Here is a 57671-nt window from a genome sequence, read left to right on the forward strand (position 1 = left end):
AGAATTTGCCCTGGATGAAGTAATTCAAAAACATTGGGAGTTGGCTGTGAACGAGGCCAAACCATATCATTAATATGCAAAAAGGCTGTTCTAGATAATCCGATATCAACAAAAGCCGCTTGCATGCCCGGAAGCACGCGGACAACTTTACCTTTGTAGATATTGCCGACAAGTCCTCGCTTCACTGTACGTTCAACATACAGCTCATTAACAGTTCCATTTTCGATTAATGCCACCCGACACTCCATAGGTGTGACATTAATAAGTAGTTCTTCTGACATACATAAACTCAAAGCATTATAAAATTTTTATTAAAGAGTCAGAGGGACTGTTAATGTCGCTTTGTCCACTATTCATCGACAATGCAATTCAATCAAGAATTATCAACAACCCCTTATGTCTTCACTCTTTTGAATAACTGTGAAAATTCGTACAAAGGAAGCCCTACCACATTACTATAACTTCCTTGAATTTTGGGAATATATTGCGAAGCAATTCCTTGAATTGCATATGCACCGGCCTTCCCTACAGGTTCACCTGTGGCCCAATAATCTTCCATATCTTGCGCAGTCATTGATGCAAACTCAACTTGAGTTTGCACTACTTGACTCAAGATTTGCTGGTGTGTCGCAATACAAATTCCGGAAAACACATCATGCCAACGGCCAGATAATTGTTTCCAGATTTCAAAGGCATGCTGTTTTGAGTCAGGTTTACCAATAATCTGACCATCAAGCCCAAGACTTGTATCGGCAGCAATAACCACGGCATCTGGAAAAATATTTAATACAGCTTGCGCTTTTTCTCTTGCTAAACGTTCAACATATTGATGAACCAGCTCACCATCATGAATAGATTCATCAATATCAGGGCTATAAATTTCAAAATTTAAGCCCAACTGTTGCAACAATTCTCTACGACGCGGAGAACTGGAAGCTAAAACTAAATGCGCCATTTTGCTAAACAATAATAAACAACAGGCCAAGTTAAGATGCTTGTTATTAATGGTTGCCAATGACGAGCAATCGAAAAATGAATGCCCCCCATCGTTTGGGTTACCCACATAAATGCCAAGTGAGCAATAATCACTAAAATGGCAATCGTCCATAAATTAACGAAAGTTAAAATCCGACGTTCACGTATTAAAAAGCGGGTAACAAAGGTAACAATAACAAAACTTAAGGCATTTAAGCCCAAAGGTGCATCAAGCAAAAGGTCTGTAAAAATTCCCATGCCAAATGCAAACCACACCCCACACCATGTTGGTTGGCAAACGACCCAAAACAACATGATCATAAGCATGAAAAATGGACGCCAGCCAGAAATATCGTAGGAAAGTGGGTAAACCATGAGCACAGAACCCACGATAACGGAGAGAATAATTCCCCATAGTGGATCTTTACGCTTCTCACGTTTCAGTTTAGCGATCGGCATAAGGTTGCTCCTTCGCTAATGAGTCAGAGAAAAGCACAACCACGTGATGTCCTGTTGCAAGCTGAGCAGCTGGAGTAATATCAATTTCAGCAAACTCACCTGAATTATGACGACGGATTTTAGCAACCGTACCCACTGCATAACCTGCCGGGAAATGCTCACCTAAGCCAGAACTCAATACTTTATCGCCAACCTGAATATTTGCACTAGTTGGAACATATTCCATTTTCAAGCGACCTAAATCACCAGTTCCCGAAACAATCGCACGCATACCTGTACGCTCTAAACGAACAGAGAGTGAATGCTCTTTGTCTGAAAGTAACATTACACGTGAACTATGAGGGTACACATTAATGATTTGCCCCATAATCCCTTTATCATCCAGAACCGTTTGACCAACCTTGAGGTGATCCATTGAACCACGGTTAATAATGATGATATGACGTAGCGGATCGGCATCTGTTCCAATCACTTCGGCAATTTCCATACGACCATCAATAATTAATGGCGTATCAAGTAAACCGCGTAATCGGGTATTTTCAGCAGATAATTCAGATAGTTTCTGCAAACGAACCTGAGCCTGTAACAACTCAGCCTGCATTGCAGTGTTTTCACGGCGCAGTTGTGTTTCAGATTTAGTTTGTTGATTCAGCCATTCTCTCGACAGTACCGGATAGCTTGCAAGCGCATAAATTGGATTATATGCAGCGTACAAGACATCCCTTGCTGGCTGAATTACATAAGGCATGCGCCAATCAAAGAACAGCACAACCAAGCATGTAATGACCGCAATAATGAACGAGCGGAAAGATGGCGGCTGTCTTGAAAAAATATTCGGTTGCACCGCCTAATCCTTAAACTTAACCGACGAAAAGCATGTCATGGTTCGGGTTGTCGAAGAATTCCAATACCTTACCACCACCACGAGTCACGCAAGTAAGAGGATCTTCAGCAACAACAACTGGTAAACCAGTTTCTTGCGCTAACAATTTGTCGAGGTTACGAAGTAACGCACCACCACCTGTCAACACAATACCGCGCTCAGCAATATCAGAAGAAAGTTCAGGAGGAGTTTGTTCAAGAGCAGATTTCACCGCACTTACAATGCTTTGTAATGGGTCAGAAATCGCTTGAGTAATTTCATCAGAAGTTACAGTAATCGCACGAGGTACACCTTCTGCAAGGTTACGGCCACGTACTTCAATTTCTAATGTCGTACCATCAGAAACAGCCATACCTACTTCTTTCTTAATAATTTCAGCTGTGGTTTCACCAATTACGCAACCGTGAGCTTTACGAACATAATTAATGATTTGCTCATCAAATACATCGCCACCAATACGTAAAGAATCGGCATAGACACAACCTTGCAATGAAATAATTGCAATTTCAGTTGTACCACCACCAACATCCACAACCATAGAACCACATGCTTGTTCAACTGGCATGCCAGCACCAATTGCAGCAGCCATTGGCTCTTCAATTAAGCGTACATCACGTGCACCAGCATTAAATACGGCTTCACGAATTGCACGGCGCTCGACCAAAGTTGATTTACATGGTACACATACAACTACACGAGGTGCAGGTGGGAACAAACGTTTTTCGTGAACTTTACCAATGAACTGATTCAACATGGTTTCAGTCACTTCAAAATCTGCAATTACACCGTCTTTCATTGGACGAATTGCAGAAATATTCGCAGGTGTACGGCCTAACATTTGCTTAGCATCTAGCCCTACAGCAGCAACAATTTTTTGTGAACCACTGTGACGAATTGCCACAACTGTTGGTTCATTTAATATAATGCCGCGGCCTGGTGCATAAATAAGTGTATTTGCTGTACCTAAATCAATGGCTAGATCCGGCGAAAACAAGCCAATTAGTCGTTTTAGAATCACGGTTCGTTCTCAGTTAAACTTTCATGTGGATGCAAGGTGGCAACTTTAAACTAAATGTGATGATTTGAACAAGTCAATCGCTTATTATAACGCACGATATTTTGAAAATTTTTAATACTGATTAGGTGATGTTATGTCTACATCGGATGCACAGCATTCAGCAGATTTAAATGCACAAACAGTTTCAGCAATCGCCAATCTTGCTCGATTGTCGCTCAATGATACGCAATCTGCTGAATATGCTCAAAGTCTAAATAAAATTTTAGGCATGATGGAAACCTTAAAAGGCATTGATACGGAAGGCGTAGAACCTTTAAAGAGTCCTTTTGACAATCCTCAACCTTTACGTGCTGATGTGGTAACTGAAAGCAATCATCGAGATGAATACCAAGCAGTTGCGCCTGCAACTCAAGATGGTTTGTATCTTGTTCCTCGCGTGATTGAATAACTTTTACTCAATTAACCCATCTTCCCTATTTTGAATGTAAAGAAATTTTACTCATGACTGATTTACATCGCTTATCAATTCGCGAACTTGCTGAAGGCTTAAGCCAAGCGAAGTTTTCGTCTCGCGAACTGACTGAACACTATTTAAAACGTATTGCTAAAATTGACCCACTGGTAAAAAGCTATGTGACGGTTACACCTGAGCAAGCACTTGCTGAAGCCGACGCAGCCGATGCAGCTTTAAAAGCGGGTAATGCAACAGCTTTAACGGGTATTCCACTTGCTCACAAAGATATCTTTTGTACCAAAGGCATTAAAACCACTGCTGGTTCAAAAATATTAGATAATTTTATTTCTCCTTACGATGCAACTGTTGTTGAAAAAACTAAAGCAGCTGGTCTTGTCACTTTAGGTAAAGTGAACATGGATGAGTTTGCGATGGGTTCAACTTCTGAAAGCTCATATGTAGGCGCAACAAGCAACCCTTGGGCACTTGACCATGTACCTGGTGGTTCATCAGGTGGCTCGGCTGCGGCTGTAGCTGCTGATTTAGCACCATTTGCTACAGGTACCGATACAGGTGGCTCAATTCGTCAACCTGCGTCTTTCTGTGGCTTAACAGGCTTAAAACCAACCTATGGTCGTGTTTCTCGCTTCGGTATCATTGCTTATGCATCATCTTTAGACCAAGCGGGTCCAATGGCACGCTCTGCTGAAGACTGTGCTTACCTCATGAATGTAATTGCAGGTCATGATGCAAAAGACTCAACTTCGGTTAAAAAAGAAGTTGATGACTACGTTGCAAACTTAAATGGCACATCCGTAAAAGGTTTACGTATTGGTATTCCTAAACAGTACTTTAACGTTGCAGGTTTAGATGCCGACGTAAAAGCACGTGTTGAAGAGTCTTTGAAAAAGCTTAAAGAAATGGGTGCAACACTTGTTGAGATTGACCTCAACATGACTGAAGCTTATGTACCAACGTACTACCTCATCGCGCCAGCAGAAGCATCATCTAACTTGTCACGTTATGATGGCGTTCGTTACGGCTACCGCTGTGAAAATCCAGCAGACTTGATGGATCTTTATAAGCGTTCTCGTTCAGAAGGTTTCGGTCCAGAAGTTCAACGTCGTATCCTTATTGGTACATACGCGCTTTCTGCAGGTTATTACGATGCTTATTATGTGAAAGCACAGAAAGTACGTCGTTTAATTCAACAAGACTTTTTAAAAGCCTTTGAAAATGTAGATGTGATTGCAGCTCCTTCTGCGCCAACAACTGCATATAAAATCGGTGCGAACTTAAGTCCAACTGAAATGTATTTAGGCGATATCTATACACTTGCAGTGAACTTGGCAGGCTTACCAGCCATTAATGCTCCTGTTGGTTTTGACAAAGATAACTTACCAGTCGGTCTACAGTTAATCGGTAACTACTGGTCAGAATCACAATTGTTGTCAATTGTTCATCAATACCAACAAAACACCGATTTCCATATTCAACGTGCGGCAATTGCTGAGGAGAATGCATAATGGCTGAAGCTCAAAAGTTGAAATTGATTGACGGTTGGGAAGTCGTTATTGGTATTGAGATTCACACTCAGCTTGCAACCAATTCTAAAATTTTCTCTGGTTCATCGACTGAGTTTGGTCAAGACCCAAATACACAAGCAAGCCTTGTAGACTTGGCAATGCCGGGTGTACTTCCAGTTTTAAATGAAAAAGTGGTTGATCTTGCAATTCGTTTTGGTCTTGGTATCGATGCTTACATCGACCAAGCATCTGTGTTTGCACGTAAGAACTACTTCTACCCTGACTCACCAAAAGGCTATCAAATTAGCCAAATGGATAATCCGATTGTGGGCTTGGGTCACATCGACATTCAACTTGAAGATGGTACGACTAAACGTATTGGCGTAACTCGTGCTCACCTTGAAGAAGATGCGGGTAAATCTGTACACGACCAATTTGAAGGTATGTCTGGCATTGACTTAAACCGTGCCGGAACACCTTTGCTTGAAATCGTTTCTGAGCCAGACATGCGTTCAGTTGAAGAAGCGGTTGCTTATATCAAAGCCATTCACACATTAGTACGTTGGTTAGGTATTTCTGACGGTAACATGGCTGAAGGCTCATTCCGTGCGGACTGTAACGTGTCTTTACGTCGTCCGGGACAACCGTTTGGCACACGCTGTGAGCTTAAAAACCTCAACTCATTCCGTTTCATTGAGCAAGCGATCAATGTGGAAATTGAACGCCAAATGGAAATTTTGGAATGGGGCGGCGAAATTGATCAAGAAACTCGTTTGTTCGATCCAAATAAAATGGAAACGCGTTCTATGCGTTCTAAAGAAGAAGCGAATGATTACCGCTACTTCCCTGATCCAGACTTGTTACCAGTAATTATTCCAGATGAGCAAATTGAGGCCATCAAAGCAACTATGCCTGAGTTGCCAGCAGCACGCCGTGCACGCTTTATTGCAGACTTTGGTGTAACTGAATACGATGCACACGTACTTACGCTCTCACGCGAAATGGCGGACTTCTATGAGGCTGTTGTGGCTGCGGCTGGTGGTGCGAAGCAAGGTAAAATTGCTGCAAACTGGGTAATGGGTGAATTCTCTGGTGCTTTAAACAAAGCAGGCCTAGATTTGGCTGACTCACCTGTTTCTGCTGAACAGCTTGGCGGCATGATTGCACGTATTGTTGACAATACCATTAGCGGTAAGATTGCTAAACAAGTCTTTGGTTTTATGTGGGAATCGGAAGGTAAATCTGCCGATGACATTATTGCGGAAAAAGGCTTAAAGCAAGAAACCGATACTGGTGCAATTGAAGCAATCATTAAAGAAGTACTTGCAGCCAATGAAAAAATGGTTGAAGAGTACAAGTCTGGTAAAGAGAAAGCCTTTAATGGTCTTGTTGGTCAAGTCATGAAAGCATCTAAGGGTAAAGCCAACCCTGCGCAAGTCAATGAATTAATGAAAAAATTGATTGGTTAAATCAATCTAATTTAAAAAAACCCGCTTTAGAGCGGGTTTTTATTTATTTTGAAATGCAATGAATCCACAATAATTTTTAAGCTAAAACTATGCTGAACAAGTTACTCATGATAAATAAATTACTTATTACGACCTCTTTATTGTTAATAAACTCGACACTTTTTGCTCAAACGGTTCAAGTCCCAAAGAGTGAAGTAGCATCTATTTTTAAAGCTGCAAATTTCAAAAAAACAAAACATGGCTGGAAAGGTAACTGTGATACTGGTGAAATTATTATTTATAAAGATTTAAATGGTGATGGTCATAAAGATGCAGTTATTCAAGATAGTAGCAGTATGTGTTATGGCAATACAGGGGTTGGCTACTATATTGTTTCACAGCAAAAAGACGGTCAATGGAAAAAACTCTTTAGCAACTCTGGCCTTCCCACCTTTTTGAAAACTAAAGGCAAAGATGGCTGGCCTGATATTGAAAATGGGGGACCAGGCTTCTGTTCTGCTATTTATCGATGGAATGGTCAAGAATACGTTGTAAACCGTCATGAATATGAAGGTAAAGCTTGTGAGTTATAAAAAGTAGATCCCATAAATTTAAAAGCCTCGATTTATCGAGGCTTTTTTTATATCACTTACGAAACACTCTTCGACTAAAGAATGAGCTTTTTCCTAAAAATCACACTACCGTTATGCTAATTTAAATTAAAAATAGAAATCACTTATATTTTAAAAAGAGGGATAAATCATGTCTAAAAAGATTTTAATGTTAGTCGGTGACTATGCTGAAGACTATGAAACTATGGTTCCATTTCAGTTCTTAACAGGTTTAGGTTATACCGTGCATGCTGTTTGCCCGAATAAAAAGAACGGTGACCATATTGCGACAGCTATTCATGATTTTGAAGGCGAACAAACTTATAGCGAAAAACGTGGCCACAACTTCGCGATTAACTATGATTTTGATGCCGTTAATACCGAAGACTATGTAGGCCTAGTCATTCCGGGTGGTCGTGCACCAGAATATTTACGTATGAATGATCGCGTTATCGAAATTGTACGTGAGTTCGATCGAGTGAAAAAACCAATTGCAGCCGTATGCCATGGCGCTCAGTTACTCGCTGCAGCAGATGTATTAAAAGACCGCCTCTGCTCAGCTTATCCAGCATGTGCGGCCGAAGTAAAACTCGCAGGTGGGCAATATGCAGATATTGCTGTGACTGAAGCCGTTACAGATGGGCATTTGGTGACTGCACCTGCTTGGCCTGCCCATCCAGCTTGGTTAGCTCAATTTGTGAAAGTATTAGGCGCTACGATTACGATCTAAATAAATCACTTTATCCCGAATACAATAAAGCCTGCACTTAAATAGCAGGCTTTATTGTTAAAATAGAAAACTAGATTTTTATCTTGTAATTCCCAGCTTATTCCAAATCTCTGGTGTTAAAAACGTTGTCACCAATTTGTTTAGGTCAATATAGCGTAATGTGCCCTGCAACTGTTGTTTAACGGCTGGGTCTTTAACAATATCTTCACCCGCACTTTGACCTAACTGTTGGAAAGCTTCTCCAACTGCCTTCACACCTTCTGCTTTAATCACGGCCTTTGTTTGAGCAGAACATTGCTCTACAATTATCCGCTGTAAAACTTGAGCCAGTTTTTGGTCTAACTGATCTTTTTGCTCAGGCGTTACATTACTAAATGCTTTTAAATCTGGATGAGCCGCTAAAGCGGTAAATGTCCATTGAAGCACCGTGGTTTTATCTGAAGCTGTCGTTGCTTTAACCAAACAATCACTGAGCTGATCGACCGTTGGACCAGCCATCGTAATTTGTGTTGCACCCAGTACAGCCGCCGCCACACATATTGAACGGCTCAGGTGTGAAAACTTACGGCGAGCAATAGCGTAAAGATGACGTGACATAGGTCTAGCTCCAATAAATAATCTGTTCTTTTTATCACAGAGTCACTAACGTTACCTGTTATGACTCTGTAACCACAAAATACTTATTTCACCACAGACTCTATTCGATCAAGCTCCCACACTCCACCTGCTGCCAAGCCTTTACACATGCCTGTCCACATATCTTTCGTGTGTACAAAACTCTTACCATCCCATACCCACTCTTCACTTGCCCAGCAATCTCCAATGCCTCTTCCCTTTTGAGCACTACTAATCAAACCGCTATCAAAATCTGAAGCTGTCTCAGTCACAAAAGTCGCTTTACCGTTTAAAGACTCATCTAGTACCCAAGCACCATACCCTTCGTTATAAGCACCTCTCCAACACAAGGTAGTCGCCAAAACTTTCTTATTGGTTAATTTATATAGTTCAATTTCTTGTGGTTCAGCTCCATCACTATTCCCACCATAAACGCCTTCACAAAAGCCGTCTTCTTTCGGATTCGGCTTAGCTGCCATCAAACTACGGTATATTGCTTGGTACTGTTTACTTTTTGGCTGTAAAGTTAAGTAAGGTTTGGTTGAAGTACGAATACGCTTCACAACTAGTTTTGGCTCAGGCATAAGCACTTGATTTTCATTGGTACTGCCCTTTTTGACTAAAGCCCCAACCGTTCCGATACGCTTCTGAAAATCATCCATCTTTAATAATACGGCAGTCATTCCAGCATCGGAAATTTTCCATTTATGCTGCGCATTTTTAAATACTATTTCAGTCTTCTGTTTGGACTGCTGTAGTAGAGCATTGACTTGCGAACCGTTTAGCTTACCCATAATTGGCAACTCAGTGCCATCTACAGACACAAGCCCTAAATCTTTGCCATTGATATAAAAATGGATATTTTTAAGCTGCTTTGCAGGTATGCTTTGTTCATAGTCAGACAAAGCAAACTCAACTTGTACAGGTTGTTTTGGCCCTGCTTTACGCGTTACTAAAATTGAAGCTGGATTATCACCATTGTCTTCATTTTGATAGCCAGCAGCCTTACAAGTACCTGTATTACTACAATAGATTTCCCACTCTTGATGAGAAAATGAAATGCCTTTAATGTCTTGAGCAAAACTATAAGAACTTATTGCCGCTAAGCAGCAAATTGAAAGTATATTTTTCATTTTCCATATCTCTATAAGTCTGTTTTTATTATGAAGTTAAAAACAGTATTCAATTTTGAATTACCTTATAGTTTAAAAGAATATGTTAGATTTATATAAGATTTTAAATTGATTACTTTCTAAAAATGAAAAAATTAAATTCTTTTTTATGGGCATCATTAGTCAGCCTAAATTCAACTGTTTATGCAGAAGTAAAAAACTTTACTCCTCATTTTCCCCAATTTTATAGCTCTGCTGCAACCCGCAAAGCAGATAATCAATTCTATAAGCTTGGAGAAGCAAATTTTTTAAACGGCGTTGCAGTCCCTTTTTATGGTGTAACGGCACAGAACCCAATAGAAGATGGTTTACTTAAAAATTTTGAAAAATGCACGCTTAAAAGCTGTAGCTTTAATTTTAATCTTGATGCTCAACATGCCAAGCAACTCAAGCTTCTTGCATTACCTGAAACAGGTTTAGTACTTGTTCCAAGAAATTGGCAAGATGTACAAGCAAATGCAGGTGCAAATGGAACTGGTTTTGCTTTAGCAATGAGTCCAGATCAAAAACAAGCGATAGAACTTTATGACTCTTCTTTTTGCGTTGGGTGTGGATTACCAAATGCAACGCTGTATTTTCCTGAACTGTTAAAAGAAAGTGTTGAAAATGAGTTTGGCGGATTCAAAGACCCTAAAAAACTCATTAACATCGTTCATCCCTCTAAAAAAATGGCTTTTTTTAGCTACCAAATTCCACAAGTGAACAATAAAACGCATGGTGTTGCCAAGTATGATGATGAAGACACATTTAACTATAAAGAGATTCAAGTCACCTTAGATAAATCTCAGCAGTCTTTGGTTGGTCCTATCCTTAATTTTTATAATGCAACACACTAATTCAATCCTTATAAAAAAACCCGCTTTCGCGGGTTTACTTTTATTTATGCAATATAGACTCAAAAGCTTTTAAACGCTTATAAATCGAAAGTAACTCAATAATAGTTTTCCATGAACTAATTAAATATTGGAATGAATCTCTTACGCGACCAAACACATTTGCAATTTGTTGAATTAAACCTAATGTGAGTTTACCAGCGGCTATAGATGGGAAAAGAACAACCAAGTTATACAATATATCAAGTTGTCCATACCAAATCGCCGTCATATTGAAATAGGCATAATGAAAGTAAAGTCTAAAATAATTTTTACGTACATTACTAAATAACTCACGTAAGGTAGCAGGTTTTGCACGATCAGCATGATCTTCGCCATAAACCAATTCTTTACGGTAAGCTGCTTCTACTTTTTGATTGTTAAATTGTAGACCTGGCAATTTAATACCAACAACCATTAATAAAATGGTACCAAAAATTGACCATACTATTGCAGCCCATACCAAAGAGTGATCTAACTCACCAACAATTGGTAAAACAGTAACGTGTTTAGAAAGTTGAAATAAAATAGGTAAGAAAGCAATCAATGTAATAACAGCTTTTACCAACTCTACCCCTAAATCTTCCAAAATAGTTGCAAAACGCATGGTATCTTCTTGTACACGCTGTGAAGCACCTTCAATATGGCGGAGCTTTTCCCAATGTTCCGTATAGTATTCATTCATTGCCGTACGCCAACGGAATACATAATGACTGGTGAAAAAAGCATTAATCACAGCTAAAGTCACAGCGACCATTGCAATATAAAGAAAAACTAGGGTTTCACTATATAGTGCAGAGAGATCCCCCCCACCACTAGAAAGCATTTTTTGAATTAAGTCCCAAAATGGTACATACCATGCATTAATGGCAACACTGGACTGAACAGCAAACCAAATATTAAATAGAATAAATGCCGATCCCCAGATAGACCAACGCTGCCACGGATTATTAGAAACAATTTTCCAAAAACCGGCAAAAATTGCTGTTGAGATAAAGAACCAGAGATAAAACCATAAGAAAGCAGGTGACCAGAAGCGACTTACGCCAACAGGCAATTCAGCATCTGCATAACCATGGGGAAAGCCTACATACTGCCCCCAGTGTTCTCCCCCTGTATACCAGAGCACCATATTTAGCGCGAGCCAAATAACTACAGATATAAAAAAATACCGTGGAGACGGAAAAAATGATTTGAACATTGAGTGTTGTTATCCCTATATTTCTTCAAATTTGCAATGAGGAGAATACTAAAACCTAAACCTTAAAATTGTGAAGGCCAAAGTTTAGAGAATTGTCAGTTTTTCCCGTTTCATTGAAGGATTTGATCGTTTTTTTGTAAATTCATCCTTGTTGCAATTTAATCCGTTTAAATTGCTTTGCATATGACTCCCTTAAGAGCCATATACAGCTTTTATATCATAGCAATATGGGTGTTTAAATCTCTTCTTTACGAACAATATAGCCTTCAAGCTGCATAGCCTGAATTAAAGGTTCCAGATCTGGAGCACTTTTTAACTCAACATCGACACTTACTGCACTTTCTTTTGCACGGCTTGTGGCGGCAAAGCGTTCATGGCGCAGTTCATAAATATTACCTCCCTGCTCAGCAATAATTGCTGTTAAACGCGCTAAAGCCCCCGGATTATCTGGTAATTCAACACGAATACGAACCATACGCCCCGTACGCGTTAAGTGACGCTGTAATACAGAAACCATTACACGTGTATCAATATTGCCCCCAGATAACACCACGCCGACTTTATGACCTAAAAATAGATCTGGTCGAGACATAATCGCAGCGATACCTGTCGCCCCTGCTCCCTCGCACACTGTTTTTTCAATGTTAAGCAACAGCGCAATCGCTTCTTCAATCATGTCTTCAGTGACTACCACAATATCATCAACATATTCTTTAGCCACTTGGGTCGTAAGCTCACCCGGAGTTTTAACCGCAATACCTTCAGCTACGGTTGAACCTAATGAAACCGCAATTTGATAGTTACAAAGCAATTTCGCCATGCTTGGGTAAACAACCGACTGAACCCCGATTATCTTAATTTTAGGATTTATCGATTTTGCCGCAATCGCAATACCTGAAATGAGACCACCACCGCCAATAGGGACCACCAATATGTCCAAGTCAGGTACGGCACCTAGCATTTCAAGTGCAATGGTGCCTTGACCAGCAATAATTTCAGCATCGTCAAAAGGATGAATAATAGTTAATGATTCTTCTTGGGCAACACGGTGCATTTCAGCAGCAGCTTCTGAAAAGTCTTGTCCATGCAAAATAACCCGTGCACCGTATTCACGTACACGTTGTACCTTTACATTCGGTGTTGATTTAGGCATGACAATGGTTGCAGTTACACCCGTACGCTGAGCATGATAAGCAACGCCTTGTGCATGGTTACCGGCTGAAGCAGCGATTACACCATGTTGCTTTTCTTGCTCAGATAAACTTAAAAGCTTATTTAATGCGCCCCGTTCTTTAAAAGAAGCCGTAAATTGTAGATTTTCAAATTTCAGCCACATTTCTGCCCCTAAAGTTTTAGAAATGGTTTCTGAAAAAACAAAAGGCGTTTTAACCACTAAACCATCTAAACGCTCTGCAGCGGCATGTATATCTTCTAATGTTGGAAACTCATGTTTTAGCTGTTGCTGAATCATCTAATTAATCGGCCTCAATATGTTACAAATCAATTATTTTTTTGAAAATAGCATGAATTTCTCATATCTGTCATGAGTAGTTTTCAGCATAACTCCACTATACAAAAATTTTTGTCAGTACATACAAATCTTTTATTTTTCAATAAAAAAGCCCTTCTCGGGCTTTTATTTAATTTTCATATACTTGCTTTTAATTTATTTTGACTGAGCGCTTAATCCATCGGTAGAGAGATTCTGTTCAGCTATTTTTTCATCAATCGCAAACTGAATATCTGACAGTTTTGCATTTGCTGCCTCAACACCAGCTCGCATAGTAGCTTCACGGCCTTTTACATCAAAAATATGCGCTTTTTCTCTTAAATCCGGTTGAATCACGACATCTGCATATTGAAGTTCTTCAGCAGCTAAACGTCCTTGCATAATATTAATATTTTGGTTAAACAGCCCCCATACATTCGAGGTTTCCGTATAGATCGGTTGAGCCAGAATATCTACAGCAATAATGACATCTGCACCTAAGTCTCGTGCTACTTCAACAGGAACCGGACTGACTAAACCGCCATCTACATATTCAGATTTACCAATTTTAGTGGGTATAAACATACTTGGAATTGAAGCAGATGCTCTAACAGCTTGCCCAGTATTGCCGTAGTTAAATACTGTTTTGGTACCATGCTTAAGCTCTGTTGCGACCACATACATCGGAATTTTCATTTTTTCGAGTGGTAAATTATTTACTTGCTGATTTACATAGTCTTCAACTTTTTTGCCGTCAAAAAAACCTTTTAAACCAATACTGATATCACGAACGTCACCCGCTTTCATTTTTAATGCGGTATCACGCAGTTCATCAGGTGTTTTTCCACTGGCATAAATTGCCCCAACAATACTACCTGCACTAGTTCCTACAATAAAATCAGGACGAATACCATGTTGCTCTAAAACTTCAATAACACCAATATGTGCATAACCTCGAGCACCTCCACTACCTAACACCAATGCGACAACTGGTTTTTTATGCTGCTTCTTAAGCTGTGCAAAAGGTTGGTCGACAAAACGTGAATATGCCTCTGCCGTTTGTGGTTTTAAGGCAGATAAGTGTGAGGTGGTCTGGCACCCAGCCAACACCATAGAAAGTCCGAGAACCCACAATTTAAGCTGTTTCATGGCCCATCTTTGCACTATGACATTAATTTCCGAATTGCAATTTTAGTTGCTCGTTTTGTGAAAAGCTGTAGTGAATTTATTTAATTTGTCATGTTTAAATTTTATACTCAAGTGTTTTTATGCTCCATAAAAAAAGCCCCTTATTTCTAAGAGGCTTTTTTGAAAATTACCAAATATCTGAATCGACTTTTTTCTTCAACTCTGGATATTTATTAATTTTAAATTCTGGTTCTTTAATACCTTGTTTTAATTGCTCACGGTAGTCTTTCAATAAAGTACGAGCTACAGGTGTTAATAGTAAAATTGCGACTAAGTTAATAGTAGCCATGATACCCATAAACAAGTCAGCCATTGACCAAACTAATGGAACACTACCAATTGCACCGAAATACACCATCACCAATACAAAAATACGGAAGATGAACATAATTTTCGGGTTGTTATTAATGAACTGCACATTACTTTCTGCATAAGCATAGTTCCCTAATACAGCAGAATAACAGAACAAGAATAATAGAACTGCCAGGAAGTCAGAACCCCAGTGTCCAACTTGAGTCTCTAATGCGCGTTGAGTTAATTCAACACCAACAAAGCCTGCATCGTGATAAACACCAGAAACCAAAATGATAATTGCTGTACTTGTACATACAATGAAGGTATCTACGAATACACCAAGCATTTGCACTAAGCCTTGGTTTACAGGATGTTTTACATCAGAAGCAGCGGCAGCATTCGGAGCAGAACCCATACCAGCTTCGTTTGAGAACAAACCACGCTTAATACCCTGCATCATTGCCATTGATATGGCAGCACCGAAGAAACCACCTGCCGCAGCATTGAAATGGAACGCTTCAGTTACAATGAGTTTTAACACGTCAGGTAAAATTGCATAGTTGCTTAATGCAATATACAACGCAACAGATAGGTAAAGACCCGCTTTTAAAGGTACAAACATTTCTGCAAATTTAGCGATACGTTTAATACCACCAAAAATTGCCAATGCAACCATCACAACAAGAGCAAGACCAACCCATGAAATTTCTAAATCAACACCACCTAAATGAGCAATAAGATTGGCTTTGTCCCAACCCCATGCATGTGAAGATGCATTTGCAATCGCATTGATTTGAACTGAGTTAAATACGAAACCATAGGTAAAGATTAATGCCAGTGCGAAAACTACACCAAAGGTTTTACTACGTAAACCTTGAGTAATATAGTAAGCCGGTCCACCACGGAACTGTTTGCTCTTGTTGTCTCTCACCTTAAATAGCTGAGCAAGTGTAGACTCAATGAAAGCCGAGCTCATACCAAGAACAGCGGTTACCCACATCCAGAACACTGCACCAGGACCACCAATTGCGATAGCGATTGCTACACCAGCAATGTTACCTACCCCAACACGGCTCGCAAGGCCTGTTACGAACGCCTGAAAAGGAGTAAGACCATGCTCGTCTTCGCCTTCAGTACGACTGCTTTTCATAACACGAATACTTTGCAAGAACATGCGAATTTGCACTGCTCCTGTTAAGACCGTATAAAAAATACCGACAGCCAGCAAGAAAATAACCAGAAAATCCCATAAAGGGTCATTAAAAAATTTTACCCACGACATCAGTGTGGCATTGAGTTGTTCATTCATACTCGGTCCGCTTACGTTCTTGCTAAAGTGCTATTAGCACAAGCCAAAATCTGCAATAAACAAAAAAGCCCCTAGCAATAGGGACTTTTTCAGTACATTTAAGAAAAAACTTTTAATGTCAATTGAATAGCAATTATCGTCACAAGTTTAAGCAACATGATGCCCAGCACTAAGCCTTTGAAGGTCGCATGAGAGAAAGCATCCTTCAAATAAAATGAATTCATCGCATTACTGAACATATTCCCATTTGGGTGAACAGTATGCATCGACTCGGCTACAAACTTGGAAACTAACAAATGACCACCGCTAAATCAGCTCGCTTAATGATTCCCATCAATTAATCGAGTTATAAAAACTGGATTTAAGCCAATAAGCATATTTACATATACTTTTGGGCGAATGTCTAAACTGGATTTAAATTTCAAAGACTGTAACAAGCCATCGCTATGACGCGACTATCTGCCCCCTTTCTTTGTTATTCAAGAAGAGTGCGTTGAGATGTGTACCAAGCTGTTGTATTTTTTGTGGCTTAGTCGTTGCGTGAGTTAAGTTCATTTTCATGGTCGCAATGGTAATCGCCAATCCTTGTTTCATGAACTGCTTGTTGATGAGCGGTAAACTCATGTAAAGCTCCTTATACCTCGTGTATTTCTCCATTCCTGCACAAAATCCTTTTTGTAAAAGTATCTTGTTATGCAGCCACTACTTTTTCCTAACGTGAGTATGGAGAAATCATACCTGCGTAAAAAAGTCGGTATTATGCAGAAATTTAAAATTTTGTGTATGTTTTTCATTAAAAGATTATGCTCTTTAAGGTTATTTTTCATACAAAATCATCTGTTTTGTACTGTTTTTAAACATATTCTACCTTTTTTCTAATTGAATATTTTTTGCTCATAATTTATTTTCATTTTAATTTAATGACCAAACAAGTCACAATATTTTGACTATTTAAATCTAAAATGACACTTTCAAACTATCATTGATTAGACATTTGTCTAAACGAATCGAGTCATCATACATATAAGGAAATCACTTTTCTAATATTTTTTGTTTATAAATGCATCAATTTTGGCGCACAAAATTAGACTTTTATAAACATTAAACATTGAGAATAAGATCAGGAGTCCTCATGAATCTGGAACAAATCCGCCTTGTTGACGAGGCCATTACCTCTCGACACTCTGTCCGTGCTTTTTTAAACACACCCATTGAGCCCGAAATCATTAAGGATATCTTAAAAGTCGCGAGCCGAGCACCTTCAGGAACCAATACTCAACCGTGGAAAGTCTATGTCGTGACAGGACAAAAACGTGATGAAATGGTAGAGCGTGTTTGTACAGCACAGATTGAGATTTCTAAAAATCCAGAACTTGCAGAACAATATAAAGAAACTTTTGCCTATTATCCTGAAAAATGGATTTCACCTTTTATTGACCGTCGCCGAGAAAATGGCTGGGGACTTTATGGTCTCTTAGAAATTAAAAAGGGCGAAAAAGAAAAAATGGCTGCACAGCAGTTACGTAACTTCAAACTGTTTGATGCACCAGTCGGAATTTTCTTTACAGTCAATAAAGCAATGGGAATTGGTTCCAAAATGGATATCGCCATGATGATTCAAAATGTCATGGTCGCGGCCAAGGCTCGGGGATTAGACACCTGCCCTCAAGCCGCTTGGAACCATTTCCATCCGTTAGTGTTAGATATTTTAGGCGCAGCAGATGACGAAGAGTTAGTTTGTGCGATTGCGCTAGGTCATGCCGACCCTGCACACATTGTGAATACTTTTATTACGCCTAGAGAGCCTGTAGAGAATTTTGCAGTTTTTCTTGATTAAAGACTCAAGCAAACCACTCTCTTAAAATCAAGAGAGTGCTTGGCTTTTTGCTTGTCGCGTCGCTTTTAAAACAACAATAAAACCACTTAATGTAAATAACACCATCATCACTCCCATATTGAGTGATGCAGACCAAATAAGGAAGTTAAGAAGTACGCCACCCAATAAACCGCAAGCAAATTGCATACTGCCCATAATTGCACTAGCGGTTCCTGCACGAGCACCTTGCTTTGACATGGCTAGAGCCATGGCATTTGGTCCAGTTAAACCAATTCCTGAAATCGCTAAAAACAGTCCTAACATTACTAGCCATAAAGGTGCTGCTGAAATTAAACCAGCAATCAACACAATACTTGCACCTGTCACCTGTACCATTGAACCGGCTTTTAAACGCTTAGTAATTTCAACACGTGTAGTTAAGTGCTTATTTAAAGATGACATTAACATAATGCCAAAAGCATTCAGTCCAAATACATAAGCAAACTCTTGTTGATTTAGCCCATACTGATCCATAAAAACGGCGGGAGCTGAGCTGATATAACAAAATAGCGCTGCACCTGTTAAACATCCTGCAAACATAGGCAAACGGAAGCTCGCATCTTTGAAAATAGCACCATATAAGGTAGCCACTTGATATAGAGATAATTTGAGCCTCTTATCAGTTGCCAAAGTTTCTTTAAAAAAGAAATGTACACATAGCCAACAGATTGCGCCCACAATTGAAAGCGCAATAAAAATCGCTTGCCATGGAAACCAGACTAATATCCAGGCCCCAATCATAGGTGCCAAAATAGGCGCTAAACCCATTACGATCATCATGCTAGAAAAAGCTTGTGCCGAACCTTGCACATCTAACCGATCGCGTATAGCAGCACGAGCCATAACCACACCTACACAACCACCTAAAGCTTGTAAAATACGGGCAGCTATTAGACTCCATTCATTTGTAGCGAGCACGCAAAACAAGCTTGCGACTGCATAAAGCGCAAGCCCAAAATATAGAGGCTTTTTTCGACCGATACGGTCGCTTAAAGGACCATATACCAGTTGTCCAATGGCTAAACCAAAAAAATAAGCTGGCAATGTATTTGCTACCATTTGCGTACTCACCCCAAAATCATGGGCCATTTGAGGCAACGCAGGTAAGTACATATCAATGGATAATGGCCCTAAAGCCGTGAGTAAAGCGAGCAACATAATCCAGCCAATAGAATATTGACGCTGGGCTGTTTGTTCAGACATAACGATATTTCATTTTTCAATCATTTGCATACAGACAAGCTTACACTGTCTATCGTATGATTTGTGCAACATTGGTGTAGAAATACGCAAATCCTTTATCACTCAGGTTGATCAGCAAGGACTTCATTTGAAATCTTGGTTTAAACGCCTAAAAAGAGCGACTTATAACACATCATTTATGTATAACGTGCGGATGCTGATTGCCTTTTCAGGAACTGCGTTCGTGCCTTATTTTCTAGGCCATCAATTAGCAACAATTCCCCTCACTTTAGGTGTGGTCGCAGCTGGTTTAAGTGATATTGATGATCGCTTTTCAGTGCGAATCATGAATTTGATTTACACCTATATTGGTTTCTTCATTACTGCCGCTTCCGTGCAACTACTTTTCCCTTATCCAATGCTTTTTGCACTAGGGTTGATTGCCTCTTGTATTGGTTGGATTCTACTCGGGTCACTAGGCCGCCGTTACGCGACAATCTCTTATGGATGTCTGGTTGTTTCGGTTTATACCATGTTGGGGGTTCATTTATTTGACCAATGGTATATTCAGCCAGCGCTTTTAGTTGCGGGAGCAGCATGGTACGGACTTATTGCAACCATTAGCTTTTTATTATTTCCTGTTCGCCAACTTCAAGACAAACTAGCAGCCTCTTATGGTTCGTTAGGTGACTTCCTATTTGCCAAATCCAATTTATTTGATGTTGATATGACTCCTGCCAGTTATCAGCAAAGCATGATTGATCTTTCATTAGAAAATGGCAAATTGATTACTATTTTTAATGGTCTTAAAACCGCCCTTTTAACCCGCTTAAAAGGTGACCGAGGACAAAAAGACACTCGCCGTAGCCTACATTATTATTTTGTCGCACAAGATATTCATGAACGTGCAGACTCTGCTCATATCGACTATCAAAAGTTAGCAAAGATTTTTCAGCACAGTGATATTTTATTCAGATTTCAGCGTATTTTGGCGGTTCAGGGTAAAGCCTGCCAGGAGTTGAATGAATGTATTTTACAACGCAAACCATATATCCATAACAAACGTTTTAAACAGAGTTTTGAGAACTTACGCTTATCTTTAGAAAAATTAAGAAAAGATCAACAGTATGACTTGTTATGGGTAAATGCTCTTTTTGCCTTATACCGAAATTTAAAATCTATTGACTCACAATTACTCAACTTAGAAACGGAACAGCATATTCAGTCAGACAAAGTAAAGCAGGCTGAAAACCAACTCAAAGATGATGATTTAAAAGGTTGGAATGATATTGTTGTTCGAATAAAACAAAATTTAACACCTGAATCTGTACTGTTTCGTCATGCCATTCGAGTTTCGATTGTTCTTTTTATTGGATATGTATTTATTCAAACCACCCGAATCGAATATGGCTACTGGATTATGTTGACAGCGTTATTTGTTAGTCAACCTAACTTTAACGCGACCAAACGTCGTTTACGTTTACGTATAGTTGGGACATTAGTCGGAATTATTGTCGGACTAAGCGTGGTATTCCTCGTACCTTCCGTAGAAGGACAATTAGTCATGCTGGTCTTAAGCGGCGTACTATTTTTCGAGTTACGCAGTAAGCAATATGCTCAAGCAACCGCTTTCATCACAATTTTGGCATTAATTAACTTTAACTTAGATGGCTCGGCAGTCGCTGCGGCTATTCCTAGATTTGTAGATACCCTAATTGGATGTGCTTTAGCGTGGTTTGGTGTCACCTTTATTTGGCCTGACTGGAAATTCCGTCGTCTACCGCGCAGCATTCGACGCTCTTTACAAGCACAATGTAATTATTTAGCTGAAGTGGTAAAACAATATCACGAAGGACATAATCATGCCCTCAATTATCGTATTGTTCGCCGCGCTGCTCATAATACCGATGCTGAAGTCGCCTCGCTTATTTCAACTTTAGCGACAGAGCCTGACTTTGACCCTACTCGCAAGTCAGATATATTTGAATTTTTATGCCTTAATCATACATTTTTAAGTTATATCGCAGCACTCGGAGCGCATAGAGAAAAGATTCAGGATCAAGCGGTTCTTAACGTTTTAGATCAAGCATTAGACGATATACAAGGTGCGCTGTTAAGAGATGAAATGCCTGATTTGACAGCACAAAATATGCTTAAGACGATACGTCAGCGTTTAAGCCAAAATGATGAAGATGACCAGAAATCACTCATTATTTTACAGCAGTTATCACTGATGCTAAGTGTTTTGAATCGATTTAGTATGTTGAAACAACGCCTAAGTCATGATCTAGATAATGATGCCAGCGAACTTGCATCATTATAAATTTGAGTCGGAATTTAGTATGAAATTGGCATAATATCCTTTCCTGAGTTATGCCAATTAATGCTAAACTTAAAACAGTTTACAATTTGTTATTTGCACTATGACCGCGAAAACTTTATATGCTTATACGCTTCAGCCAGTTCCTTACGAGGTTACAGAAGCTGAACAACGTAATGCACAACTTCTTATCTGGCGCAGCACCAATAAAATCAGCACAAAAATCTGGGCAATTATGGGCATAATTTTAGCCCTTGCGATTTTAGGTCTTATTTTTATTAAGAACTATTCTACAGTGATTTGCTGGGTAGCTATTGTTGGTGTATTACTTTATTACCTTGGCCGCACATATGGTTTGGAATGGTACGTTAAGCGTAAGATGAATGAGTTTCCTGTACAGGAAATCAAAGGTATTCGCTTAGGTGTACAACCTCACGGTATCGTAATGCGCCAGCAAATGGGATTACAAGAAGGCGTTGGGACCATTGGATGGAAAAACATCTATGAATGGTACAACACCCCTGACTTTATTTTAGTTAACTTTAAAGTAAAAGATCCTAAGGGCCAAGAACAGCAAGGTGCGTATATCTTGCCTAAACGCATGGACTCTAAAAACTTTTCTTTCAATACAATTCGTAAGCATTTGAAAGAAACTGTAGGTGAACCGAAAACTTTATAATTTCACCCCATTAAAAAGCCTCCGTTATAGGAGGTTTTTTATTAAGCTAAAAATAAATGATAATGAAAATTAATATTATCTCCAAAATCCATATTATCTACGCAATCTTCGGCTATACTTCGTTACAAGATCTCCATCATATTTACATTTTTGACCATGTTTAAAAAGTTTTTATTTCAAATTCATTGGTTTCTGGGTATTAGTGCTGGCCTCATCTTATCTATTATGGGTGTTACAGGCGCAATTTATTCTTATGATCAACAAATTTTAAAATGGGTAAATACAGATAGTTATGTTGTTCAAGCAGAAAGCACTCCTAAGCTTACCCCTGCTCAACTTTACCAACATTTCGCAACAACCCAGCCAGAAATTAAAATTAATAGCATTACGATTGCCAAAGACCCTACCGCCTCTTCTGTTGTCAATATTGAAAAAGAAGGCGAACGACGTGGCTACAATATGATGGTCAACCCTTACACAGCACAGGTATTGCCTGATGTTAAAGGTCGCGAGTTACTTTTATTAATTCAACAAATTCACCGAAACTTAACTGCTGGAGAGTTCGGTAAACAAATTACTGGTGCTTGTGCGCTAATGCTCATCTATTTTGTTTTGAGCGGATTATATTTACGTTGGCCAAAGAAGCACTCTGCACGTCAATGGCTTGCTGTTAAACCCAAACTTAAAGGTCGAAATTTTATTTGGGATTTACACGCTGTCGTAGGTACTTGGGTTATTGTTTTTTATCTTCTTTTTGCATGTACAGGTCTATATTGGTCATATGACTGGTGGCGTAGCGGTATGTTCAAAGTATTAGGTGTAGAACAACCTAAAATGCAAGGACATGGCGGAGCTGGACGCAATAAAGACAAATCTTCTGAAACTAAATTAGATAGCACTCAGCTGATTACTGCCCTCAACCAAACCTGGAGCGGTTTTAATAATCAGGTTGGACGTGACTATTCAACTTTAACAGTAAACTTACCGAAAAAAGACGATGGAAAAGTTGAATTAAGTTTTGTAGATGCAACGCCACAACACGAGCGTGCACGTAACCAAGCTGTCTATAACTATAAAACTGCCAATATTGAAAAGATGGAGCTTTATGAAGATAAAAAGCTTAATCAAAAAATCATGAGCAGCATGTTACCTGTACATCGTGGCAGCTTTTTTGGACCAGTCTATCAATTTGTAGCAATGCTTGCGTCTTTAGCCATGCCATTATTTTTTGTTACCGGTTGGATGCTTTATCTAAAACGCCGTAAACAGAAAAAATTGACACAGGCAGCTCGTCAGTCTTTAGCTGGTCACTACATTGATGGAAATGCGAAACCTTGGTTAATTACTTATGCCACCCAAACAGGAGTTGCAGAGCAACTTGCGTGGAGTACCGCAACCAGCTTACAAGAAGCACATCAGCCTGTTCAGGTTAAATCTATACAGCAGTTAACTGAAGCGGATTTACAGGAACATGAACAAATTCTTTTTGTGATCAGTACTTATGGTACTGGAGAGGCACCAGACTTAGCTTCTAATTTTGCAAAAAAGCTATTAAAAACAAAATTAGAGCTTCAGCATCTCAGATATGCCGTATTAGCCTTAGGTTCAAAAGAATACCCAGATACATATTGTAGTTTTGGTCACACTGTAGATGGATGGCTTAAAAACAATGGTGCAAAAGCTTACTTCGATACTATCGAGGTAGATAATGCAAATCCAACACATATTCAAAACTGGAATCAAGCTCTTGTAAAAGCAACTAAACTAGAGCTGCATACTGTTAATATTGAAAAAGTGTTTGATAATTGGACATTACAACAACGTGACTTGCTCAACCCAAATAGTCTAGGGCAACCAGCTTACAATATTGAACTTACAGCAAATCATGAAGCTATATGGCAAGCTGGAGACATTGCTGAAATACAACCGGGCAATAGCCCTGAACGTATTAATGAGTTTTTACAGCACCATCATATTCTTAGAAATGCAGTGGTAGACTCGCTACAAATCTCCATTGAAAAAGCACTTTGGAATAAAAATTTAACGGGTGAGATTGAACCGTTTGCTAATCTGGACCACTTATTAGAACAACTCCCTACTCTACCAACACGAGAATATTCAATTGCTAGTATCCCTTCTCAGCAAGTGCTTCGTTTGGTTGTTCGCCAGCAAACCGATGAATCTGGCCATTTAGGATTAGGATCTGGCTGGCTGACTCAATACACAGAAATTAATCAGAGTATTGCATTACGTATTCGCACCAATGAGTCTTTTCACTTGATCGATGATAATCGTCCAATTATCTGTATTGGTAATGGAACTGGAATCGCGGGTTTAATGAGTTTACTTCATACGCGAACTCGTCATAACTATACTGAAAACTGGCTAATTTTCGGTGAACGCCAACGCGCTCATGATTTCTTCTATGCATCAACCATTGAAGCTTGGCAAACAATGGGAATGTTAAAACGACTTGATTTGGCATTCTCACGGGATCAAGAGCAACGTGTTTATGTTCAAGATATCATTCAACAAAATGCAGTTGAATTGGCCAACTGGATTGAACGCGGCGCAGTTCTTTATGTTTGTGGAAGCATTGAAGGAATGGCTAGCGGAGTAGATCAAGCACTGATTGATATTTTAGGTGAAGAACAAGTTGATGAGCTAAGACAACAAGGTCGTTATCGCCGTGATGTTTATTAAACATCAATAAATAATAAAGCCGAGTAATAGCCGAAAAGCTTTACTCGGCTTTTTATTGCGATCAGCATTGAATTTGGAATGATTTTGCATACACTGTCTGCAATTTAAATTGCAACTCTAAACACAATGCAAGTCAGTAAGTGGATTCGGATTTTCTTGGCCATCATTGGTTCAATTTTATTTTTAGACGGCTTATTTCTAGCTTTCCTAAATAAAATTCATGTAGGCACAATTGTTCCTTTAATCTTAGGGGCATTTTTCTGCCTCTATGCCTTATTTTATTATCATCTGGAACGTTTTTTCTTTTATCACTATCGCCTGCATTCAGTTTGGCGTTTCGGATGGTTATGTTTCTGGATCTGGTTGTTTAGCTTAGGCTATTTTTTTAGTTTTATTAAAGATAATAAAGATACAGGCCAAAATATTCCCGCGGTGAAAGCAATCATTGTTTTAGGTAGTGGTGTCGAAAATGGACAGCCTTCAGCCATTCTTGCAAAACGCCTCGATACAGCAGCTCCAGTTGCCCTTTCACAACCTCACGCAAAAGTTGTTTTAACAGGTGGTTTAGACTTTTCAGAGAAAGAATCCGAAGCATTAGTTATGTCTCGTTACCTTGAACAGCACTTTCACATTGCCAAAGAAAGAATGATTCTTGAGGACAAAAGTACAAGTACAGAACTTAACCTTAAAAACAGTAAACCATTACTTGAGCAAGCTCATATTAGTATTGATCAACCTATTGCAATTGTTACAAGTGACTTTCATACCCCAAGAGCTGCTGCTATTGCAAAGAAACAAGGCTATACCCATGTTTATACAGTTGCTGCCGAAACTCCTTTAGTCAGTCGCTATAACGCTTGGCTGCGTGAATACTTTGCGTACGCGAGTGGCTGGATTCTAAACGAGTATTAATCTTGGTTCAGAAAGCTGCTATTGCTTTACGGTATGGCAGCTTTCATTAAACGAGAGAGTAATCACAATTTAAAGTAATAAATCTGAACTTAAAAAATTAAGAAAGAGAAAGAGAAAGAGAAAGAGAAAGAGAAAGAGAAAGAGAAAGAGAAAGAGAAAGAGAAAGAGAAAGAGAAAGAGAAAGAGAAAGAGAAAGAGAAAGAGAAGTTTTGACCAACAATAGCAAAGATAAAATAGATAGGAAATATAAATAGCAGAAATGCAAAAAACACTAAATAAATTAGTGCATATAATTTTTTAAATTTGAAAAATCATGGTGGGCGCTGACGGGATCGAACCGCCGACATTCTGCTTGTAAGGCAGACGCTCTACCAACTGAGCTAAGCGCCCTGATTGAAAAAGACAACAACCGAAGTCTTTATACATTACATCCTCTAGATCAGGGAATCAAGAGAATGGCGCAGCGGACGGGGCTCGAACCCGCGACCCCCGGCGTGACAGGCCGGTATTCTAACCAACTGAACTACCGCTGCACTTGCAATACTTTAAAAATAAAGTATGGTCACAAATTATGGTGGGCGCTGACGGGATCGAACCGCCGACATTCTGCTTGTAAGGCAGACGCTCTACCAACTGAGCTAAGCGCCCTGCAAAAGCGTTTTATAAAAGTGGCGCAGCGGACGGGGCTCGAACCCGCGACCCCCGGCGTGACAGGCCGGTATTCTAACCAACTGAACTACCGCTGCACTTTCACAATATCGCAATTGTGGGGTAAACGATGTTAAGTCTTAAGTGGCGCAGCGGACGGGGCTCGAACCCGCGACCCCCGGCGTGACAGGCCGGTATTCTAACCAACTGAACTACCGCTGCACTTGAGAGCTTAACGTAAAGGCTTGGTGGGCGCTGACGGGATCGAACCGCCGACATTCTGCTTGTAAGGCAGACGCTCTACCAACTGAGCTAAGCGCCCTTAACGTCTTCATCGTTTGTGAGGTGCATTATAGAGAATCTTTAACAGGTGTCAAACGCTTTTCGACAACTTTTCAAAAAAATGCGAATGAATGATTAAAAATAAGTCATTATTAAGTAAAAAACAATTTTTTGTATTTTATTTAAGCACTTATTTTAATATTTTGATCATTCGGCTAATTAAACAATAATCTTTAAAATCCCATTTTAGGTTAAAGATTGTTCAGACAAATAGACAAGCGCATCTTCAGAGACTAAATCAAACAATTCAATAATTTCTTCATTACGCATTCGAATGCACCCATGTGACATTGGAACCCCCATCGGTTCTTTATCAGGTGTACCATGAATATAAATATAACGTTGCATAGTGTCGTGGCCTTCGCCTTTATTAAAGCCCTCTTCTAGACCATCTAGCCAAAGAATGCGTGACAATATCCAATCTCGCTCAGGAAATTGTGCGGCTAATTCACTGCTATAGACTTCACCTGTGGGTTGTCGTGCAATAAAAACTGCGTTTTTGGGAGATTGCATACCAAATTTTTTGGCAACCCGATGCCATCCGCGTGGGGTTTTCCCCGTATTTTCCTGTTCCCCAATTCCATTCTTACCCGTAGAAACCACATAAAACTTATTATGTTTAGGGAGACTTAAAGTTTGATTTGCTAAATCGATAAGAATATCTGCATCTTCAAGTTTAAATTGGGACATCGAATTTCTTCTCTTATATCAACTCAACTATTTTGAGCTTTAATAAAAATTAATGGAAAACTTGTCATACGTCACAAGTAAAAGATTATCAATCTTCTTTTATCCACGCGCGGCTTCACCGCTTGTCTTGCGCCAAAAATAAAAGATTATCAATCTTCTTTTATCTACGCGCAGTTTCACTGCTTGTCTTGCGCCAAAATTAAAAGATTATCAATCTTTTAATTTTGGCTCAGGACGTAGCCATAACCAAATTGCAACAACGAGCATGGTAGTATCAGTGAAAACTTTCACCCAAAATGGTGCAGAAGTAAACAGCATTAAAATACCGCTTGCGGTCATCATAATACTGGCAATCCACTTCGCTTTACGCGGTACTGTGCCATTTGCTCGCCAGTCACGTAGAGTTGGTCCATATTTTGGATGATTTAACAACCATGCATCCATTTGAGGCCATCCCTTTGAGGCAGCCCAAGCAGCCAGAATAAGAAACACTGTTGTCGGCATGCCTGGTAAAATTGCTCCAATAATACCAAGCGTGATAAAAATCACGACCAGAGTTCGCCAAAACAATGTTCGCATATATAAACCTTAAGCTATTGTTGATCGTAGTATAAAGTGTTTTTCTGGTATTGTTTTGTTGATCGACCATGAAATTGGGATGAATTATTTCGAGTACTAAACGTATGAATATTGCCTCAGTTAAGACATCCTATTTTGAACCATGGTTACAGTTCAACCACCCAATGGTAAGACAATTAGCATTTACCATTGCTAGTCCTAATTTACTTTGCCAACTTCCCCAAAGCCTTTCTATTCGGCATAGTTTTCAATTACATTCTGACCAGACTTGGAAACAACATTTTCAAAATTATTTACCACGTTTATACCAGCTTGATGAGACGCCTGAGCCTTTACTCCAATTTATGTCTCGCCTTAAAAGTACACGTTTAGGTTTACGTTTTGAGAATTTACTTTGGTTTTGGTTACAGGAAGATCAATACCATTCTTATCAGTTATTAGGCCATAGCATTCAAAAAATTGAGGGTGCAAGAACTTTAGGTGAACTCGATTTCTTAATTTTAAATAAAGAAACACAACAAGTTGAACACTGGGAAGTTGCTCTAAAATATTACTTGGGTGAAGGTCAATTAAATTTAGAACAATGGATTGGCTTAAATAGAGAAGATACTTTGAGCAAAAAGCTGTATCACTTTACCGATAAGCAGTTCCAATTTTCAGAAGCTTTAAATTTTAAGGTACAACAGCGTTTTGCTGTTTTAAAAGGCCAGCTCTACCTACCTTTGATTTTAGGCCAAAAACAACTCATACCCAATTGGGTAAATTCAACACGTCGACTCGGATACTGGGGCACAACTATTCCTGACTCTAAATTTTATCGCCTAGAAAGACATGAATGGCTTTATCCTAATAGACAAGCAAGTTCAAACGCTGCTTATTGGTGGACAGATGGCTTATATTGTAAGAACAACGAAGATACACAGTTTTATATGTTTAGACATCCTCCGCTATTAAGCCTAGCACTTGTTAACAACGAAAAAATGCCACTTTACAAGTAGGTATGGATTTCTAGAAACAATTTATAACGTTTTTACTATTAAATAGTCATGTTTCTTTTTACGTTTGTTTTTTAATCTAAATTTACTTCATTATTAAATTTAAACGGAGAAAATGATGAAAAAAGTTTTAGTCGCGTCTGTAATGATTGCATTTGTATTAACTGGCTGTAATACGTTCAAGGGTTTTGGTAAAGATGTCTCTAAAGCTGGTGATGCTGTAAGTAATACCGCACAAAAAACTGAGAATAAAATGTAAGTTATGCACAGCTTCGAAAAACCTTATCACTTCGATAAGGTTTTTTTATTTTTAAATACCCAACCTTCAGAGATTCGCCTATTATATCGGACTATATTTCCCCTACTCAGCATGCAATTTCCGGTATGAACCACTCAGACACTCTCTCGCTTAGCTTAGAACTTTTACAACAGCCTTCTGTTACTCCTGTTGACCATACTTGCCAAACTATTATGGCTGATCGTCTAGCCAAAGCTGGCTTTCATATTGAACCAATGCGTTTTGGGGACGTTGACAATTTATGGGCTCGACGCGGCACTGAAGGTCCTGTGTTTTGTTTTGCTGGACATACCGATGTTGTTCCAACAGGTCGTCTAGATGCATGGAATTCAGACCCATTTGCACCAGAAATTCGTGATGGCAAACTTTATGGTCGTGGTTCAGCTGATATGAAAACTGCGTTGGCTGCGATGGTGGTTGCATCTGAACGTTTCGTAACAAAGCATCCAAACCATAAAGGGTCAATTGCTTTTTTAATTACTTCAGATGAAGAAGGCCCTGCTGTTAACGGTACAGTTAAAGTTATTGAAACACTTGAAAAGCGTAATGAAAAAATTACATGGTGTTTGGTCGGTGAACCATCAAGTACAAGTAAATTAGGTGATATTGTTAAAAATGGCCGTCGTGGTTCTTTAAATGGCGTACTACATGTTCATGGTAAGCAAGGTCATGTGGCTTATCCTCACTTAGCTCGCAATCCCATTCATGAAGCTTCGGCGGCCTTAGCAGAGTTATGCCAAACTATTTGGGACAGTGGAAATGAATACTTTCCTGCAACTTCATTCCAAATTTCAAATATTCATTCAGGTACTGGTGCAACCAACGTCATTCCAGGTACTTTAGAGGTTACTTTTAACTTCCGTTATTCAACAGAAGTTACAGCAGAACAGCTTAAACAGCGTGTTCATGAAATTTTAGATAAGCATGGTTTGCAATATGAGATTGACTGGAACTTATCTGGTTTGCCATTTTTGACACCAGTAGGTGAATTAGTTAATGCTGCTCAGACTGCTATTCTAAATGTGACCGGCACTGAGACTGAGCTATCTACTAGTGGTGGTACATCCGACGGGCGTTTCATTGCGCCAACAGGAGCACAAGTTTTAGAACTCGGTGTTCTAAATGCAACTATCCATCAAATTAATGAACATGTAGATGTACATGATCTTGATCCTTTAACTGATATTTATGAGCAAATTTTAGAGAACCTACTTACTTAAAATATTAAAGATCAGTAATTAGATAAAAAGCATCCTCTTTGGGGTGCTTTTTATTATTTTTAATAATGAATATGTATTTGAAAATTCTGAAATATAATACGTGGTTATTAAATTAGATAATTTATTTTTGAGAATCTTTATATAGCATTCTTTTGAATGCTTATCTCTATACTGGAATATATGATTTTATATTTTAAAATTTATTTAATTTTTATAAAAAAGGAACTCATTTGAGTTCCTTTTTTTCTTTATAAACCTAGAGTTTTTTCAATATATTCTAGGTTAGGTATGTGGTAGCGTTGATCTTGCATACGCACATATTTAAATACTGTAGGGTGCTGTTCAGCTTCTTGGTATTCATCTATTTCATCAACAATTTCAGAAATACGTAAACGAACAGAGATCGGCATAGTTTTACACATTAAAGCAAAACGTTGGCTGATATCTTCCCCTTCAATTACCAGTGCTACAGCATATTGATCAGTTGCATTATGGACTGAGTATATAGGTAGCTTTACATCATGCCACTCAATATGTTTTACGCCATTTTTTACGTCCATGGCGGATAACACAATATTTTGCGGCAACAGCATAGGTACCTCATCATTACATTCAATGATATAGGCATCAATAAAACCAGTTGAAACCGTAATAAGATGCTGTAGCTCTTGTTGGTCCATATTACCGATCAAAGATGTATTTACACTACCTTTCATGATTTGACCTCGCTTTCAAACGCTACAAGTAAAGCATCAATATTTTCTAGTAGCTCTTCCTCTTGGAACGGTTTACCCATATATTGACTTACACCTAACGAGAATGCCCGTTCACGATGTTTTTCGCCTGTTCTGGATGTAATCATAATAATTGGCATGTATTGATGCATATCATGATGTCGTACAAGATTAAGTACTTCGAAACCATCCATACGTGGCATTTCAATATCAAGCAGCATCAAATCTGGCTTAATATTTTCTAGCTGTTCTATGGCATCAACGCCATCTTTAGCCGTAACAACATCGTAGCCTTGGCGTTCAAGTAATCGAGACGTTACCTTACGTACAGTTACGGAGTCATCGACAATCATAACGAGACGGCGCTCGTCTGATTCACGTTGTCTATATACTGCTTCACTGAGCTGTTTATGACGCGGTGTAGACTGAATTTGTCGCGCAATATTTTGCCCGTCTAAAATTAAACAAACCTGTCCATCACCTAAAATGGTCGCACCTGCAATTGCCCCAATACTAGAGAACTGTTGACCAATTGGTTTCACTACAATTTGAGCTCGAGAACCAATTAACTGATCGACAAGTAACGCCACAGTTTGACCATTGTTGGCTTTAATCATTAAGACAGGTAATGAATACATCATGCCATTTAGTCGTGGCATTGGTTGATTACCAACAAATTCAGAAAGATAACGTAATGGATATCGCTTATTTTCATATTCAAATAGTTCTTTAGAGCTTTCAAAATACTGCTCTAAAGAAGCTGGCGAAACTCGAACAATCCGATCGATTTGAGCAAGTGGAATTGCAAATTGCTGATCTGCCACTTTCACCATCAAGGCATCACTTACAGCTACAGTAGTCGGTACACGTAACGTAAATGTTGTTCCCTTACCATAAACAGAGTCAACGCTAACATGTCCACCTAAAGCTTTAATATCGCTCTGTACGACATCCAGACCAACACCACGTCCAGAAATCTGAGTAATCTGTTCTGCGGTACTTAAACCTGGATGGAAAATCAGCTGTAGAATATCTTGCTCTTCTAAATCTTGTTCTGGCTTGATCAGACCAGCAAGCAGTGCTTTTTGGCGGACTTTTTCTACATCAATACCTTGTCCATCATCGCTAAAGACAACAACAACGTCTGTTCCTTGACGCTGAATGTTCAGTTCAATACGCCCTGCTTCCGGTTTATTCGCCTTTTGGCGCTGTGCCCGGTCTTCTAGACCATGGTCAATTGCATTTCTGAGCATATGCTCGAGTGGTGTCACTAAGCGTTCTAAAATGTTACGGTCTAACTCACCTTCGGTATTATTTACGAAAAGCTCAGCAGGTCTATTCAAGGCTGTAGATGTTTGACGCACAATTCGCTGCAAACGCGGTAACAAACGTGAAAATGGAACTAGACGTGTTCGCATTAAGCCTTCTTGAATTTCTGCCTGTATACGCGACTGTTGTAAAAGCAAACTTTCTGTATCTCTGATCTTGTGAGATAACGTATTTTTAAAGTCGACCAAGTCCGATGCAGATTCAGCAAGAGATTTCGATAACTGGTTTAAAGATGAATATTGGTCCATCTCTAAAGGGTCAAAGTCGGTATAGCGAGAATGCTCAATACCGTGTTTAGCAATAATTTGTGTTTCTAACTCGCCTTCCATTCGTCGTAACTGATCGGCCAGTCGTTGAATAGCCAATTCCATTTCAACCAATGTATGACCGAACTGACTCAAGTCCATTTCAATTCGTGAACGGTTAATTGAGTTCTCACCAGACAAGTCAATCATCTTCTCGATCAAGTCTGCTGAAACACGGATCATTTCATTATTCTGATCCAGACGTTCTGTTTGCTCCCATGCGCCCATCATTGGTGGTGGTTCTGTACCATCACCTTGTATGAAGGTCATCACAGGTTCTGAGCTAAACAAATCAGTTTTCGTTAACTTAGCCGGAATTTGGATATTCGTTTCAAAGAATTGAATATTTTCTAAACTTTGTTGTAATCCATCGAAATGCTGATAGTTATGCTTGAAAATAGCATCTTTTAGCCATGCAATTGCACTTTCGAGCAAATGGTCATAAATATTCGAGTTGAAGTGATGCAGTGCAAATTGTTCGAATGTATTTTCGAGTTGATAGGCAATCGCGTAGACGGCTTCTAAACCGACCATTCGTGCACCACCCTTCAAACTGTGCACAGCTCTTTGTAATTGAAGCAAGATACTACGGTTTGTACGCTGCTCAAACCATTGTTTCAATAGCCCATCAGCCATTTCTAACAATTCAGCAGCTTCTTCTAAGAATGTCTGCTCAACAACAGCCGTAATATCCTGTTCTTCAACTACCGCTTCATTCTCTTGTGATGTAACGGATGTTATTGCTTCAACTGGCGTAGCTAACTCAGTAACAACGTTATCAAATACCACCTGATCATCATGAACTTCTAATTCTGTAAGAACAGGCTCAATTTCTGCCGGTACTTCATCGATTAATACTTCAGATATCAGCTCTTGTTCAGAGAATATCTCACTTTCACTATCAAATACTTCAACCACTGGTACAGGTTGGAAGTTAGAGGTTTGACCTGCTCGTTTTAACGCGTTAATTGTGTAAGGAGCTGCATAATCTAATTGTTGTTCACGCATGATTTGCAGACGGTCAGCCAAGTCATCTTGTACTAAACGGATAAAATCAATTAAAGGTGAAGTTGCAACTAACTGCTTTTGAATTAAACGCTCATATATGCTTTCTAATTCATGGGTAATCGAACCTAGATAAGTCGCCTGAACCATATTTGCTCCCCCTTTCAAGGTATGCAAATAGCGCATTAGATTATTCAGGGCTGCAAAGTTTTCTTGCTCACCTACCCAAATATTGAGATCGGTATCAATTCCCTCAAGTAGCTCATCAGCCTCTTCAAGAAAGATATCTAAAAGGTCAGGATCAAAGTTTTGATTTACCTGTGTAGAAGAAATATATTGGCGATCTTGCTGTACACTCTGGCTTAATACTGCCCAGTCTGCAGAGTCTGATAAATTCTCTACCGTAACAGCAGCTTCTGGCTCTGGTTCGATATTAAATAGTGGCTCAACAGAAGTAGGATCTTGCTGAGACAGGTCATTGTGTACGCTCGGAGTATGTAGGGTATAAAGTTTTAATTCTTCTAGAATACTTTGATGTTGCTTAACAATACCAACTCGCTGACCAGCAGCCAAGGCATCGAACAATTGAATAAGCTGTTGATGCGCTTTTTGATAAATTTCAAATATATAGTCTGATTGCAATAATAGAGGTTTATCAAGTAATACATCATAACTTTCTTTCAATTGACTGGTATATTCATGTAAACCCAGCATTGCTTGAGAGTGTGTATGTTGTAACAGCAGATCAGCTTGTTCACTTAGACGTTCAAGATAATCTGGAAACTCATTACGAATGCCTTTCTCAAAATCTAACTCTGCATCTAATAATTCAGAAACATCTAACAACAACAGTTGTGATACCAAACCATGAGAAGGTGTTAATGGATCTGTTCGGTCACCATGTTGCTCAACGTAAGCATCCCATGATTGATTAAACTGCTGCAATCTCGCTTCAAGCTGTTCATTTGAACTACGTTTAGATAGAAGCTCTAAGCTATCTCTAATAAACTCACGATATTCTTGTAATAATAAAATTTCATCTGAGTTAGAAGAAAGTTCTTCTTGCAACAGTATTTTAAATAAGTGCTCAACTTTGGTACTGGCTTCAAAAATTGTTTCGACCTGCGCCATTGCAGAACTGCCAAGCAAAGTATGTAGCGCGCGTATTAAGGCATTATAACTATCATACTGATGCAGCTCTTGATTTAAGAACTGATGAATTGTAGTTAAATGCTCCTCTGCCTCTTCCATAAACAAGGTCAAAGTTTCATCTAGATTTATTGCAATTTCAGTATCTACATCTTCAACAATTGGCTCAGCCAATGAGTTTTGCTCAATATAGTCTAGCTCAAGCCCAGTTATTGTTTCAGCAGTAAGCGTATTTGAAAGTTGTAAAAGCTCTTCTAAAGCAGGTTCTAAACTTTGCTGTTGTTGTAGTTGTTGGCCTAATAAAATAAGCGGTCGAAAATCTACTGCATGTGCTCTTTTTTGCTTAAAATTATCTACTAATTTAAGAAAATAGAACTTAAATACTAATTGAACATAGCTCTGGATTGCTGGAGTCAATTTAAGGGTTTGATTGATTACGCGATTGAGCGTATCTTCAACTGTCCAAGCAAGCTCAGCTGAAGATTTAGCACCGATCATTCTTCCAGAACCTTTTAAAGTGTGGAAATGGCGGCGAATTTCAGTGAGCGTAGCAGTATTCTCAGACTGCAACCATTCATTTAATAATGGTTGCAAATCAACAAAAATTTCTTCAATTTCTTCAACAAAAATTTCAAGAAACTCAGCATCTTGTTCAGAATAGCTATCTTCAGGTAGCGTCATTGCTTCAGTTAAAGTTTTTAATATTTCTTTCATAGCAAAGGCTTCTTTTGCTTACCCCCTGAATGGGGAAAACTACAGAGTCAACACCAGAAAAATAGCTATTTCCCCAATATTTGTCTGGCGCTGCTCATACTTTTAAAAGAATAGCTATTATGAGAATAGCTATTCTCATCCCCCAATTTAGTCAGGTAATTTAAAGTCCGTTACTGACTCACGTAATGACTCCGACATATTCGCCAATTCAGATACAGAACGAGCAGTATCGAAGGTTGCCGTTGTTGTTTGTGAAGTAATTTCTTGTACAACAGTCATGGTTGCAGCAATGTGACTCGCAGAAGCTGATTGAAGTTTTGCTGCATCAGAAATGCTCGCAATTAAGTTTGCCAAGTCACCCGATACTTTTTGAATTTCATCAAGTGCAATACCCGCATCTTTCGCTAAGTTAGCACCACGTACAACCTCTGTTGTCGTTTGTTCCATTGAAATAACGGCTTCGTTGGTATCCGTTTGAATCGTTTTAACAAGCGTTTCAATCTGTTTAGTTGCCGAAGCTGAACGTTCTGCAAGACGTTGGACTTCGTCAGCAACCACGGCAAAACCACGACCTGCTTCACCGGCCATAGATGCTTGAATTGCTGCATTTAAGGCTAGAATGTTTGTTTGGTCTGCAATATCGTTAATGAGCGATACGATGTTACCAATTTCTTGTGAAGACTCACCCAAACGCTTAATACGTTTCGAGGTTTCCTGAATCTGTTCACGAATGGTATCCATACCCTCAATAGAACGGTTTACAACTTGTGCACCATTAGATGCAATATATACCGAACGTTGTGCTACTTGAGCAGATTCAGAGGCGTTGGCAGATACTTGGTCAATCGACAATGCCATTTCGTTCATTGCAGTTGATGCACCGGCAATTTCTTGTGCTTGGTGCTCAGATGCCTCTGCTAACTGGTTAGTAATATTTTGAGTATCTTGCGTATAACGTGCAACTTCCTGAGAAGTTTCATGGATTCGTGATACTAAGTCACGTAACTGGTCAATCGCAAAGTTAATCGAGTCGGCAATCGCACCAGTAAAGTCTTCAGATACCGTTGCATATGAACGTAAGTCACCATCTGCAAGATCGGCAATTTCATCAAGTAAACGTAAAATCGCATTCTGGTTACGATCATATTCTTCTTGTAATGTAGCTACACGTTGTTTATCTGCTTTACTACGAAGTGATAAAAGCTTTAAAACAGAAGTAATTAAGCCAAGAAGTGATAATGTCAGTACAGCAACTAACGCAAAAGCCTTCCAGCCATATTGGGTTTGCTCTGAAAGATCACCTAAAGCAGTTAACATTGCATCAGATTGAGAGAAGATCTCACTTGATGATTGACGTACGTTTACGATCTGGTTTGTATGCTTGAGGACAGAAGTTGCAGCAGATTTTAAAACTTTATCATATTCAGTTTTGATACCTTCCAAAGATTCACGCACTTCAGGAGATTCAACTTTAGCTACCCCCAACTCCGCATTTCCATTTAGCTGTGCATCTAAGTACACACCAAAAGTCTCAATATCAACACTAAAGTCATGCGCTGAGTTTTCAGAGTTCTCTGTACCAACGAAAACCGAGTTAATAGATCGTAAAATACGTTCCGCAATAAATACTTGGTTTTTAGCAATTACGACCTGATTACTTGATACTTTTTCGCGGACCATCTTATCAACCATCAAGTTATATTCAGCTTGAATCTCAGGAATAGAATCACTAATCGAGATATTCATATTATATAACTGGTTAATTACGTCCTGTTGTGATGAGATTAAATCAATGTCATAAGACAAAGATTTCCACAGAGTCGCTACTTTTTTATATTCTTTTGAAGATGTACCATAAATATTTTCGACATTTTTTATATTTTTGGCAAAAGTTTGACGCGATTCAACCAAGTCTTTCATGGCTTGAGGTGAACCAGAAGCGGTCGCTTCTGTAGCCTGTCTAGAAATCGTTTGTGATAGTAAACGTAACTCCCCCATACTACGTGTTAATTCGTTATGTCGAGGTACACTATAAAACAAGTAAGCAAGCGAAGTTGAAGCTAATACTAAACATAACAACGCTACATAAAGGATAGGCTTGGACTTTTTACTTTCCCCAAATAAACTGGCGTATTGCTCAATTTGTGACTGAATTTTCGCAATAAAGTTGACACTCGATTTTTCGTTTACACTACGATTGCCACTTTTCTTTTTAAGTTTAAAGCCCATACAGCTTCTCCCCAGAAAAATACACTGTGTATTAACAGCATAAAAATTAGTTTATAAATTTTGTCGATGCATTCATGTAATGTGGGTTTTGCAATAATCGACTAAATAAAAAAACATGCCAATGCTGATTGTGTTGGTGAAAATACCCTTGGCAATATTCTTTTAAATTTTCCTCCAAGTTTGAACTTTGAGAAAAAAAGCTTTTCTTATTAAAGTGTTGAATCCCCAAGACCTGATCAACAACCAATCCCACATATTGGTCGTGATGGCTAATACATAACACTTTTTGGGCAGCCGAAAATGAACTTCGTTGCCCTGAAATAAAATGTGCCAAGTCAGAAACTGAAAGTAATCTTCCCCGAATATTTGCCAGTCCCTTCACCCAACTTTGGGTATTTGGAACAGGTGTATATTTTGGTGGATAGATAACCTCTGACACTTCCCCAAGTGGTGCGACGAAGTATTGCCCTCTCATTTCAAAAGCAATTCCCGACCATCGCTCTGCTTCATTTTGGACTGAAGCGTAATTCTTATTACCCCGTTTAGACAAACGAAGTAACTCAATAAATCCGTTCGCGGCCATACTCGATCCTATAAGACGGGTGTAGACCCGCCATTTATGTTTTTATGGATGGATGAGTTAATTTAGAAATTGTTTAATTACATCGATCAGTTGCTTTTCTTCAATAGGCTTAATCAAGTAATCGAGAGCACCCTGACGTTTACCCCATACTCGGTCAGTTGCCTGATCTTTAGTACTTACAATAACAACTGGAATATGCTTAGTGTCTTCATCACGGGTAATCTGGCGTGTTGCCTGAAAGCCATTTACACCTGGCATTACAACATCCATTAACACTAAGTCAGGCTGTTCTGCTTTTGCCAAAGTTACACCATCTGCACCATTAGATGCTTCAATTACATCGTAACCGTGCTTAGTTAGAATTTCTCTAAAACGATAAGTTTCTGTTGGTGAGTCATCAACAATAAGAATACGTGCCATTTCTTCTTTGCCCTTAAATTACTTAATTATAAACTTACATGATTACGAATCGCATTTAACAATTCATCTTTGCTAAATGGTTTCGTCAAGTATTCATCTGAACCTACCACACGCCCTTTTGCCTGATCAAATAGACCATCTTTACTAGAGAGCATGATAACGGGAATGTTCTGATAATTTTGAGAGTTCTTAATCAGAGCACAAGTTTGATAACCGTCTAAACGAGGCATCATGATATCTACAAAAACAATATCCGGATTCGCTTCAGCAATTTTAGATAAAGCTTCAAATCCATCGACAGCAGTAATCACTTCACAACCTTCACGTTGCAATAATGTTTCTGCTGTACGGCGAATAGTTTTTGAGTCATCAATAACCATTACTTTCAGATTTTGGAACGCATCTTCCATTTAATCTTCCATCCCCATAACATAAAATATAAATGCAATTTAACTTAAATTTGTTTTTACAGATTTATACGCATTTTTAACATATCTATACTTCTATTTTCAATGAAAGGTTTTTGTCTACTTTCTCATTTATAAACAATAACTTTTAACCTCATCACACTTTCGAAAAAATTATCATTTTTTTTAGAATGTCGATATTTTTATTCAGTTAAATAATAACTAATATATTTAAGATTAATTATTTAAAAATAAGCGGTTTAGCTTTCTTTTTTGGGGAATTTTATGAATAAGCGGATGAAATATGCCTTTTATAGGACCTGCTTGTCTGTTTTTATAAGCATTGCTTCTTGCGGAGCCCTGTTTTTCTCATCCCCAACTTTAGCTGCAAATGGTGCTCCTAAAGCCGTTTGGTATCGCTATTACGACCAGCATGGCATTGCTAATATTAGTACATCTGTAACCCCCGCTCATATTCGCTATGGATATGAGGCACTTGACCAAAATATGCAGGTCATTAAAAGAAATCATCCCTATAATTCTGAAGCTGATCTAAATCAATCTTCACAACGTGCATTATCTGCTCGATATAGGGAAGAAGATAACAAGTTAAAAAAAGCATATAGCAATAGTAAAACTGCGTTGATTAAAAGAGACCAAGCTTTATTGGCAATCAAAAAACAAATGAATTATCAGCAGGAACAACTGAGCCAATTACAACAAGACAAAATTTTATTTAAACGTCAGGAAATGGAATATTTTCGTAAAGGTGAAAAGGTTCCTGAAAGGCATAAAACCCTAATTGAAAACAATCTGATGAATATTAATAAGGTTAAACAAACACTTGAAATACTTTCAAAAAACTATAATCGCACCAATAAAGACTATGAAAATATTATCGAACGTTTAAAAAAGCTTGAATAAGCGCACAGCTTTATCAAGAATAAGGGCAAAATAAAATTTGAATTACAGGATGATGCTGTATGCGCACAACGCATCTTACCCCTTCTACTTTTTTTAAATTAAGCTTAATTAGCCTGAGTTTGATTTTAGCTGCATGTCATCAGCAAGAAGCACCAAAAACCACAGCATCTGAACCAAAAAAAATTGAACTGATTCCTCAAGATTTAATTACTGTAAAAGAAGGTTCGCTTGCTGCTCAGACTGCCTTTACAGGAACTATTCGTGCGGTACAACAAAGCTCTATTCAAGCTCAAGTCAGTGCGACAGCAACATCTGTTAATGCAAATGTGGGACAAAAAGTACAAAAAGGCCAAGTTTTAGTCAGATTAAACAATCAAGATAATGCTGCACGTTTAGCTCAGGCTGAAGCAAATCTTGCTTCAGCTCAGGCACAAGCAGAGCTTGCACGTAATTTGATGAATCGAAAACAAAGACTACTTAATCAAGGCTTTATTGCCCGTGTAGAGTTTGAACAGAGTCAGGTAGATTATAAGGGTCAACTTGAAAGTGTTAGAGCTCAGCAAGCCAATGTTGATATTGCTAAAAAGGCTGATCGAGATGGTATTATTACTAGCCCGATTTCAGGTGTCATTACTAAACGACAAGTTGAACCGGGACAAACTGTATCGGTTGGACAAACGCTCTTTGAAATCGTTAATCCTGATCAATTAGAAATACAGGCAAAGTTGCCTATTGAGCAACAATCTGCACTAAGAGTCGGCAGCTCTATTCAATATCAGATTCAGGGTAATTCAAAACAATTACATGCCATACTGACTCGGGTCTCACCTGTAGCAGACCAAGATAGTCGACAAATTGAATTCTTTGCGAGCCCTAAAGAAGCAATTGATTCACTCAGTATCGGCGCTTTTATTAATGGCATTATTTTGCAAAGTGATCACAATCGAGGACAAACTATTCCTTTAGATAGTATTCAAAACCTGCAACAAGATCCTTTCGTATGGGTGATACGCAATCAAACCATTCAAAAGGTCAAAATTCGGGTAGTTGAGCAGCGTTACAACGAAAATATTGCTTTGGTACAAGGTCTACAAAGCACAGATCAGGTAAGTCGTATCCAGTTTGACGATTCCGATATCAATAAAAAAGTGACGCTTACAGCCGAAAAAAATAAATAAGGTAGCAAATAGCTTATGTGGTTTACCCGAATCAGTGTGAAGTACCCCGTTTTTACCATTATGATGATGCTGTGCTTAATGGTACTCGGGTTAGCCTCTTGGAAACGCATGACCGTTGAAGAGTTTCCTAACGTAGATTTCCCATTTGTAGTGGTTACCACGCAATATGCTGGTGCTTCACCTGAAGCGGTTGAGTCTGATATTACAAAAAAACTCGAAGATCAAATCAATACAATTTCGGGCATTAAACAAATTACTTCACGTTCAAGTGAAGGGTCATCGATGGTGATTGCCGAGTTTAATCTAGACACCTCTTCAGCAATTGCTGCTCAAGATGTTCGCGACAAAATTGCTCCGGTTATCGCTCAATTTCGTGATGAAATTGATACGCCGATTGTGCAACGCTACGATCCTTCATCTAGCCCGATTATGTCGGTGGTGTTTGAGTCGAATACGATGAGCTTGGCTCAATTAAGTTCTTATGTAGACAAAAAAATTGTGCCGCAACTTAAAACCGTTTCTGGTGTAGGTAATGTCAATTTACTAGGTGATGCGAAACGTCAAATTCGTATAAAAGTTCATCCTGAACAATTACAAAGCTATGGTATTGGCATTGATCAGGTCATTAACACACTAAAAAATGAAAATATAGAAGTACCTGCAGGAACTTTACAGCAAAAGAATTCTGAACTAGTGGTACAGATTCAATCAAAAGTTATTCATCCTTTTGGTTTTGGTGACTTGGTCATTGCTAATAAAAATGGCTCCCCTATTTTTCTAAAACAAGTGGCAACCGTTGAAGACACTCAAGCCGAACTGCAATCCAGTGCTTTTTATAATGGAAGAACCGCAGTCTCCATCGATATTTTAAAAAGTTCAGATGCCAATGTAATTCAAGTTGTCGATAAGACTTACCAAACCTTAGAGAAGCTAAAAGCTCAAATGCCTGCTGGATTAAACTATAAAGTCGTCGCAGACAGCTCCAAAGGTATTCGCGCTTCAATTAAAGATGTAGTACGTACCATTCTTGAAGGAGCAGGTTTAGCAGTTTTAATTGTTTTACTCTTTTTAGGTTCTTTCCGATCTACCATCATTACAGGTTTAACTTTACCCATTACCCTGCTTGGAACATTAACGTTCATCTGGGCTTTTGGTTTTAGTATTAACATGATGACACTGTTAGCTCTATCACTCAGTATTGGCCTATTAATTGATGACGCGATTGTAGTTCGAGAAAACATTGTTAGGCATACAGAGCTTGGCAAAGACCATGTCACCGCCGCTTTAGATGGCACCAAAGAAATTGGGTTAGCAGTACTCGCAACTACACTTACCATTGTGGCGGTATTTTTACCTGTTGCTTTCATGGGGGGGTTAATTGGGCGTTTCTTCTACCAGTTTGGGGTAACTGTAAGTACAGCTGTTCTTATTTCTATGTTTATCAGTTTTACACTCGACCCAATGCTTTCAGCACATTGGAAAGACCCGGTAAAGAAAAAAGAAAGTCGACTACAACGTTTCTTTAATCACATTTCTAGATTACTAGATGGCCTTACCCATATTTATGAAAAGCTGTTGAAACTTGCTCTGCGCTTTCGTTTTATTACAGTCATTATTGCAATTGCTTCACTGGTTGCGGCCTTAGGTTTATCTAAATTGATTGGAACCGAATTTGTACCAGTTCCAGATAAAGGTGAAATCCGTATTCAGTTCGAGACGCCTGTCGATGCTTCTTTAGAATATACTCAAGCCAAGTTACATCAAGTCGATCAAATTATTAGGCAATTTCCCGATGTGGTTTCTACCTACGGGGTTGTAAATAGCACAATAGACTCTGGTAAAAACCACGCTGGTTTAGGAGTGACTTTAAAACCAAAACAACAACGTAGTTCAGATTTAACAACACTCAATAATGAGTTCCGTGATCGTTTGCAAACCGTAGCGGGTATTCGTGTTACCTCCGTTGCTGCGGCTCAAGATTCAGTGTCTGGTGGTCAAAAGCCAATCATGATTTCGATTAAAGGAACTGATCTGAATGAACTTCAAAAAATTTCAAATCGATTTATGACTGAAATGGGTAAAATTAAAGGTGTGGTCGATTTAGAAAGCTCGTTAAAAGAACCGAAACCAACTTTAGGTGTTCATATTAATCGTGTACTGGCAAGTGACTTAGGGTTGTCTGTTTCCCAAGTTGCCAATGCGATTCGACCACTCATTGCGGGCGATAATGTCACAACGTGGGAAGACCGTGACGGCGAAACTTATGATGTAAATATCCGCTTAAATGAAAACAAACGCATGCTTCCGCAAGACGTGCAAAACCTATATCTCAACTCAAACAAAACTGGTGCAAATGGACAACCGATATTAGTTCCATTGAGTGCAGTAGCAACAACCGAGCAAAAATTCGGTGCGTCACAAATTAACCGACGCGATCTTGAGCGCGAAGTACTCATCCAAGCCAATACGTCAGGACGCCCAAGTGGGGATATCGGTAAAGACATCGATAAAATGCAAAAAGCATTTAAGTTGCCTGCCGGTTATACCTTCAATACCCAAGGGGCTAATGCCGACATGGCCGAGTCTGCGGGTTATGCATTAACTGCTATTACGCTTTCCATTGTATTTATTTATATTGTTTTGGGTTCTCAGTTTAATAGTTTTATTCACCCAGCTGCGATTATGGCATCTCTGCCCCTGTCATTGATTGGGGTGTTTCTTGCACTGTTTTTGTTCAGAAGTACCCTAAACCTATTTTCAATTATTGGCATTATTATGCTCATGGGGCTAGTAACCAAAAACGCGATTTTACTTATCGACTTTATTAAAAAGGCCATGGAACATGGGGAAAGTCGTTATGATGCTATTTTACAAGCGGGTAAAACCCGTTTACGTCCTATTTTAATGACTACTAGTGCTATGGTCATGGGTATGGTTCCATTAGCTTTAGGCTTGGGCGAAGGTGGAGAGCAAAGTGCGCCGATGGCCCATGCTGTTATTGGTGGTGTAATCACCTCTACCTTATTAACTCTTGTAGTAGTACCCGTCATTTTCACTTATCTGGATGACTTGAAAAACTTTATGCTGCGTCAAACTCGACGATTCATGTCATAATGCAGCAACTATCGTATAATCTGCGTTTTTATAACGCTTAACTTTTTAGGACTTTTTCCATGCGCGCAAGCCGCTTTTTATTTGCAACGTTGAGAGAAACCCCAAACGATGCTGAAGTGATTTCACATCAGCTTATGTTACGTGCGGGGATGATTCGTAAATTGGCATCTGGTTTATATACATGGCTGCCGATGGGAACACGTGTGCTTAAAAAAGTTGATGCGATTGTTCGTGAAGAAATGAATCGTTCAGGTGCTATGGAAGTGTTCATGCCCGTGACTCAACCCGCAAGCTTGTGGGAAGAATCAGGTCGTTATGAACAATACGGCCCTGAATTATTACGCTTCAAAGATCGTCACGACAACCCGTTTGTGCTTGGTCCTACACATGAAGAAGTAATTACCGATTTAGCACGTAACGAGCTAAAAAGTTATAAACAACTTCCTGTAAATTTCTATCAAATTCAAACCAAATTCCGTGATGAAATTCGTCCACGTTTTGGTGTAATGCGTTCACGCGAGTTCATTATGAAAGATGCATATTCTTTCCATGCAACTCAAGAATCATTACAAGAAACCTATGATGTAATGTACGACACTTATAGCCGTATTTTTACTCGCTTAGGTTTAGACTTCCGCCCAGTTCAAGCTGACACAGGCTCAATTGGTGGTTCAGCTTCACATGAGTTCCACGTATTGGCTTCAAGTGGTGAAGATGACATCGCATTTTCAACTGAATCTGATTATGCAGCGAACGTTGAAATGGCTGAGGCTGTTTTAGTAGGTGAACGCGCAGCGCCTGCACAAGAATTTAAGTTGGTTGAAACACCAAACCAAAAAACAATTGCTGATGTATGCCAGTTCTTAAATGCTGATCCTAAACAATCAGTAAAAGCGTTATTGGTTCAAGGTATTGCAGACGAAAAAGGTAATGTACCTGTGGTTGCCCTATTCTTACGTGGCGATCACGAACTCAATGAAATTAAAGCTGAGAAACATCCTTTAGTTGCCGCTCCTCTTACATTTGCAACAGAAGAGCAACTTCAAGCATTTGGCTTAACTGCTGGCTTTACAGGTCCACAAGGTTTGGTTGAAAAAGGTATCACTGTAATTGTTGACCGTGCTGCATCTGTTCTTTCTGACTTTGTTGCTGGTGCAAATGAAGCTGATAAACACGCTGTAGGCGTAAACTGGGAACGTGATGCACAAATTACTGAAATCTTTGATTTGCGTAATGTGGTTGAAGGCGATCCATCTCCAGATGGTAAAGGCACACTACAAATTAAACGCGGTATTGAAGTGGGTCATATTTTCCAACTTGGTACTAAATACTCTGAAGCATTAGGCTGTAAAGTTTTAGGTGAAGATGGCAAACCATTTACAGTAACAATGGGTTGTTACGGTATTGGTGTAACGCGCGTAGTTGCAGCTGCAATTGAGCAAAACTACGATGACAAAGGGATTATTTGGCCACAAGCAATTGCTCCTTTTGAAATCGCAATTGTTCCAATGAATGCACACAAATCACCTCGCACTCTTGAAGCAGCTGAAGCACTTTATGCTGAATTACAAGCTCAAGGTTTTGATGTATTACTTGATGACCGTAATGAACGTCCAGGTGTTAAATTCTCTGACCTTGAGTTAATGGGCATTCCACACCGTATCGTAATTGGTGAGAAAGGCCTTGATGCTGGTACATTTGAATATAAAGGCCGCCGCGATGCTGAAGCGAGCAATTTAACTAAAGAAGAACTTTTAGCTAAGTTAGCGCGTTAATAAAGTCATAAATAAAAAAGCAGCTTTTAGAAGCTGCTTTTTTTACATTTAATTTTACCCCTAAACCGTTAAGTCTTTAATGGTTGCTGAAGATCCATTGGTTTTCACCGATTCAATCCCTTTATCGCGCGATGCTTCGCTCGCATAGAATTGACTTGTACCAATAATTTGATGATTTGCAGCTTTTAAATTGAAGTAAGGTTTTCCATTTTTTGCAGTTAAACGATCATATCGTCCATCGTCACCACTATTTTTTTGAACTGACTCAATACCATTGACTGCCGATGCTTTCGCTTTATATAGCTCACTATTTAAAATAATTTCGCCATTACCAGCCTTAAGTACAAAGCGATATTGTCCATCACTCGCTTGTGAAATCTCGTACCATCCTGCCATAAGAACCTCGTTTTTTTGTTGGTGTGGGTATGACTTTCGTTATTATTCTGGACGAAAGTTATTTGTTATTAATGACAATATAAATGAGCAATGTAACTTTGGATAGTCTACTTTTTATACATTATCGTAATAAAATTATAAGGATGTTGAAAGTTTAAAAAGGCAGAGGTCTGATAGGTACCTCTACCGAAATGTAATTAAAATTAACAAATTAAGCTTTTTTTACAAATTCAGATTTTAATTTCATCTGACCAATACCATCAATTTTGCAATCGATATTATGACCATCACTTGCATCTGGTACTAAACGAATTGTTTTTACTTTTGTTCCCACTTTAACAACTGACGATGAACCTTTAATTTTTAAGTCTTTAATCACAGTGACACTATCGCCATCTGCCAAGGCATTACCATTTGCGTCTTTAATCACTTCTTGTTCATCAGCAATTGATGCTTCCCCTTCCTTCCACTCATGTGAGCATTCAGGGCAAATTAATAAGTCGCCGTCTTGATAGGTATATTCTGATTGGCATTTTGGGCAATTTGGTAAAGACATAAAAAAATCTCAAAAAATATATTATGCGAGATATGACTCATTTTTTAAAGTTTTAAATAAAAGACTTTTACCAAAAAAAAATTTATATATTTAACTTTTGCTGTTTTCTAATAAGTATTCTTTTAAAATAATTGCATGGTTATGTTCCATATCTTTAGCCGAATACAAAAGTGTGACTTTATGATGTGAAACGATTTCTAATAACTCTTTAACTGCGGGGTTAGTTTCTAGTTCTTTTAAATAACGCTGTTTGAACTTATTCCAATGTTCTGTGGACTCTGCATGAAACCACTTACGTAGCTCAGTTGAGGGAGCTATTTCTTTTAACCATAAATCCAAATGAGCATTTCCTTTGCTAATCCCTCGACTCCATAGTCGATCAACTAAAATTCGCTTTCCATCCTCGGTACTTGCATGTTCATAAATTCTTTTAATTTGTATATTCATCTCTTTTTCTCACTAGTACGCCTCATTGTTTACGCCTCATCAACATATTAAATATTTTGTTCTCTTTTAATGTACTTAAAAAGAAAAGAGTGAGTAGCCTCTCTACTCACTCTTTTCTTATTTAATATTTAAAATTTTAAAAGGCGATTACTGATCTGGGATTTCGGCTTCCACCAACAACTTCAATAAAGATAAAGATTCTTGCCAACCTAAATAACATGCTTCCACAGGAATAACTTCTGGTATGCCTTCTTGGGTAATGTGAATTTCTGTGCCTACCAATACAGTTTTTAATGTAATAGTGACCTGCATCGTACCAGGTAAATTTGAGTCATCAAATTGGTCGTTATAACGAATTAATTCATTTGGAACGAGTTCAACATAAGTTCCCCCAAATGAGTGTGTTGAACCTGTTGAAAAGTTGGTAAAACTCATTTTATATGAGCCACCCACTTTTGCATCAAAACTATGAACCTTCGCAGTAAAACCGTGAGGTGCCATCCACTTAACTAAAGCATCTGGATCGAGAAAAGCACGATAAACCCGTTCAGCGGGTGCTTTAAATACGCGATGTAATTTTACTGTACCTGTTGCCATTATGTTCTCCTTATTTTAAGTCCATTTAGGTTATAGAAATTATGTTTAGTAGCTTAAACCCTAGAATTTCATTTAACGTATATTTTTGGTGTTTTTTCCATTTATATAACCAGTTTCTGACAAAACTAAATTACGAAAACTAAGGCTGATTTTTTGATAAAAATGGAGCAAAATAGTCAGCAATCATAAAGAAACATATTGAATTTGAGATTAATCATGAGTCTGCTCGCTTTCTCCTCATATGCATTAAACGGTGTAGATGCACAGAAGTTTTTACAAGGCCAAGTGACTGTCGATACTGAGCGTTTAGCTGAAAATGAAACACGCTATACAGCCATTTGTGATCTTAAAGGCCGTATTCATTTTGGCCTATGGTTGAAAAAGATTAACGCTGAAAGTTTTGAGATTGTTGTTACTCAAGATCAAGCTGAAGAGTTTGCTAAGCATATTAAAAAATATGGCGCATTTTCAAAAATGACCTTAAGTGAACAAGGCGTTGTGTTTCCAAAAGTTGTAAATGGTCACACTGAGTTCAGCTCTACAGAAACTGATATTTCCGAATGGCAAAAACAAGCCATCATGACCGGTCAAGCATGGATTGCTCAAGCGACCGAACATGAGTTCCAACCACAAGAATTACGTTTACATCAACGCGAAGGCGTCAATTACGATAAAGGCTGTTACTTAGGTCAGGAAATTGTGGCGCGCCTTTGGTTTAAAGCAAAACCAAAACACTGGTTGCATCTAGTTCAAGGTACAGGTGAAGCACCTGCTCCAGCTACTCAATTAAATAACGATATTGAAGTAGTAAATAGTACCCAAACTCCTGACGGATATATTGCGTTAGTGGTTGCAAAACCAGCTGCTCTAGCTGAACTCGGCCTTCAAGTTCTCGATTTACCGGAAGCTTTAAGTGGTGATGTTGCTAGACCACAATAAACAGATTTAGCAAATAAAAAGCCCGTGGATGACCCTACGGGCTTTTCTATAGATACAAAATTCTAATAAATTCATTTAATTAGGGCATCAATTTTTTAATTTTTCTATGCCATCATAATCCAGATTGAAATCTAAGAGAAAAAATATGAAAACTAAACTTGCTACACTCATGTTGAGTCTGGCTTTTTTCGGTTCTGCTCATGCTGATGTAAAAACACTTGAACAAAATCTGAAAACAAATTACCCAGACTTACCTGTAAAAGGTGTTTATCAATCACCTGTGCAAGGTATTTATGAAGTGTATACAAGCGGTCGTATTGTTTATACCAATCAAGATGCTAAATACTTTTTTGTAGGCAATTTGGTTGATATCAAACAACAAAAAAATATGACAGAAGAACGAATTGCCGAATTGGGTAAAATTGATGTTAAAAGCCTACCTCTAAACCAAGCGATTAAATATGTAAAAGGTAAAGGAGAACGTACTCTTTATATTTTCAGTGACCCTGATTGTCCTTACTGTCAGCGTCTAGAACAAAATATGGTTGGGGTTGATAACGTAACGGTATATGTATTCTTATATCCACTGACCAGTTTGCACCCCAATGCTGAAAAAGTTTCAAATCAGATCTGGTGTTCAAAGAACCCGTCTGAAGCTTGGACAAGTTATATGCTTAATCGCAAATTGCCGACTAACAGCAAAAGTTGCTCAAGCCCAATTCAAAAGAATATCGCTTTAGGTCAGAAATTAAATATCGATGGAACACCAACATTATTCTTGCAAGATGGGCAAAGAATCTCTGGTGTACCAAGTGATGCAAAACAAATTGAAGCATTACTTAAGTCAGTAAAATAATGCTATATGCCACTCTCAAAAGTAGAGTGGCATATTATTTTTCTCCACAGTTTGCTTTATAGACATCGTTTTATATACAAATCGGCTGTTTACTTTCATGCATCACTATTTATGATGAGAAGTTGAGTTGATTCAATACATCGACGGAATGATGTAGCTACGAAGTAAAAGGTTAAAAAGAAATGAAGAAATTACTCATCGCCAGCCTAATCGCCATTTCAAGTTCATCAATCTTTGCGGCAGACACTACAGCATCTGTGGCAAAAAATGATGTCTTTAAACAGGCTGAACAATTGTATGCGGCAAAAAATTATCCTGCTGCTTTCCAAGAAGTGCAGCGCCTTGCGCAGACAGGAAATGCTCAAGCGATCTATAACTTAGGTTATATGACGCAAATGGGACAAGGCACCCCTAAAGATAATGCCAAAGCTCTAAAATATTATGAAGACGCTTCAAACAAAGGTTATGCTCAGGCCAGTTATAGACTTGCACAGATTTATGAAACTGGTGAATTAGGCGTTGCAAAAGATAGTAATAAATTTAGCCAATATGTGCAAAAAGCATCAGCTCAAGGCTCTGATGATGCAACGGTAAAAATTGCGACCATTTTATTTGCTCAGAAAAAGCCACAGTCTCATCAAATTGCTTTACAAAAGCTAGCGCCTTTAATTCGAAAAGGAAACTACCCTGCTATTCAAGTCAAAGCACTTTATGATATTAGCCAAGGGGTTGAAAATAAAAACCCTCTCATGAAACGCCAAGGCATTGAAGCTTTACAAGCAATTGCACAAAAAGGTTATGCACCAGCGTCTATGGCTTTAGCGACTATGATGGCAAATGGCAATATTATTCCTCAGAACTTGCCTCAAGCAAAACAGATTTTTACTGAACTTGCTAACCAAAATGTTCCTAATGCTAGAGAATCTTTAGCTTCAGTCGAAAAGATTATTGCTGAGAAGAATAAACAAGCTGCAGCCGCCCCTACACAGCCTGCACCTAAAAAATAGCAAAGAAACAATAGCCCCGTATGGGGCTTTTCTTTTACCACCACAAAGCGATAAGTCCACTTACTCCAATAAAACCAATAATGGTACTTATCATTAAAGGTGTTAATGCTCTTTCATTTAAACCATATGCTTGCCCAAAAATACCAAAAGCAATTGGCATTGGAAGTGCCGCAATTAATGTTCCGGCATATAACATCTCTTGACTGACGTTTGGTAATAAAAGGAATAACCCAAAAATCACAACTGGCATAAGAATGACATTAAACCCAGCCAACAATACACTTTGTAAATTCACGGCGGTAATACCTATACCAACCAAGCTGCCGCCAATAGCAAATAGTGCTAGAGGCGAAGCTGTCCTTCCTAAAAGTTCTAAAGCTTGCCCAAGTTTTGAAGGCAGATGAATACCTAGCAAGATACAGCTCATCCCCACTAAAATTGCAATAATTACAGGATTTTTAATTAAATTTATGAATGTTTTTTTCAGTAAAGGCAAAAGCCGCTGCTGTTGATGTAATCCCGCTTCTGCCAAAATAAGCATTAAAGCGACAATTAATAAGTTTTCAATGATTAAAGTTAAAGATATATAGATTGCAGCATGACTACCCATGAGCATGGTCAAAATAGCAGTACCCATAAAACCTGTATTTGACATAGAAGCACCCATTGATATGACTGCACTATGGGTTAGGCTGTTTTTAAAATATTTCCGATAAATGATAAAAGCCAGAAAAAACAAGATTAAAGAGCCACCACCATAAGCAATAAAATAAGCTGGGTGCCAAATATCTTGTAAGTTTTTATTGGCTAAGGATTGGATTAAAAATGCAGGAAGCGCAATTTTAATAACGAATGCGCTAAGAGCCTTAATTTGCTCAGGTGTCACCAATTTAATGAGAACACTACAGTACCCCATCAATAATAAAATCAAAATTGGTAAGATTACCTGAAAAACCACAAACAACGCCCTCACTCATTTCAAAAGAAAAACGGGCAAATTTTAATTTGCCCGCATATTTAAAAACTAAAAAGAATCAAAAAGCTGTTTTAAGCCATGTGGTTGACAACGCAAATATTGAGGAGCAATTTTGACTTTTGCCCCCAATGTAGCTGCAGCATGCCATGGCCAACGTGGGTCATATAACATTGCACGTGCAAGACCAATGGCATCAGCTTGTTGGTTTTCTAAAATTTGTTCAGCATGCTGTGGATCAGTAATAAGACCTACCGCAATCACAGGAATAGATACATGTTTTTTAACCTGCTCCGCGAATGGTACTTGGTAACCTGCCCCGATGGTAATATTTTGGTGTTCATGTAAGCCACCACTAGAGACATGGATATAAGCGGCTCCCAGTTGCTCTAAAGCTTTTGATAACCCAACTGTAGACTCAACGTCCCACTGTTCGTTACCATCCATCCAATCAGTTGCAGATAAACGCACCCCTACAGGATAACCCGCAGGAACAGCAAGTTTAATTGCCTGAAGTACTTCAAGCGTCATACGCATACGGTTTTCTAAAGAGCCGCCATATTCGTCAGTACGTTGATTGGCAATTGGAGATAAAAATTGATGCAACAAGTAGCCATGCGCCGCATGTACTTCGATTAGCTCAAAGCCCGCTTCAACTGCACGTTTTGCTGCAGCTGCAAAGTCTTGTTGAATTTGTTTAATTTCATCAACTGTTAATGCATGTGGTGCTGCATCGTGAACCGAAAAAGTACTTGTACTTGGGGCAACTGTTTGCCAACCATGTGGCTGATCTTTTGCAATTTGACCTTTCCCCAACCAAGGCTTTTCAGTTGATGCCTTACGTCCAGCATGTGCTAACTGAATTCCAAATGGCATAGGAGAAAGTGTTTTAACTTTTCCTAATAAAGTTTTGATTTGGTCACGTTGCTGATCATTCCAAAGTCCAAGATCTGCGTAACTAATTCGACCTTCCGCTTGTACAGCCGTAGCTTCTACAATGCATAACCCAGCTCCAGACAACGCGTAATTTGCCCATTGCTGCTCATGCCAATAGGTAATTTCGCCTTCATCAGTTGCCGAATACTGACACATTGGGGCAATTACAATTCTATTGACCAGTTGTAGCGAATCAAAATTAACCGTTTCAAATAATTTTGCCATTTTAAATTCCTAGAATTGTTTAATCACACGTAAACCTGCACTCCAGTTACGCCCATCAGCGGGTTCAAAGTAACGATCATTACCATCATTTACGATAACTGAACCCGCATAATTTTTATCAAATAGGTTATCTACACGAGCAAAGCTTTTGACTTTCCAAGTACCTAAATCCCATGCATAACCAATATTTGCTGAAGTTACACTGTAGCTTGGTGCTGCGTCACTGTTGGTATCATTCACGTATACTTTGTCCATATACTGTACATCTACACCACCATATAGTCCGTGGCTCGGTTGCCAAGCTAAAGAAATGTAAGCCTGATTTTTAGCAATTCCAGGAATCGCATTGCCATCTGGAATTTGAGCAATATTGCCTAAAGCTGGAATATCCGCATCAAAAGTAGCATCTAAATAGGCATAGCTTGCTGTCGCTGTTAAATCTCGCCACAACTTTTTATTCCATGCAAACTCTACCCCTTCACGCAAAGTTTTATCCGCATTTCGGAAGGTAGAACGACCATTTGAGCTTCCTGCTGAAACAATGTCATTTTTGGTTTTAGTTTGAAAAACTGCCAAAGTAAAATCACCTAATTGGTTTTGTGATTTTAAACCAGCTTCATAGGTATCACTGGTCGATGGTTTTAAATCAAAATTAAAACCTGACTTTGTCGTATCAGTTTGATATGCCATTTCAGTAAAGGTCGGTGTTTCAAACCCTTTGGCATAACTCATATAAGCCATGAGCTCAGGTAAAATTTGCCAACTTAACGCAAGCGACGGTAAAACTTTACTGTAATCAGTCTTGCCGCTATCGTCGCCATTACTTAAATAGCGATCTTCCGACTTATAGTGAACATTACTATAGCGTACGCCCGTATCTAAACGCCATGTGGGTAAGAACTGCCATGAAGCTTGTAAATATGGATCGATATTCCACAGAGTATTGTCTTCATCACGGCGTAATTTACCTTTGACGCCATAAGAAGGTTGACCATTTACTAAATTAAAGTTTTCAAAGCCTTTACGATCTTCATCCATCGCATCGAGTGCAACCCCCAAACTCACCGTTGTATTTGGCAATAGTTCTTTACCTGTCCAACGGAAATCAGCACCATAATAATTACGGTCAAAATCAATCACACCACCCGCATGATTGATACTGGCATCTTGGGTAGATTTAGGAATAGATTGATACTGAGTGACTTGACGATTACCCAAATATGCCATGGTATAAAGTTCATTTTTATCATTAATAGGCTTAGACCATGTCATGCCCGTTTGGGTTTGTTCGATATCTTTACGAACATTAAATTGCTTTAAAAACGGAACTTGTTGCTTTGGATTCGCATTCCACTGATCATGCGTTAAACCCTGTGGATCATCGGCATTGATTTTGACATAGTTAGTCACCCAGTTGATTTTACTTCCATCATCAAGGTTCCAACTGAGCTTTGCATTATTTAATATTTTTTCTGCCCCGCTATGTTCTCGGTAACCATCGGTATCGAAGTATGATGAGCTAATAATATAACTTGGTTCATTCGCCCCTTTTGCTCCACCTTGTAGCACTAACCCTGCTCGGCTTTTATCGTGACTACCACCCGAATAGCTGAGCTCAATTGAGTCTTTTCCCTGTCCTTCTTTAGTAGAAGTTAAAATTGTCCCGCCCGATGAATTTCCATAAAGTGAAGAAAAAGGCCCTGTTAGGACTTCAACATGATCCAGACTGCTTAAGTCGATATTAGACGTTTGGCCTTGCCCATCTGGCATTGTTGCAGGAATACCATCCACATATAGGCGAATACCTCGGACACCAAAAGTAGAACGTGCACCAAAACCACGCATAGATAGCTGTAAATCTTGCGCATAATTTTCACGGTTACGAATTTGCAAACTCGGTATCCCCTTCACAACCTCGGTCAAATTCACTTGTGAAGAACTATCCGCCAGAGGTGCATCTATTCGAAAAACCGAAGCAGGTGTTTGTAAGTAAGTAGTATCAGTACGAGTTGCTTCCACATGTAAAGTAGGCAATTTGGCAACATCTGAATTTAAGTCTTCTGCCCAAACAAGTGGGCTAGAAATACAGCCCATACTCATCAAAATACAGTAGTGAAGTCGGTCTAAGCGTAATAAGGACATGCTTATTTCCTTTATTTATATTGTAGTTATGATAACAAAAAGCAGTGTCTCGTCTGGATATAGAATTCGGTTTACATTGTTGTAAATCTGGAACAGTCGTTTTGCGATATAAAAATTGATTTCCAGTTTAAGAGTTATCGGCTCAAAGATGGATGACCTTTCCAGCAATATCGTTCAGGCCAATCTTTCGCTTCCTCGGCATAATCAATTCCAATACGTGGCGTTAAAACCACTTCTGGCGGTGTAGTGGCTGCCTCAATCCATAGTCCAGATTCTTCACCTAAAGTCTGGCCTTTTAAAGTCCGATCAATGCCCAAATAACGCGTCAGTTTGCCGGGTCCAGCCAAAAGCTTATATTCTTTTTTGGTTGAAGCACCATTTAAAAATGCTGATCGAATCATTACTCCTTCAGGTACACCTTCTGTTTGAGTAATAATGTTGAGCATTTCATACATGCCATAAATTAAATAGACATAAATGGTACCACCATGGCGATACATCACTTCTGTTCGTGCGGTACGTTTGTCATTGTAGCTATGGCAGGCTTTATCACGCATGCCCAAATAAGCTTCTGTTTCACTAATTGTACAGCGGATAACTTGTCCATCAGGTTGTCGCTTACATAATACGCAGCCGATTAAATCATATGCTACTTCCGAAGTTTCTCGTTGAAACCAGCTTAATGGTAAAATATCTGACATAGTATTCTCTGAAATATTACATACCACACGTTATACTTGATTAATCCAGTATATCTGTTAATTCTGCGAGTTGGCATGCCTGAGTTACCCGAAGTCGAAACCACCAAAACCAGTTTATTTCCCTTATTGAATCAAAAAGTTTTAAGTGTTGAAGTACGTAATCCTAGCTTACGTTGGCCAATACCAGATGATATTCAAAGACTTGTTGGGCAACGCCTGATTGTATTAAATCGTCGTTCAAAATATATTTTGGCAGAGTTTGAACAAGATCAAATGCTCTGGCATTTAGGAATGTCAGGTAGTTTTCGCCTGTGTCAACCAAACGATGAACTGAGAAAACATGATCATCTGATTATTCAATTTGAAGACCAACAGTTACGTTACCATGACCCACGTCGTTTTGGCTGTATTCTTTGGCTTAACCCTGAAACTCAAGGCAAACTCATCGATACTTTAGGACCAGAACCATTAAGTACTGACTTTCATGCAGAATATTTAGCTTCCAAACTCAAGAATAAAGCTGTCGGCATAAAAATTGCACTCATGGATAACCATGTAGTGGTCGGTGTTGGCAATATCTATGCAACTGAAAGCTTGTTTAATGTTGGCATTCATCCAGCACAGCCTGCTGGTGATTTGACCATACAACAGATTGAGAAACTGGTTGTTGAGATTAAGCGAATTTTAAAGTCAGCAATTGATTTAGGCGGCTCGACTTTACGAGACTATAGCAATGCCATGGGTGAAAATGGTTATTTTCAACAGACTTTACTCGCTTATGGTCGTGCCGGAGAAATGTGTGTTAACTGTGAAACCACATTAGAAAACTTAAAACTCGGTCAGCGTGCCAGTGTATTTTGCCCACAATGCCAACCGCTGAAAAAGCTGAAAAAGCCTTAATTTTTTGGAGGAAGACAACATGCAAACAGCAATTGTCCGACATATTTTAGTCAAAGATAAAGACTTAGCCGAACAGCTAAAAAAGAAGCTACAAAGTGGGGCTGACTTTGCCAAACTTGCCAAGCAATATTCTACCTGTAATTCAGCTAAACGTGGCGGTGAACTTGGTGAAGTCAAAAAAGGACAGTTGGTACCTGTTATCGACAAAGTCGTTTTTACTGCTGCTGAACGCGTGTTACAAGGTCCTATCAAAAGCCAGTTTGGCTATCATCTTTTAGAAGTTAAATTCCGAATGGGCAGCTTACGTTAGGACTCATTAATTTAATTATCGTTTTCAAAAGTATTAGCCTGTGCATTCATTTGATATGTCCAGGCTTTTATATATTCACCTGACTCTAGTTTTATATCAGCGATTACACGCTGGTATTGAAAGCCTTCAAAG

At 38.8% G+C, this 57671-nt stretch carries 53 protein-coding genes, 6 tRNA genes and 1 pseudogene (2 of these 60 only partly in view); 23 read left to right on the forward strand and 37 right to left on the reverse strand.

Annotated elements, in window-relative coordinates; translation table 11 throughout:
• The 5 genes from rng to CSB87_RS05990 all read right to left on the reverse strand — a co-directional run.
• Positions 1-281, reverse strand: partial view of a ribonuclease G gene (gene rng, locus CSB87_RS05970; RefSeq protein WP_004712131.1) — the 5' end (the start) only. It extends 1174 nt beyond the left edge of the window; only the first 281 of its 1455 coding nucleotides appear in the window; the start codon lies at positions 279-281; its stop codon lies beyond the left edge, outside the window.
• A gap of 113 nt (positions 282-394) precedes the next feature.
• Positions 395-955 (reverse strand): Maf-like protein, encoded by a 561-nt coding sequence (locus CSB87_RS05975; RefSeq protein ID WP_031953270.1) that lies wholly within the window; start codon positions 953-955, stop codon positions 395-397.
• On the reverse strand, positions 943-1434 hold the full coding sequence (gene mreD, locus CSB87_RS05980; protein ID WP_106105050.1) for a rod shape-determining protein MreD: 492 nt from the start codon (positions 1432-1434) through the stop codon (positions 943-945). Before mreD ends, CSB87_RS05975 begins: the two co-directional genes overlap by 13 nt.
• Positions 1421-2278 carry a rod shape-determining protein MreC gene (gene mreC, locus CSB87_RS05985; protein WP_002051136.1) on the reverse strand — a complete coding sequence of 286 codons (858 nt, stop codon included), beginning with the start codon at positions 2276-2278 and terminating at the stop codon, positions 1421-1423. Before mreC ends, mreD begins: the two co-directional genes overlap by 14 nt.
• Before the next feature lie 16 nt (positions 2279-2294).
• On the reverse strand, positions 2295-3335 hold the full coding sequence (locus tag CSB87_RS05990) for a rod shape-determining protein (RefSeq protein WP_000601379.1): 1041 nt from the start codon (positions 3333-3335) through the stop codon (positions 2295-2297).
• Between the two features lie 133 nt (positions 3336-3468).
• Here CSB87_RS05990 and gatC point away from each other — a divergent pair, with 133 nt between their 5' ends.
• From gatC to CSB87_RS06015, 5 genes are all read left to right on the forward strand, one after another.
• Positions 3469-3783, forward strand: coding sequence for an Asp-tRNA(Asn)/Glu-tRNA(Gln) amidotransferase subunit GatC (gatC, locus tag CSB87_RS05995; protein WP_000107699.1), 315 nt, complete (start codon positions 3469-3471; stop codon positions 3781-3783).
• A gap of 53 nt (positions 3784-3836) precedes the next feature.
• Complete coding sequence (gene gatA, locus CSB87_RS06000; RefSeq protein WP_031953273.1) at positions 3837-5315, forward strand: Asp-tRNA(Asn)/Glu-tRNA(Gln) amidotransferase subunit GatA; 1479 nt, start codon at positions 3837-3839, stop codon at positions 5313-5315.
• On the forward strand, positions 5315-6784 hold the full coding sequence (gene gatB, locus CSB87_RS06005; RefSeq protein ID WP_004712122.1) for an Asp-tRNA(Asn)/Glu-tRNA(Gln) amidotransferase subunit GatB: 1470 nt from the start codon (positions 5315-5317) through the stop codon (positions 6782-6784). The genes gatA and gatB overlap by 1 nt, the downstream gene beginning before the upstream one ends.
• A gap of 107 nt (positions 6785-6891) precedes the next feature.
• Positions 6892-7356, forward strand: coding sequence for a hypothetical protein (locus tag CSB87_RS06010; protein ID WP_031953275.1), 465 nt, complete (start codon positions 6892-6894; stop codon positions 7354-7356).
• 169 nt (positions 7357-7525) lie between these two features.
• A complete protein-coding gene (locus tag CSB87_RS06015) occupies positions 7526-8104 on the forward strand; it encodes a DJ-1/PfpI family protein (RefSeq protein ID WP_031953276.1) in 579 nt (192 codons plus the stop codon).
• A gap of 78 nt (positions 8105-8182) precedes the next feature.
• Here the strand turns inward: CSB87_RS06015 and CSB87_RS06020 are convergent, their stop codons facing one another.
• Both CSB87_RS06020 and CSB87_RS06025 read right to left on the reverse strand, forming a co-directional pair.
• Positions 8183-8701 carry a hypothetical protein gene (locus tag CSB87_RS06020; RefSeq protein WP_004885404.1) on the reverse strand — a complete coding sequence of 173 codons (519 nt, stop codon included), beginning with the start codon at positions 8699-8701 and terminating at the stop codon, positions 8183-8185.
• Positions 8702-8784: 83 nt separating this feature from the next.
• The gene (locus tag CSB87_RS06025) at positions 8785-9852 is read right to left on the reverse strand and encodes a DUF1176 domain-containing protein (RefSeq protein ID WP_002051185.1); all 1068 of its coding nucleotides are present in this window, start codon (positions 9850-9852) and stop codon (positions 8785-8787) included.
• Between the two features lie 125 nt (positions 9853-9977).
• Here CSB87_RS06025 and CSB87_RS06030 point away from each other — a divergent pair, with 125 nt between their 5' ends.
• Positions 9978-10727, forward strand: a complete 750-nt coding sequence (locus tag CSB87_RS06030) for a DUF4850 domain-containing protein (RefSeq protein ID WP_031953277.1) — start codon at positions 9978-9980, stop codon at positions 10725-10727.
• A 40-nt stretch (positions 10728-10767) separates the two neighbouring features.
• Here the strand turns inward: CSB87_RS06030 and sbmA are convergent, their stop codons facing one another.
• From sbmA to CSB87_RS06060, 6 genes and pseudogenes are all read right to left on the reverse strand, one after another.
• Positions 10768-11964, reverse strand: coding sequence for a peptide antibiotic transporter SbmA (gene sbmA, locus CSB87_RS06035; RefSeq protein ID WP_031953279.1), 1197 nt, complete (start codon positions 11962-11964; stop codon positions 10768-10770).
• Positions 11965-12199: 235 nt separating this feature from the next.
• Positions 12200-13435, reverse strand: coding sequence for a threonine ammonia-lyase (locus tag CSB87_RS06040; protein ID WP_017393874.1), 1236 nt, complete (start codon positions 13433-13435; stop codon positions 12200-12202).
• Positions 13436-13630: 195 nt separating this feature from the next.
• Positions 13631-14602 (reverse strand): patatin-like phospholipase family protein, encoded by a 972-nt coding sequence (locus CSB87_RS06045; RefSeq protein ID WP_022575712.1) that lies wholly within the window; start codon positions 14600-14602, stop codon positions 13631-13633.
• 166 nt (positions 14603-14768) lie between these two features.
• Positions 14769-16244 carry an alanine/glycine:cation symporter family protein gene (locus CSB87_RS06050; protein ID WP_002051404.1) on the reverse strand — a complete coding sequence of 492 codons (1476 nt, stop codon included), beginning with the start codon at positions 16242-16244 and terminating at the stop codon, positions 14769-14771.
• Between the two features lie 98 nt (positions 16245-16342).
• Entirely contained in the window at positions 16343-16483 is a 141-nt protein-coding gene (locus CSB87_RS06055; RefSeq protein ID WP_079377098.1) for a hypothetical protein, read from the reverse strand.
• A 182-nt stretch (positions 16484-16665) separates the two neighbouring features.
• Positions 16666-16868 (reverse strand): annotated as a pseudogene (locus CSB87_RS06060) (hypothetical protein).
• A gap of 508 nt (positions 16869-17376) precedes the next feature.
• On the opposite strand from CSB87_RS06060, the gene CSB87_RS06070 reads away from it, so the two are divergent.
• Complete coding sequence (locus tag CSB87_RS06070; protein WP_001047584.1) at positions 17377-18081, forward strand: nitroreductase; 705 nt, start codon at positions 17377-17379, stop codon at positions 18079-18081.
• A gap of 27 nt (positions 18082-18108) precedes the next feature.
• Here CSB87_RS06070 and CSB87_RS06075 read toward each other — a convergent pair whose 3' ends face one another.
• A complete protein-coding gene (locus CSB87_RS06075; RefSeq protein ID WP_022575711.1) occupies positions 18109-19323 on the reverse strand; it encodes a multidrug effflux MFS transporter in 1215 nt (404 codons plus the stop codon).
• A gap of 127 nt (positions 19324-19450) precedes the next feature.
• Here CSB87_RS06075 and yccS point away from each other — a divergent pair, with 127 nt between their 5' ends.
• The 4 genes from yccS (at position 19451) to CSB87_RS06095 (ending at position 25916) form a co-directional block, all read left to right on the forward strand.
• Positions 19451-21625: a YccS family putative transporter gene (yccS, locus tag CSB87_RS06080; RefSeq protein WP_031953281.1), complete on the forward strand. Its 2175-nt coding sequence runs from the start codon at positions 19451-19453 to the stop codon at positions 21623-21625.
• A 100-nt stretch (positions 21626-21725) separates the two neighbouring features.
• Positions 21726-22301 (forward strand): SdpI family protein, encoded by a 576-nt coding sequence (locus CSB87_RS06085; RefSeq protein ID WP_106105051.1) that lies wholly within the window; start codon positions 21726-21728, stop codon positions 22299-22301.
• 156 nt (positions 22302-22457) lie between these two features.
• Positions 22458-25004: a PepSY domain-containing protein gene (locus tag CSB87_RS06090; protein ID WP_031953284.1), complete on the forward strand. Its 2547-nt coding sequence runs from the start codon at positions 22458-22460 to the stop codon at positions 25002-25004.
• 126 nt (positions 25005-25130) lie between these two features.
• Entirely contained in the window at positions 25131-25916 is a 786-nt protein-coding gene (locus CSB87_RS06095; RefSeq protein WP_031953285.1) for a YdcF family protein, read from the forward strand.
• 314 nt (positions 25917-26230) lie between these two features.
• Here the strand turns inward: CSB87_RS06095 and CSB87_RS06100 are convergent.
• From CSB87_RS06100 to CSB87_RS06135, 8 genes are all read right to left on the reverse strand, one after another.
• A tRNA-Val gene (locus tag CSB87_RS06100) sits at positions 26231-26306 on the reverse strand.
• A 66-nt stretch (positions 26307-26372) separates the two neighbouring features.
• Positions 26373-26449: transfer RNA gene (locus tag CSB87_RS06105), tRNA-Asp, on the reverse strand.
• Positions 26450-26488: 39 nt separating this feature from the next.
• Positions 26489-26564 (reverse strand) — tRNA-Val (locus tag CSB87_RS06110).
• Positions 26565-26585: 21 nt separating this feature from the next.
• A tRNA-Asp gene (locus CSB87_RS06115) sits at positions 26586-26662 on the reverse strand.
• Positions 26663-26709: 47 nt separating this feature from the next.
• Positions 26710-26786, reverse strand: a tRNA-Asp gene (locus CSB87_RS06120).
• Positions 26787-26810: 24 nt separating this feature from the next.
• A tRNA-Val gene (locus CSB87_RS06125) sits at positions 26811-26886 on the reverse strand.
• A 206-nt stretch (positions 26887-27092) separates the two neighbouring features.
• On the reverse strand, positions 27093-27596 hold the full coding sequence (elsL, locus tag CSB87_RS06130; protein ID WP_000077301.1) for a cell wall-recycling L,D-carboxypeptidase ElsL: 504 nt from the start codon (positions 27594-27596) through the stop codon (positions 27093-27095).
• A 210-nt stretch (positions 27597-27806) separates the two neighbouring features.
• Positions 27807-28175 (reverse strand): YbaN family protein, encoded by a 369-nt coding sequence (locus tag CSB87_RS06135; protein WP_002051275.1) that lies wholly within the window; start codon positions 28173-28175, stop codon positions 27807-27809.
• 104 nt (positions 28176-28279) lie between these two features.
• Here CSB87_RS06135 and CSB87_RS06140 point away from each other — a divergent pair, with 104 nt between their 5' ends.
• The 3 genes from CSB87_RS06140 to dapE all read left to right on the forward strand — a co-directional run bounded on the left by CSB87_RS06140 (position 28280) and on the right by dapE (position 30688).
• A complete protein-coding gene (locus CSB87_RS06140) occupies positions 28280-29173 on the forward strand; it encodes a DUF1853 family protein (protein ID WP_031953286.1) in 894 nt (297 codons plus the stop codon).
• Between the two features lie 112 nt (positions 29174-29285).
• Positions 29286-29429 (forward strand): entericidin A/B family lipoprotein, encoded by a 144-nt coding sequence (locus tag CSB87_RS06145; RefSeq protein ID WP_002051109.1) that lies wholly within the window; start codon positions 29286-29288, stop codon positions 29427-29429.
• Positions 29430-29554: 125 nt separating this feature from the next.
• A complete protein-coding gene (gene dapE / locus CSB87_RS06150; protein WP_031953287.1) occupies positions 29555-30688 on the forward strand; it encodes a succinyl-diaminopimelate desuccinylase in 1134 nt (377 codons plus the stop codon).
• A gap of 248 nt (positions 30689-30936) precedes the next feature.
• Here the strand turns inward: dapE and CSB87_RS06155 are convergent, their stop codons facing one another.
• The 6 genes from CSB87_RS06155 to pilG form a co-directional block, all read right to left on the reverse strand.
• Positions 30937-31404 carry a hypothetical protein gene (locus tag CSB87_RS06155; protein ID WP_002051358.1) on the reverse strand — a complete coding sequence of 156 codons (468 nt, stop codon included), beginning with the start codon at positions 31402-31404 and terminating at the stop codon, positions 30937-30939.
• Positions 31401-35924, reverse strand: coding sequence for a hybrid sensor histidine kinase/response regulator (locus CSB87_RS06160; protein ID WP_106105052.1), 4524 nt, complete (start codon positions 35922-35924; stop codon positions 31401-31403). The genes CSB87_RS06155 and CSB87_RS06160 overlap by 4 nt, the downstream gene beginning before the upstream one ends.
• Positions 35925-36071: 147 nt before the next feature.
• The gene (locus tag CSB87_RS06165; protein WP_004885376.1) at positions 36072-38153 is read right to left on the reverse strand and encodes a methyl-accepting chemotaxis protein; all 2082 of its coding nucleotides are present in this window, start codon (positions 38151-38153) and stop codon (positions 36072-36074) included.
• 46 nt (positions 38154-38199) lie between these two features.
• Complete coding sequence (locus CSB87_RS06170) at positions 38200-38736, reverse strand: chemotaxis protein CheW (RefSeq protein WP_002051357.1); 537 nt, start codon at positions 38734-38736, stop codon at positions 38200-38202.
• A gap of 57 nt (positions 38737-38793) precedes the next feature.
• Complete coding sequence (locus CSB87_RS06175; protein ID WP_002051151.1) at positions 38794-39156, reverse strand: response regulator; 363 nt, start codon at positions 39154-39156, stop codon at positions 38794-38796.
• A gap of 26 nt (positions 39157-39182) precedes the next feature.
• Positions 39183-39566 carry a twitching motility response regulator PilG gene (gene pilG / locus CSB87_RS06180; RefSeq protein WP_106105053.1) on the reverse strand — a complete coding sequence of 128 codons (384 nt, stop codon included), beginning with the start codon at positions 39564-39566 and terminating at the stop codon, positions 39183-39185.
• 282 nt (positions 39567-39848) lie between these two features.
• Here pilG and CSB87_RS06185 point away from each other — a divergent pair, with 282 nt between their 5' ends.
• Genes CSB87_RS06185 through CSB87_RS06200 form a run of 4 tightly spaced genes read left to right on the forward strand, consistent with a single transcriptional unit; the run spans position 39849 to position 46554 of the window.
• Positions 39849-40487: a hypothetical protein gene (locus tag CSB87_RS06185; RefSeq protein ID WP_002051486.1), complete on the forward strand. Its 639-nt coding sequence runs from the start codon at positions 39849-39851 to the stop codon at positions 40485-40487.
• Between the two features lie 59 nt (positions 40488-40546).
• Positions 40547-41665, forward strand: coding sequence for an efflux RND transporter periplasmic adaptor subunit (locus tag CSB87_RS06190; protein WP_031953290.1), 1119 nt, complete (start codon positions 40547-40549; stop codon positions 41663-41665).
• A 15-nt stretch (positions 41666-41680) separates the two neighbouring features.
• Positions 41681-44779, forward strand: coding sequence for an efflux RND transporter permease subunit (locus tag CSB87_RS06195; RefSeq protein ID WP_031953292.1), 3099 nt, complete (start codon positions 41681-41683; stop codon positions 44777-44779).
• 59 nt (positions 44780-44838) lie between these two features.
• A complete protein-coding gene (locus CSB87_RS06200) occupies positions 44839-46554 on the forward strand; it encodes a proline--tRNA ligase (protein WP_004712081.1) in 1716 nt (571 codons plus the stop codon).
• Between the two features lie 60 nt (positions 46555-46614).
• Here CSB87_RS06200 and CSB87_RS06205 read toward each other — a convergent pair whose 3' ends face one another.
• The 4 genes from CSB87_RS06205 to CSB87_RS06220 all read right to left on the reverse strand — a co-directional run bounded on the left by CSB87_RS06205 (position 46615) and on the right by CSB87_RS06220 (position 48553).
• Positions 46615-46950, reverse strand: a complete 336-nt coding sequence (locus CSB87_RS06205; protein ID WP_004885366.1) for a YegP family protein — start codon at positions 46948-46950, stop codon at positions 46615-46617.
• 211 nt (positions 46951-47161) lie between these two features.
• Positions 47162-47506, reverse strand: a complete 345-nt coding sequence (locus tag CSB87_RS06210) for a zinc ribbon domain-containing protein YjdM (RefSeq protein ID WP_004885364.1) — start codon at positions 47504-47506, stop codon at positions 47162-47164.
• A 90-nt stretch (positions 47507-47596) separates the two neighbouring features.
• Positions 47597-47953: a DUF488 domain-containing protein gene (locus CSB87_RS06215; RefSeq protein WP_031953293.1), complete on the reverse strand. Its 357-nt coding sequence runs from the start codon at positions 47951-47953 to the stop codon at positions 47597-47599.
• Between the two features lie 147 nt (positions 47954-48100).
• On the reverse strand, positions 48101-48553 hold the full coding sequence (locus tag CSB87_RS06220) for an SRPBCC family protein (RefSeq protein ID WP_079377340.1): 453 nt from the start codon (positions 48551-48553) through the stop codon (positions 48101-48103).
• Between the two features lie 213 nt (positions 48554-48766).
• Here CSB87_RS06220 and CSB87_RS06225 point away from each other — a divergent pair, with 213 nt between their 5' ends.
• The 3 genes from CSB87_RS06225 (at position 48767) to CSB87_RS06235 (ending at position 51352) form a co-directional block, all read left to right on the forward strand.
• Positions 48767-49489 (forward strand): YgfZ/GcvT domain-containing protein, encoded by a 723-nt coding sequence (locus CSB87_RS06225; RefSeq protein WP_004712071.1) that lies wholly within the window; start codon positions 48767-48769, stop codon positions 49487-49489.
• 145 nt (positions 49490-49634) lie between these two features.
• The gene (locus tag CSB87_RS06230; protein WP_004712069.1) at positions 49635-50345 is read left to right on the forward strand and encodes a DsbC family protein; all 711 of its coding nucleotides are present in this window, start codon (positions 49635-49637) and stop codon (positions 50343-50345) included.
• 182 nt (positions 50346-50527) lie between these two features.
• On the forward strand, positions 50528-51352 hold the full coding sequence (locus CSB87_RS06235; RefSeq protein WP_002051569.1) for a tetratricopeptide repeat protein: 825 nt from the start codon (positions 50528-50530) through the stop codon (positions 51350-51352).
• A gap of 34 nt (positions 51353-51386) precedes the next feature.
• Here CSB87_RS06235 and CSB87_RS06240 read toward each other — a convergent pair whose 3' ends face one another.
• The 4 genes from CSB87_RS06240 to CSB87_RS06255 all read right to left on the reverse strand — a co-directional run bounded on the left by CSB87_RS06240 (position 51387) and on the right by CSB87_RS06255 (position 56329).
• Entirely contained in the window at positions 51387-52310 is a 924-nt protein-coding gene (locus CSB87_RS06240; protein ID WP_023188155.1) for an AEC family transporter, read from the reverse strand.
• A gap of 66 nt (positions 52311-52376) precedes the next feature.
• Entirely contained in the window at positions 52377-53486 is a 1110-nt protein-coding gene (locus CSB87_RS06245; RefSeq protein WP_004712065.1) for an NADH:flavin oxidoreductase/NADH oxidase, read from the reverse strand.
• 9 nt (positions 53487-53495) lie between these two features.
• The gene (locus CSB87_RS06250; RefSeq protein WP_031953295.1) at positions 53496-55628 is read right to left on the reverse strand and encodes a TonB-dependent receptor family protein; all 2133 of its coding nucleotides are present in this window, start codon (positions 55626-55628) and stop codon (positions 53496-53498) included.
• A gap of 134 nt (positions 55629-55762) precedes the next feature.
• Positions 55763-56329, reverse strand: coding sequence for a DNA-3-methyladenine glycosylase (locus CSB87_RS06255; protein WP_031953296.1), 567 nt, complete (start codon positions 56327-56329; stop codon positions 55763-55765).
• A gap of 75 nt (positions 56330-56404) precedes the next feature.
• Here CSB87_RS06255 and mutM point away from each other — a divergent pair, with 75 nt between their 5' ends.
• Together mutM and CSB87_RS06265 are read left to right on the forward strand one after the other, a co-directional pair.
• A complete protein-coding gene (gene mutM, locus CSB87_RS06260; RefSeq protein WP_031953297.1) occupies positions 56405-57229 on the forward strand; it encodes a bifunctional DNA-formamidopyrimidine glycosylase/DNA-(apurinic or apyrimidinic site) lyase in 825 nt (274 codons plus the stop codon).
• 19 nt (positions 57230-57248) lie between these two features.
• Positions 57249-57539, forward strand: a complete 291-nt coding sequence (locus CSB87_RS06265) for a peptidylprolyl isomerase (protein ID WP_002051379.1) — start codon at positions 57249-57251, stop codon at positions 57537-57539.
• 11 nt (positions 57540-57550) lie between these two features.
• Here CSB87_RS06265 and CSB87_RS06270 read toward each other — a convergent pair whose 3' ends face one another.
• Positions 57551-57671, reverse strand: the end of a protein-coding gene (locus tag CSB87_RS06270) for a gamma-glutamylcyclotransferase family protein (protein WP_016804648.1). The gene runs 233 nt beyond the window's last position; only the last 121 of its 354 coding nucleotides appear in the window; its start codon lies beyond the right edge, outside the window — the gene reads right to left on this strand; it ends in the stop codon at positions 57551-57553.

Source organism: Acinetobacter sp. AR_0276 (assembly GCF_003000705.1).
Taxonomy (GTDB): domain Bacteria; phylum Pseudomonadota; class Gammaproteobacteria; order Pseudomonadales; family Moraxellaceae; genus Acinetobacter; species Acinetobacter nosocomialis.

What these genes read in the sequence shown, in the direction of transcription:
- CSB87_RS06145 (WP_002051109.1), top strand. Translation starts at nt 29,286, where the DNA reads ATGATGAAAAAAGTTTTAGTCGCGTCTGTAATGATTGCATTTGTATTA.
- CSB87_RS06195 (WP_031953292.1), top strand. Translation starts at nt 41,681, where the DNA reads ATGTGGTTTACCCGAATCAGTGTGAAGTACCCCGTTTTTACCATTATG.
- CSB87_RS06265 (WP_002051379.1), top strand. Translation starts at nt 57,249, where the DNA reads ATGCAAACAGCAATTGTCCGACATATTTTAGTCAAAGATAAAGACTTA.
- CSB87_RS05975 (WP_031953270.1), bottom strand. Translation starts at nt 955, where the DNA reads ATGGCGCATTTAGTTTTAGCTTCCAGTTCTCCGCGTCGTAGAGAATTG.
- gatC (WP_000107699.1), top strand. Translation starts at nt 3,469, where the DNA reads ATGTCTACATCGGATGCACAGCATTCAGCAGATTTAAATGCACAAACA.
- CSB87_RS06235 (WP_002051569.1), top strand. Translation starts at nt 50,528, where the DNA reads ATGAAGAAATTACTCATCGCCAGCCTAATCGCCATTTCAAGTTCATCA.
- CSB87_RS06175 (WP_002051151.1), bottom strand. Translation starts at nt 39,156, where the DNA reads ATGGCACGTATTCTTATTGTTGATGACTCACCAACAGAAACTTATCGT.
- dapE (WP_031953287.1), top strand. Translation starts at nt 29,555, where the DNA reads ATGAACCACTCAGACACTCTCTCGCTTAGCTTAGAACTTTTACAACAG.
- CSB87_RS06160 (WP_106105052.1), bottom strand. Translation starts at nt 35,924, where the DNA reads ATGAAAGAAATATTAAAAACTTTAACTGAAGCAATGACGCTACCTGAA.
- CSB87_RS06255 (WP_031953296.1), bottom strand. Translation starts at nt 56,329, where the DNA reads ATGTCAGATATTTTACCATTAAGCTGGTTTCAACGAGAAACTTCGGAA.
- CSB87_RS06140 (WP_031953286.1), top strand. Translation starts at nt 28,280, where the DNA reads ATGAATATTGCCTCAGTTAAGACATCCTATTTTGAACCATGGTTACAG.
- CSB87_RS06025 (WP_002051185.1), bottom strand. Translation starts at nt 9,852, where the DNA reads ATGAAAAATATACTTTCAATTTGCTGCTTAGCGGCAATAAGTTCTTAT.
- CSB87_RS06170 (WP_002051357.1), bottom strand. Translation starts at nt 38,736, where the DNA reads ATGGCCGCGAACGGATTTATTGAGTTACTTCGTTTGTCTAAACGGGGT.
- sbmA (WP_031953279.1), bottom strand. Translation starts at nt 11,964, where the DNA reads ATGTTCAAATCATTTTTTCCGTCTCCACGGTATTTTTTTATATCTGTA.
- elsL (WP_000077301.1), bottom strand. Translation starts at nt 27,596, where the DNA reads ATGTCCCAATTTAAACTTGAAGATGCAGATATTCTTATCGATTTAGCA.
- CSB87_RS06245 (WP_004712065.1), bottom strand. Translation starts at nt 53,486, where the DNA reads ATGGCAAAATTATTTGAAACGGTTAATTTTGATTCGCTACAACTGGTC.
- CSB87_RS06190 (WP_031953290.1), top strand. Translation starts at nt 40,547, where the DNA reads ATGCGCACAACGCATCTTACCCCTTCTACTTTTTTTAAATTAAGCTTA.
- CSB87_RS06070 (WP_001047584.1), top strand. Translation starts at nt 17,377, where the DNA reads ATGAATCTGGAACAAATCCGCCTTGTTGACGAGGCCATTACCTCTCGA.
- CSB87_RS06050 (WP_002051404.1), bottom strand. Translation starts at nt 16,244, where the DNA reads ATGAATGAACAACTCAATGCCACACTGATGTCGTGGGTAAAATTTTTT.
- gatA (WP_031953273.1), top strand. Translation starts at nt 3,837, where the DNA reads ATGACTGATTTACATCGCTTATCAATTCGCGAACTTGCTGAAGGCTTA.
- CSB87_RS06225 (WP_004712071.1), top strand. Translation starts at nt 48,767, where the DNA reads ATGAGTCTGCTCGCTTTCTCCTCATATGCATTAAACGGTGTAGATGCA.
- CSB87_RS06210 (WP_004885364.1), bottom strand. Translation starts at nt 47,506, where the DNA reads ATGTCTTTACCAAATTGCCCAAAATGCCAATCAGAATATACCTATCAA.
- CSB87_RS06135 (WP_002051275.1), bottom strand. Translation starts at nt 28,175, where the DNA reads ATGCGAACATTGTTTTGGCGAACTCTGGTCGTGATTTTTATCACGCTT.
- CSB87_RS06200 (WP_004712081.1), top strand. Translation starts at nt 44,839, where the DNA reads ATGCGCGCAAGCCGCTTTTTATTTGCAACGTTGAGAGAAACCCCAAAC.
- pilG (WP_106105053.1), bottom strand. Translation starts at nt 39,566, where the DNA reads ATGGAAGATGCGTTCCAAAATCTGAAAGTAATGGTTATTGATGACTCA.
- CSB87_RS06095 (WP_031953285.1), top strand. Translation starts at nt 25,131, where the DNA reads ATGCAAGTCAGTAAGTGGATTCGGATTTTCTTGGCCATCATTGGTTCA.
- gatB (WP_004712122.1), top strand. Translation starts at nt 5,315, where the DNA reads ATGGCTGAAGCTCAAAAGTTGAAATTGATTGACGGTTGGGAAGTCGTT.
- CSB87_RS06010 (WP_031953275.1), top strand. Translation starts at nt 6,892, where the DNA reads ATGATAAATAAATTACTTATTACGACCTCTTTATTGTTAATAAACTCG.
- CSB87_RS06015 (WP_031953276.1), top strand. Translation starts at nt 7,526, where the DNA reads ATGTCTAAAAAGATTTTAATGTTAGTCGGTGACTATGCTGAAGACTAT.
- CSB87_RS06055 (WP_079377098.1), bottom strand. Translation starts at nt 16,483, where the DNA reads ATGTTCAGTAATGCGATGAATTCATTTTATTTGAAGGATGCTTTCTCT.
- CSB87_RS06230 (WP_004712069.1), top strand. Translation starts at nt 49,635, where the DNA reads ATGAAAACTAAACTTGCTACACTCATGTTGAGTCTGGCTTTTTTCGGT.
- mutM (WP_031953297.1), top strand. Translation starts at nt 56,405, where the DNA reads ATGCCTGAGTTACCCGAAGTCGAAACCACCAAAACCAGTTTATTTCCC.
- mreD (WP_106105050.1), bottom strand. Translation starts at nt 1,434, where the DNA reads ATGCCGATCGCTAAACTGAAACGTGAGAAGCGTAAAGATCCACTATGG.
- CSB87_RS06155 (WP_002051358.1), bottom strand. Translation starts at nt 31,404, where the DNA reads ATGAAAGGTAGTGTAAATACATCTTTGATCGGTAATATGGACCAACAA.
- CSB87_RS06045 (WP_022575712.1), bottom strand. Translation starts at nt 14,602, where the DNA reads ATGAAACAGCTTAAATTGTGGGTTCTCGGACTTTCTATGGTGTTGGCT.
- CSB87_RS06090 (WP_031953284.1), top strand. Translation starts at nt 22,458, where the DNA reads ATGTTTAAAAAGTTTTTATTTCAAATTCATTGGTTTCTGGGTATTAGT.
- CSB87_RS06185 (WP_002051486.1), top strand. Translation starts at nt 39,849, where the DNA reads ATGAATAAGCGGATGAAATATGCCTTTTATAGGACCTGCTTGTCTGTT.
- CSB87_RS06165 (WP_004885376.1), bottom strand. Translation starts at nt 38,153, where the DNA reads ATGGGCTTTAAACTTAAAAAGAAAAGTGGCAATCGTAGTGTAAACGAA.
- CSB87_RS06215 (WP_031953293.1), bottom strand. Translation starts at nt 47,953, where the DNA reads ATGAATATACAAATTAAAAGAATTTATGAACATGCAAGTACCGAGGAT.
- CSB87_RS06250 (WP_031953295.1), bottom strand. Translation starts at nt 55,628, where the DNA reads ATGTCCTTATTACGCTTAGACCGACTTCACTACTGTATTTTGATGAGT.
- CSB87_RS06205 (WP_004885366.1), bottom strand. Translation starts at nt 46,950, where the DNA reads ATGGCAGGATGGTACGAGATTTCACAAGCGAGTGATGGACAATATCGC.
- CSB87_RS06040 (WP_017393874.1), bottom strand. Translation starts at nt 13,435, where the DNA reads ATGATTCAGCAACAGCTAAAACATGAGTTTCCAACATTAGAAGATATA.
- CSB87_RS06075 (WP_022575711.1), bottom strand. Translation starts at nt 19,323, where the DNA reads ATGTCTGAACAAACAGCCCAGCGTCAATATTCTATTGGCTGGATTATG.
- CSB87_RS06020 (WP_004885404.1), bottom strand. Translation starts at nt 8,701, where the DNA reads ATGTCACGTCATCTTTACGCTATTGCTCGCCGTAAGTTTTCACACCTG.
- CSB87_RS06030 (WP_031953277.1), top strand. Translation starts at nt 9,978, where the DNA reads ATGAAAAAATTAAATTCTTTTTTATGGGCATCATTAGTCAGCCTAAAT.
- CSB87_RS06085 (WP_106105051.1), top strand. Translation starts at nt 21,726, where the DNA reads ATGACCGCGAAAACTTTATATGCTTATACGCTTCAGCCAGTTCCTTAC.